At 42.9% G+C, this 57,671-nt stretch carries 48 protein-coding genes, 2 pseudogenes and 1 riboswitch (1 of these 51 running past the window's edge); of the genes and pseudogenes, 24 read left to right on the top strand and 26 right to left on the bottom strand.

Annotation, left to right across the window (positions count from 1 at the left end; translation table 11 throughout):
• The coding region (locus tag AB6D07_RS12045) for a MipA/OmpV family protein (RefSeq protein WP_372140721.1) at positions 1–186 on the top strand (186 nt) is incomplete at its 5' end.
• A 72-nt stretch (positions 187–258) separates the two neighbouring features.
• Here the strand turns inward: AB6D07_RS12045 and AB6D07_RS12050 are convergent.
• Positions 259–490 (bottom strand): annotated as a pseudogene (locus AB6D07_RS12050) (transposase); the annotation flags it as partial.
• 254 nt (positions 491–744) lie between these two features.
• On the opposite strand from AB6D07_RS12050, the gene AB6D07_RS12055 reads away from it, so the two are divergent.
• A complete protein-coding gene (locus AB6D07_RS12055) occupies positions 745–1,245 on the top strand; it encodes a CPBP family intramembrane glutamic endopeptidase (protein ID WP_017102807.1) in 501 nt (166 codons plus the stop codon).
• Positions 1,246–1,327: 82 nt separating this feature from the next.
• Positions 1,328–1,438, top strand: a pseudogene (locus AB6D07_RS12060) (MipA/OmpV family protein); the annotation flags it as partial.
• Between the two features lie 109 nt (positions 1,439–1,547).
• Here AB6D07_RS12060 and AB6D07_RS12065 read toward each other — a convergent pair.
• The 5 genes from AB6D07_RS12065 to AB6D07_RS12085 all read right to left on the bottom strand — a co-directional run bounded on the left by AB6D07_RS12065 (position 1,548) and on the right by AB6D07_RS12085 (position 8,502).
• Complete coding sequence (locus AB6D07_RS12065; protein ID WP_009846313.1) at positions 1,548–2,048, bottom strand: YfbU family protein; 501 nt, start codon at positions 2,046–2,048, stop codon at positions 1,548–1,550.
• A gap of 221 nt (positions 2,049–2,269) precedes the next feature.
• The gene (gene pflA, locus AB6D07_RS12070; protein WP_009846312.1) at positions 2,270–3,010 is read right to left on the bottom strand and encodes a pyruvate formate lyase 1-activating protein; all 741 of its coding nucleotides are present in this window, start codon (positions 3,008–3,010) and stop codon (positions 2,270–2,272) included.
• Between the two features lie 163 nt (positions 3,011–3,173).
• Entirely contained in the window at positions 3,174–4,175 is a 1,002-nt protein-coding gene (locus AB6D07_RS12075) for a lipid A deacylase LpxR family protein (RefSeq protein WP_017102806.1), read from the bottom strand.
• A 201-nt stretch (positions 4,176–4,376) separates the two neighbouring features.
• Positions 4,377–6,653 carry a formate C-acetyltransferase gene (gene pflB / locus AB6D07_RS12080; protein WP_017102065.1) on the bottom strand — a complete coding sequence of 759 codons (2,277 nt, stop codon included), beginning with the start codon at positions 6,651–6,653 and terminating at the stop codon, positions 4,377–4,379.
• Positions 6,654–6,960: 307 nt separating this feature from the next.
• Positions 6,961–8,502, bottom strand: coding sequence for a DUF3360 family protein (locus AB6D07_RS12085; protein WP_009846317.1), 1,542 nt, complete (start codon positions 8,500–8,502; stop codon positions 6,961–6,963).
• Between the two features lie 791 nt (positions 8,503–9,293).
• Between AB6D07_RS12085 and AB6D07_RS12090 the strand changes: the two genes are divergently transcribed.
• The 5 genes from AB6D07_RS12090 (at position 9,294) to AB6D07_RS12110 (ending at position 15,406) form a co-directional block, all read left to right on the top strand.
• Positions 9,294–10,064 carry an ABC transporter ATP-binding protein gene (locus tag AB6D07_RS12090; protein ID WP_017102066.1) on the top strand — a complete coding sequence of 257 codons (771 nt, stop codon included), beginning with the start codon at positions 9,294–9,296 and terminating at the stop codon, positions 10,062–10,064.
• Positions 10,065–10,200: 136 nt separating this feature from the next.
• Entirely contained in the window at positions 10,201–10,971 is a 771-nt protein-coding gene (locus AB6D07_RS12095) for an ABC transporter substrate-binding protein (protein ID WP_009846319.1), read from the top strand.
• A gap of 79 nt (positions 10,972–11,050) precedes the next feature.
• The gene (locus AB6D07_RS12100; RefSeq protein WP_012603591.1) at positions 11,051–11,791 is read left to right on the top strand and encodes an ABC transporter permease; all 741 of its coding nucleotides are present in this window, start codon (positions 11,051–11,053) and stop codon (positions 11,789–11,791) included.
• Positions 11,792–11,793: 2 nt separating this feature from the next.
• Entirely contained in the window at positions 11,794–12,471 is a 678-nt protein-coding gene (locus AB6D07_RS12105) for an ABC transporter permease (protein WP_009846321.1), read from the top strand.
• Between the two features lie 199 nt (positions 12,472–12,670).
• Positions 12,671–15,406 carry an ImpA family metalloprotease gene (locus tag AB6D07_RS12110; protein WP_017102805.1) on the top strand — a complete coding sequence of 912 codons (2,736 nt, stop codon included), beginning with the start codon at positions 12,671–12,673 and terminating at the stop codon, positions 15,404–15,406.
• A gap of 136 nt (positions 15,407–15,542) precedes the next feature.
• Here AB6D07_RS12110 and xthA read toward each other — a convergent pair whose 3' ends face one another.
• The 3 genes from xthA to emrD form a co-directional block, all read right to left on the bottom strand.
• Positions 15,543–16,349, bottom strand: coding sequence for an exodeoxyribonuclease III (gene xthA / locus AB6D07_RS12115; protein WP_017102068.1), 807 nt, complete (start codon positions 16,347–16,349; stop codon positions 15,543–15,545).
• A gap of 169 nt (positions 16,350–16,518) precedes the next feature.
• On the bottom strand, positions 16,519–18,609 hold the full coding sequence (locus tag AB6D07_RS12120; protein ID WP_372091327.1) for a S9 family peptidase: 2,091 nt from the start codon (positions 18,607–18,609) through the stop codon (positions 16,519–16,521).
• A gap of 331 nt (positions 18,610–18,940) precedes the next feature.
• Positions 18,941–20,146, bottom strand: coding sequence for a multidrug efflux MFS transporter EmrD (gene emrD / locus AB6D07_RS12125; RefSeq protein WP_029222894.1), 1,206 nt, complete (start codon positions 20,144–20,146; stop codon positions 18,941–18,943).
• Between the two features lie 512 nt (positions 20,147–20,658).
• On the opposite strand from emrD, the gene AB6D07_RS12130 reads away from it, so the two are divergent.
• Positions 20,659–22,776, top strand: coding sequence for a methyl-accepting chemotaxis protein (locus AB6D07_RS12130; RefSeq protein ID WP_017102803.1), 2,118 nt, complete (start codon positions 20,659–20,661; stop codon positions 22,774–22,776).
• A 144-nt stretch (positions 22,777–22,920) separates the two neighbouring features.
• Here the strand turns inward: AB6D07_RS12130 and AB6D07_RS12135 are convergent, their stop codons facing one another.
• The 5 genes from AB6D07_RS12135 to dinG form a co-directional block, all read right to left on the bottom strand.
• Complete coding sequence (locus AB6D07_RS12135) at positions 22,921–24,054, bottom strand: cupin domain-containing protein (RefSeq protein WP_017102802.1); 1,134 nt, start codon at positions 24,052–24,054, stop codon at positions 22,921–22,923.
• 43 nt (positions 24,055–24,097) lie between these two features.
• Positions 24,098–24,268 (bottom strand): pleiotropic regulatory protein RsmS, encoded by a 171-nt coding sequence (gene rsmS, locus AB6D07_RS12140; protein WP_009846328.1) that lies wholly within the window; start codon positions 24,266–24,268, stop codon positions 24,098–24,100.
• Entirely contained in the window at positions 24,258–24,806 is a 549-nt protein-coding gene (locus AB6D07_RS12145; RefSeq protein ID WP_009846329.1) for a primosomal replication protein, read from the bottom strand. Before AB6D07_RS12145 ends, rsmS begins: the two co-directional genes overlap by 11 nt.
• A 23-nt stretch (positions 24,807–24,829) precedes the next feature.
• The gene (locus AB6D07_RS12150) at positions 24,830–25,609 is read right to left on the bottom strand and encodes a TSUP family transporter (RefSeq protein ID WP_012603599.1); all 780 of its coding nucleotides are present in this window, start codon (positions 25,607–25,609) and stop codon (positions 24,830–24,832) included.
• A 128-nt stretch (positions 25,610–25,737) separates the two neighbouring features.
• Positions 25,738–27,813 carry an ATP-dependent DNA helicase DinG gene (gene dinG / locus AB6D07_RS12155; protein WP_029222893.1) on the bottom strand — a complete coding sequence of 692 codons (2,076 nt, stop codon included), beginning with the start codon at positions 27,811–27,813 and terminating at the stop codon, positions 25,738–25,740.
• A gap of 512 nt (positions 27,814–28,325) precedes the next feature.
• On the opposite strand from dinG, the gene AB6D07_RS12160 reads away from it, so the two are divergent.
• Positions 28,326–29,288: a porin gene (locus AB6D07_RS12160; RefSeq protein WP_017102799.1), complete on the top strand. Its 963-nt coding sequence runs from the start codon at positions 28,326–28,328 to the stop codon at positions 29,286–29,288.
• Between the two features lie 137 nt (positions 29,289–29,425).
• Positions 29,426–30,085 carry a DUF2057 family protein gene (locus AB6D07_RS12165; RefSeq protein ID WP_017102798.1) on the top strand — a complete coding sequence of 220 codons (660 nt, stop codon included), beginning with the start codon at positions 29,426–29,428 and terminating at the stop codon, positions 30,083–30,085.
• Between the two features lie 80 nt (positions 30,086–30,165).
• On the opposite strand, the gene AB6D07_RS12170 is transcribed toward AB6D07_RS12165, so the two are convergent.
• Positions 30,166–30,894: a pseudouridine synthase gene (locus AB6D07_RS12170; RefSeq protein ID WP_017102797.1), complete on the bottom strand. Its 729-nt coding sequence runs from the start codon at positions 30,892–30,894 to the stop codon at positions 30,166–30,168.
• Between the two features lie 339 nt (positions 30,895–31,233).
• On the opposite strand from AB6D07_RS12170, the gene AB6D07_RS12175 reads away from it, so the two are divergent.
• The gene (locus AB6D07_RS12175; protein ID WP_009846335.1) at positions 31,234–33,459 is read left to right on the top strand and encodes an NADP-dependent isocitrate dehydrogenase; all 2,226 of its coding nucleotides are present in this window, start codon (positions 31,234–31,236) and stop codon (positions 33,457–33,459) included.
• A gap of 355 nt (positions 33,460–33,814) precedes the next feature.
• Here AB6D07_RS12175 and cspD read toward each other — a convergent pair whose 3' ends face one another.
• The gene (cspD, locus tag AB6D07_RS12180) at positions 33,815–34,036 is read right to left on the bottom strand and encodes a cold shock domain-containing protein CspD (protein WP_009846336.1); all 222 of its coding nucleotides are present in this window, start codon (positions 34,034–34,036) and stop codon (positions 33,815–33,817) included.
• A gap of 589 nt (positions 34,037–34,625) precedes the next feature.
• Here cspD and clpS point away from each other — a divergent pair.
• On the top strand, positions 34,626–34,946 hold the full coding sequence (clpS, locus tag AB6D07_RS12185) for an ATP-dependent Clp protease adapter ClpS (protein ID WP_009846337.1): 321 nt from the start codon (positions 34,626–34,628) through the stop codon (positions 34,944–34,946).
• Positions 34,947–34,985: 39 nt separating this feature from the next.
• A complete protein-coding gene (gene clpA, locus AB6D07_RS12190; protein WP_012603605.1) occupies positions 34,986–37,259 on the top strand; it encodes an ATP-dependent Clp protease ATP-binding subunit ClpA in 2,274 nt (757 codons plus the stop codon).
• 252 nt (positions 37,260–37,511) lie between these two features.
• On the opposite strand, the gene infA is transcribed toward clpA, so the two are convergent.
• From infA to aat, 3 genes are all read right to left on the bottom strand, one after another.
• Positions 37,512–37,730, bottom strand: coding sequence for a translation initiation factor IF-1 (gene infA / locus AB6D07_RS12195; RefSeq protein WP_001040192.1), 219 nt, complete (start codon positions 37,728–37,730; stop codon positions 37,512–37,514).
• 81 nt (positions 37,731–37,811) lie between these two features.
• Positions 37,812–38,510, bottom strand: a complete 699-nt coding sequence (locus tag AB6D07_RS12200) for an arginyltransferase (protein ID WP_029223169.1) — start codon at positions 38,508–38,510, stop codon at positions 37,812–37,814.
• Positions 38,510–39,220 carry a leucyl/phenylalanyl-tRNA--protein transferase gene (gene aat / locus AB6D07_RS12205; protein ID WP_017099938.1) on the bottom strand — a complete coding sequence of 237 codons (711 nt, stop codon included), beginning with the start codon at positions 39,218–39,220 and terminating at the stop codon, positions 38,510–38,512. Before aat ends, AB6D07_RS12200 begins: the two co-directional genes overlap by 1 nt.
• Before the next feature lie 53 nt (positions 39,221–39,273).
• Here aat and AB6D07_RS12210 point away from each other — a divergent pair, with 53 nt between their 5' ends.
• Positions 39,274–39,729: a glycine zipper 2TM domain-containing protein gene (locus AB6D07_RS12210; protein WP_012603608.1), complete on the top strand. Its 456-nt coding sequence runs from the start codon at positions 39,274–39,276 to the stop codon at positions 39,727–39,729.
• A gap of 162 nt (positions 39,730–39,891) precedes the next feature.
• Complete coding sequence (aroA, locus tag AB6D07_RS12215) at positions 39,892–41,172, top strand: 3-phosphoshikimate 1-carboxyvinyltransferase (RefSeq protein WP_017097711.1); 1,281 nt, start codon at positions 39,892–39,894, stop codon at positions 41,170–41,172.
• Between the two features lie 62 nt (positions 41,173–41,234).
• Here aroA and AB6D07_RS12220 read toward each other — a convergent pair whose 3' ends face one another.
• Positions 41,235–41,480 carry a YciN family protein gene (locus AB6D07_RS12220; protein ID WP_004736440.1) on the bottom strand — a complete coding sequence of 82 codons (246 nt, stop codon included), beginning with the start codon at positions 41,478–41,480 and terminating at the stop codon, positions 41,235–41,237.
• 439 nt (positions 41,481–41,919) lie between these two features.
• Between AB6D07_RS12220 and topA the strand changes: the two genes are divergently transcribed.
• From topA to AB6D07_RS12240, 4 genes are all read left to right on the top strand, one after another.
• Entirely contained in the window at positions 41,920–44,550 is a 2,631-nt protein-coding gene (topA, locus tag AB6D07_RS12225; protein ID WP_017104280.1) for a type I DNA topoisomerase, read from the top strand.
• A gap of 553 nt (positions 44,551–45,103) precedes the next feature.
• Positions 45,104–46,333: a glucose-1-phosphate adenylyltransferase gene (gene glgC, locus AB6D07_RS12230; protein WP_081324616.1), complete on the top strand. Its 1,230-nt coding sequence runs from the start codon at positions 45,104–45,106 to the stop codon at positions 46,331–46,333.
• Positions 46,323–47,777 (top strand): glycogen synthase GlgA, encoded by a 1,455-nt coding sequence (gene glgA / locus AB6D07_RS12235; protein ID WP_017104278.1) that lies wholly within the window; start codon positions 46,323–46,325, stop codon positions 47,775–47,777. Before glgC ends, glgA begins: the two co-directional genes overlap by 11 nt.
• A gap of 283 nt (positions 47,778–48,060) precedes the next feature.
• Positions 48,061–48,858, top strand: a complete 798-nt coding sequence (locus AB6D07_RS12240) for an alpha/beta fold hydrolase (RefSeq protein WP_009846349.1) — start codon at positions 48,061–48,063, stop codon at positions 48,856–48,858.
• Between the two features lie 129 nt (positions 48,859–48,987).
• On the opposite strand, the gene AB6D07_RS12245 is transcribed toward AB6D07_RS12240, so the two are convergent.
• The 5 genes from AB6D07_RS12245 to torD all read right to left on the bottom strand — a co-directional run bounded on the left by AB6D07_RS12245 (position 48,988) and on the right by torD (position 53,163).
• A complete protein-coding gene (locus tag AB6D07_RS12245; RefSeq protein ID WP_009846350.1) occupies positions 48,988–49,305 on the bottom strand; it encodes a DUF2007 domain-containing protein in 318 nt (105 codons plus the stop codon).
• 78 nt (positions 49,306–49,383) lie between these two features.
• Positions 49,384–50,064 (bottom strand): TVP38/TMEM64 family protein, encoded by a 681-nt coding sequence (locus AB6D07_RS12250; RefSeq protein ID WP_009846351.1) that lies wholly within the window; start codon positions 50,062–50,064, stop codon positions 49,384–49,386.
• A gap of 154 nt (positions 50,065–50,218) precedes the next feature.
• On the bottom strand, positions 50,219–50,809 hold the full coding sequence (locus tag AB6D07_RS12255) for a TfoX/Sxy family DNA transformation protein (RefSeq protein ID WP_009846352.1): 591 nt from the start codon (positions 50,807–50,809) through the stop codon (positions 50,219–50,221).
• Positions 50,810–50,936: 127 nt separating this feature from the next.
• Positions 50,937–51,022: riboswitch (cyclic di-GMP riboswitch) on the bottom strand.
• A 170-nt stretch (positions 51,023–51,192) separates the two neighbouring features.
• Positions 51,193–52,197, bottom strand: coding sequence for an HTH-type transcriptional repressor PurR (gene purR / locus AB6D07_RS12260; RefSeq protein ID WP_017099945.1), 1,005 nt, complete (start codon positions 52,195–52,197; stop codon positions 51,193–51,195).
• Between the two features lie 318 nt (positions 52,198–52,515).
• Entirely contained in the window at positions 52,516–53,163 is a 648-nt protein-coding gene (torD, locus tag AB6D07_RS12265) for a molecular chaperone TorD (protein WP_012603615.1), read from the bottom strand.
• A gap of 287 nt (positions 53,164–53,450) precedes the next feature.
• Here torD and torR point away from each other — a divergent pair, with 287 nt between their 5' ends.
• The gene (gene torR, locus AB6D07_RS12270; RefSeq protein ID WP_009846355.1) at positions 53,451–54,164 is read left to right on the top strand and encodes a two-component system response regulator TorR; all 714 of its coding nucleotides are present in this window, start codon (positions 53,451–53,453) and stop codon (positions 54,162–54,164) included.
• Positions 54,165–54,255: 91 nt separating this feature from the next.
• Here torR and elyC read toward each other — a convergent pair whose 3' ends face one another.
• Positions 54,256–55,062 (bottom strand): envelope biogenesis factor ElyC, encoded by an 807-nt coding sequence (elyC, locus tag AB6D07_RS12275; protein WP_032500870.1) that lies wholly within the window; start codon positions 55,060–55,062, stop codon positions 54,256–54,258.
• Positions 55,063–55,177: 115 nt separating this feature from the next.
• Between elyC and cmoM the strand changes: the two genes are divergently transcribed.
• From cmoM to mukE, 3 genes are all read left to right on the top strand, one after another.
• Positions 55,178–55,963 carry a tRNA uridine 5-oxyacetic acid(34) methyltransferase CmoM gene (cmoM, locus tag AB6D07_RS12280; protein ID WP_009846357.1) on the top strand — a complete coding sequence of 262 codons (786 nt, stop codon included), beginning with the start codon at positions 55,178–55,180 and terminating at the stop codon, positions 55,961–55,963.
• Positions 55,964–56,087: 124 nt separating this feature from the next.
• Positions 56,088–57,425, top strand: a complete 1,338-nt coding sequence (mukF, locus tag AB6D07_RS12285; RefSeq protein WP_012603619.1) for a chromosome partition protein MukF — start codon at positions 56,088–56,090, stop codon at positions 57,423–57,425.
• Positions 57,406–57,671: the start of a chromosome partition protein MukE gene (gene mukE / locus AB6D07_RS12290; protein WP_017097715.1), read on the top strand. 541 nt of this gene lie beyond the right edge of the window; 266 of the gene's 807 nt are visible here — the first part of the coding sequence; its start codon is at positions 57,406–57,408; its stop codon lies off the right edge, out of view. The genes mukF and mukE overlap by 20 nt, the downstream gene beginning before the upstream one ends.

Below are 57,671 nucleotides of genomic sequence, written 5' to 3' on the forward strand. Positions count from 1 at the left end.
AGAAATACGCGAAACGGGGTTGTTCTATCTTTAAATTTAATTACGCAACAAAGCCATGTGACGCCAAATGTTCGAGTAACCGGCGGTGTGCGATATACCAACCTTGAAGGTGATATTGAGAACAGCCCAATACTTGAAAGCGGTATTAATATGGCAGCGAATGTTGGCGTAGCATACGTCTTCTAGGTGCTGTTGTTTTTCTCGTTATAGACGAAAAGAAAAAAGGGTTACTCATGATGAGTAACCCTTTTTATTGGTTCACAGCGGCTTTCCGGAGAAAGCCACTTTTATCTTCAAGAAGAAGTAGACTGTATCTCGATACCCCCAATTTCAGATAATAAGTGCTACATTCACTTGATTAGCTTTATCTTGTTGTTTACCCATATTCCAATGTGCAAGTATTTAACGGGGAACTTGCCGATGCGATAATGCCGTGAAGATAAGGACTCAGTTTTTGAACGAACTCTTTCAATGGCTTAATTCCACTCTCTTATACCTGTTCATATAACACCTCCCAGAGCCCCTTCTTTTCGATGAAACCTATTTGATCTAGATGTCAACAACATTCGAAATCTTATTTTACATATAAGTCGTGTGTATATGCCTTGCGTGTCACGTTTTGTACGGAAATAATATGATTAATTATTATCAATAAAAATTGATAGCTATTTTATTTATGCTGAGGGATATGGGTTAAATAGCTTTAATGAGTATTAAATATGGAGATTTAACTTGGTTTTCAGGATGAATTGTTTAATTTACGATGCGTTAGAATTAAATAGTAAACAGTTTTTTATTCGCGTTTACGGTTTAGCATGGTTATGGGCATTGATCTTTGTTTTTTTAGATTATTTCCTTCTAAATGGCTTTGGTAATATTCTTCTGGATACGAGTGATGATGAAATTTTTTCTGCATTGTTTTTTATATTAATTGATGCACCATTTACTGAAACTCTAATATTTCAATGTTTTATACAAACGATTCTTCGTCATGCACAAGGAAGCCCAACATTCTCAATTTTAGGTTCAGCTACTATATTTTCTTTGTGTCACCTAGGTAATTCTACGATAAACGCAATTATAGTGTTGGCAACTGGACTTGCTCTAGCTTTAACATATGAATATGTACGGATGAGATATGGCAATATTTATGCTTGCCTTTCTGTCTTTATTTCTCATATGTTATGGAATGTAATTTCAGCGGTGGTTATGCCATTACTGTTTATTATCTTTGACTTAAAATAAAACAAGTTCTACATGCCCGAATTCAACTGCGAAGTGCGACACTCTCCAATATCAAGCAGCCAATGCCATTTCTTTAAAGACCATCGCTGGTGGTGTTCGTTATACCAACCTTGAAGGTGATATTGAAAATAGCCCAATACTTGAAAGTGGCATTAACATGGCCGCAAACGTCGGTGTCGCTTATGTATTTTAGGAGCTTTGGCTTATTGCTTCATATATGAATATTAAAAAAGGGTTACTCATGATGAGTAACCCTTTTTTTGAAATTTTATAAGCCTAGTTAAAGCTAATCTTCTAATGCACTAAGCACTAAATATTTGAGATAGCTCTGTCGCACATAGGTGGTACTGACGAGGGCAGTTACGCCACGTTGTTAGCATGCGACGGTACTTTTCTAACATTGGCATTTGACTATTGAAGTGGTGATCTGCTTTGTCAAATTGAGGGTAAAGTCCTTCAGAGTCAACAAGGAAACGCACGTAATGTACGATTTGTGCTTCAGAAGCGATATCGAAACCTAGGAATTGTAGACGACGTTGATCGACTTCCGCACGCTCTTGATCTGCAAGCATTTTATTCGACTCTTGCATCGCATGGTACATCTCCATAATGTCGATAATTTCGCGACATTCTGCTTCAGTTAAACAACCAAATTCTTTGTTAAGCTCACGCATTTGGAGTTCGTAACCACGTTCTACAATCGTTTGTAGACGCTGGTATTTAGCTGAGTTCTCAGGATCCATTTGAGACATTAGGTAGTATTGATTTGATAGAATTAGACGCTGAGCATTGGTCATTTCCATGGGAGGAACCTCACTAAAAAACTAAATGTTATATTATTTTGTTGCAGTAAGAGTAACAGCATTCCTAAGAGTGGAAACATGATCTCAACACGGATTTAATATGATTTTTTGAATTGATAAACAAAAGTTGTAAAGAAAAGTGAAAGGATTGTTTTAACCAAAAAAGAAAACGCCCCAATCGAAATTGAGGCGTTTGAAATCACTATTAACGTAAGTCTAAATTAGTATTTTACGTTTGAATGGTATTGACTGAGGATAGCAACAATCTCGTCCATTTTTTCTTTGCTTGGCGGATTTGTACCTTCAAGAGGGTAGTCGTGACCCAATGCTTCCCACTTATGAGCACCTAGCTTGTGGTATGGAAGCAGTTCTACTTTTTCGATGTTATCCATGTCCTTAATGAATTCACCCAGAAGATGCGCATCTTCTGGCGTATCTGTGTAGCCAGGAACAATCACATAACGAATCCACGTCTTCTTACCTATTTTGTGTAGGTAGCGTGCAAAATCCAGAGTACGTCGGTTGGATACACCAATGAAATCGTGGTGAATTTCATCTCGCATATGTTTAAGATCCAGCATTACCAGATCAGAGGCTTCTAGTACTTCATCGACCACTTCAGTGTGTTTACGAATATAGCCATTAGTATCAAGACAAGTGTGGATGCCTTCAGCTTGAGCCGCGCGGAAAAAATCACGAACAAACTCAGGTTGTAGCATCGCTTCGCCACCTGAACAGGTGATACCACCGCCAGAGGCTTTCATGAAATGACGGTATGATTTTGCTTCGTTAATGATCTCTTCGACCGTTACTTCCTTTCCGTCATGAAGATCCCATGTATCGCGATTATGGCAGTACATACAACGCATTAAGCAGCCTTGAAGAAACACAATAAAGCGGATACCAGGGCCATCGACAGTACCACAAGATTCGAATGAGTGAATGCGACCAGTTGTAGACATGAGCTATTCTCGTATAGGAATTTATACCGTTTATTTTATTACAAAAACGGTACATAAAATAGGGTCAAATAGTAACTAGGTCTTTAAAAATAAAGGCAATCACCTGTGAAGATGATTGCCTTTATTTAACTTGAAAAGCAGGCGGTGAAAGCCTTTTCTATGGCTAGAAGAAAGCAAACATAGTGATGCCACCAGTACCGTACACTGACTTTGTTGCTTCTTGGTAATCGGGTGTTTTTGCGGTAAGTGCGAAAGAAGCACCAACGTATCGGTTATACCAAGCAACACCAAGTACGGCTGTCGCTTGAATGTTTTCTAAAGTCACATCGTAGATCGCAGGATCTTTGTCATTTTTCTTTGCATAATCATTAACACCGGAACGATCCTCTTCGACAGTCAGGTCATTAAATCGGTAACGCCCTTCAAGACCTGCGTAAGTAAACCAACCTGTATTTGAAGCACCTATCATGCCTGCTTTGAATGGGTTTTCTGTGCTGATGTTCGCTGCGCCAAAGTTGCCGCCCAAGTCAGTACCCCAACGGAACATAAATCCAGTAGAAATGTCGCTTCTAAAATTACCAACGTTGATCTCTGATACGTTAGATATCTCGAAGTCAGTATTCGCTAATGCTTGATTACGCATTAGGTTGAAATGACTTAAGTAACCAAGGCTACCTGCGTACTCATCATCAACTTGATACTTCCAACCCATAGGTTCGTCTGATTTAGTGATTGAGTGAACCAGTTTTTGAGCGTCTTCGGAAAGTGCTCGCTCGCCTGTAGTACCAAACGTGATGTTAAAACGCTGGGCTTGTTGTGGGTTCAAGCTGATGTAGTTGAATTCTGTATGTAGGTAACCTGCGTATGGACGATCATTGGCTGATGGTTTTTCTAATTCAATGTCAGAAGGCGTGTACATCTTGTGACCAATGGTGATTTCCCACTTATCTAAAGAGCTTGCGCCCCAATAGGAAAGGCTCAATGGTTTTACCCAAGCGTATGGCGTAATACTTGACGATGTGTAACCCAGAAATAAACCGTTGGTATAGTCTTGGTCGACACCAAAGATACCATCGTTGTCTAACGCAAAAGTTAACGTAGAGCGTTCAGATGCCAGTGATGAACAAGAGAGGAGAATCAGTGGTAAATAACGAAGGTATTTCATGTAGCGGTTACTCTAAAATGATGAACAGAAATAGTACCGTAGTTTGAGTCGGTTTGTAGAAAAAAAGTGAATGCGAGTGTGCTTTTTGTGGCCAATCTAATCTTTCTAAGGGGAGGGGGCATTGATGAGATTTAGGGTAGATATAAAAAAGCCCCGCACATTGGCGAGGCTAATAGTTTTTACTGTCTATTGAGCGTGAGCTTATAGAGACTCAGTAAATGTACGTGCGATTACGTCAGCTTGCTGCTCTGTAGTCAGAGAGTTAAAGCGTACAGCGTAACCAGAAACACGAATCGTTAGCTGAGGGTATTTCTCAGGGTGCTTAACTGCGTCTTCTAGAGTTTCACGGTTAAGAACGTTCACGTTAAGGTGTTGACCACCTTCAATGCCAGCTTCGTGGTGGAAGTAACCATCCATTAGGCCTGCAAGGTTAGCACGTTGGCTATCTTCTTCTTTACCTAGTGCGTTTGGCACGATAGAGAAAGTGTAAGAGATACCATCTTGAGCATCAGCAAACGGTAGTTTACCTACAGACGTTAGTGAAGCTACAGCGCCTTTCTCATCACGACCGTGCATTGGGTTTGCACCAGGAGCGAAAGGAGCGCCAGCACGACGACCGTCTGGAGTGTTACCTGTTTTCTTACCGTATACCACGTTAGACGTGATAGTAAGAACTGACTGTGTAGGGATTGAATCACGGTAAGTCTTAAGCTTACGGATCTTGTTCATGAACGTAGAAACTAGTTCACAAGCGATATCATCTACACGAGAGTCGTTGTTACCGTATTTAGGGTAATCGCCTTCGATTTCGAAGTCAGTTGCAATGCCATCTTCGTCGCGGATTGGTTTAACAGTCGCGAATTTGATTGCAGACAGTGAGTCAGCAGCAACAGACAGACCAGCGATACCACAAGCCATAGTACGACGAACGTCACGGTCATGAAGAGCCATTAGAGACGCTTCGTAGCTGTACTTGTCGTGCATGAAGTGAATGCTGTTTAGAGCTGTCACGTATTGCTTAGCTAACCAATCCATGAATGTGTCTAGGCGATCCATTACGTCATCGTAGTTAAGTACTTCGTCAGTGATCTTGTCTCCAACTGGGCCAACTTGCATTTTAAGCTTCTCATCAACGCCGCCGTTGATTGCGTAAAGCATAGTTTTTGCAAGGTTAGCACGAGCGCCGAAGAACTGCATTTGCTTACCAACGATCATTGGTGATACACAACAAGCGATTGCGTAATCATCAGAACCAAGGTCAGGACGCATTAGGTCATCATTTTCGTACTGGATAGAAGAAGTATCGATAGATACCTTCGCACAGAAACGCTTGAAGCCGTCAGGTAGTTGCTCAGACCAAAGAACAGTGATGTTTGGCTCTGGAGAAGGACCCATAGTGTATAGAGAGTTAAGGAAACGGAAGTTCGAACGCGTTACTAGCGTACGACCATCAACACCCATACCACCCATAGACTCTGTAGCCCAGATTGGGTCGCCAGAGAATAGCTCATCGTACTCAGGAGTACGTAGGAAACGAACCATACGCAGCTTCATTACGAAGTGGTCGATCATCTCTTGTGCTTGGTCTTCTGTGATTTTGCCAGCAGCGATATCACGCTCGATGTAGATGTCTAGGAAAGTCGAAGTACGACCTAGAGACATTGCAGCACCGTTTTGAGATTTAACCGCAGCTAGGTAGCCGAAGTAAGTCCACTGAATAGCTTCTTGAGCAGTTTGAGCTGGCTCAGAGATATCGAAACCGTATTTCTCAGCCATTTGCTTGATTTGACCTAGAGCACGATGTTGCTCAGAGATCTCTTCACGCAATTGCATTGTAGCAGCAAGATCTTCGCCGTTCTCGAAACGCTCTTGTAGAGAAGCGAATTGAGCAGCTTTGTCTTTCATTAGGAAGTTGATACCGTAAAGTGCAACACGACGGTAGTCACCAATGATACGACCACGGCCGTAAGCATCAGGAAGACCAGTCAGAACACCAGACTTACGACATTTTAGGATATCAGGAGTGTAGATATCGAAAACGCCAGCATTGTGTGTTTTGCGGTATTCTGAGTAGATTTTTGAAACCATTGGGTCAAGAGTTTCACCGTATGCTTTACAAGAACCTTCAACCATACGTACACCACCGTTAGGGATGATTGCACGTTTTAGTGGCTTCTCAGTTTGTAGACCAACGATAGTCTCAAGATCTTTCTCAATGTAACCTGCATCGTGAGCAGTAATGGTAGAGATAACAGAAGTATCGAAATCTACAGGTGCTTTAGTTGCGTTTTCCTGTTTGATACCTTCCATTACCGAAGACCAAAGCTTGTTAGTTGCTTCAGTACCCTCAGAAACTAGGAAAGACTCGTCGCCTTCATATGGCGTGTAGTTCTTTTGAATGAAATCACGAACGTTTACTTCGCTTTGCCACTCACCTGCAGCAAAATCTTCCCAAGCTTTAGCAAATTGCTCTGCCATGACATACCTACCTTTTTAGTAGAAAAAATACGTACATTAACACTGTTGAGCCAGCGCCCCTCGTAAGGGTAGTACACTCTTATTAATAACAATATATATGAGCATATGAGCGTCATATGGTTATATATATTGTCACTACCTTTTATATGTTGTCTTTACTCTATGTATTCAAGACTACGCTAAAAAATTTCTGTAAACCTTAAACTAAATCAATAAATGCCAAAAAAAGTTGAAAAAATTTGAGTGGCAGGGGTTGCCACCCAAACTTTTTTTTAATCCCGATACTACTTTTGTGTAGTAATGAGCATTATAGCCAAGCTTTTAGGCCATATTGACTTTCTAGCATACCAACTGCAAGCATTGCTACTAAACAGATAACTAAAACGCCAACTGGGATTACAATCTTGTCTACAAATGATAGACGCTTCGCACGCTCTTTATCACCAATTAGACCGTTGTTATCAAGAAGCATAGTCAGAGCCCATGCTAATACAGGGTTAACAACCGCTGAACCGAAGATACAGATACCAGCTGCTTGAGAATCCTTTGAATCCTTAACCATTTGCATACCCGCTTCAAGTAGAGGTAGAGATACACCTACAAGTAGCGCAACACGCATCACTGGTGGCCATACTGCAACGTCCATTGGGAAACCAAGAATCGCAACAATAATACATAGAGAACCAAGCAAGATTGCGCCGCCAGGAATTGGACGTTTCGCGATTGCTGCTGGGATCATGTAAGTACCCCAAGAAGAAGTGATGTTACCACCACCAACCGCTGTACCTACCATTTGACGCACAGAACACATAGTCATAGTGTCATCAACGTCCATCAGAACTTTTTCAGACTTTTTAGGGTAGTTTAGTTCTTGGAAGATACGGTGACCTAGGAAATCTGGTGACCACATCGCTACCGCTAGGATTGCAAATGGTAGAGAAGCGATGAAGTGTTCAACGTTTGGCAAGCCAAGCATCCAACCTTCAGAAGTCGAACCCCACCAGTAAACTGGGTTTAGGTTTGGGATACCCATTTCAGTTTCGAATACGATATCGAAACCAGCGCCCAATGCTAATGCAATAGCAAGGCCTGTGAATGCACAAACTGGGATAGCTAACCAACGCTTGTTCACTTTTGCTAAGAAAGCATAGATAGCAATAGTAATAGCAAGAACGATTAAACCAACGTAACCCATGCTACCCGCTTCAACAGTAGAAGATTGAAGACCAACCGCCCATGCTTGAATCGAGTTAATTTGGCTCATGGTACCCGTTAGGCCTAAGAAAATGAGCAAGCCACCAGCGGTACCTTCCGAAGTCAGGTTAACCAGCTTGGAGCCGCCTTTTAGGAAACTTAGGATTAGACCGAAGACACCGATAAGGATAGCCAATGCAAGAGGGTGAGCACCAGCGAGAGCGATGGTACCAATAAGAGGAATCATTGGGCCGTGGTTACCGGCAAGGTTTGCTTTCGGGTTGAAGAAACCAGAAGCAAGGATACAGAACAGCAGTGCAGGAATCAGCATTTCTACACGAGCAACTTCAATCGCGAAGTCTTTACCTAGGTTTACGTGATCCCAAGCTTGAGTTAGGCCATCAGCCCAAGACATCATTACTGCAGAGTACATCGCGATGATACCGATGGTACCAGCAAGTGCAGGAACAAGATCTTCAAGTTCAAAACGGAAATCACGGCCTGGAAGGTTTAGGCCAAAACGACGAGGCTTCATGATTTGAAGTTCGTGATCTAAGTAATCTGAGCGGCTCTCAAATTCAGAAGCAGGGCGGTGTAGCTCTTTATAGCTTTTCTCTTCTACTTCAGAGTTCGCATTATTCACAACGTCTGACATAGATTCCTCATATTTTTATGTTAGTAATTCTAAAATTGAATTATAAAATTTCGCGTAATTGCGTTATTTCTTAGTTATAACTTATTAATATTATGTTGCACGGATTTGATGTGCTTTATGCAGCTAAGTTAAAAGAAATGTTTGGCATTTTTAATGCCTTATTCTTTGCTGCTGAGTCTAACAAGCTTACCCTTTAGGGTGATTGATCTTGATCACTTTATGAGTTTATGTGAAAGAAAGCTACAAAACGAAGCGATTCATTAACGTACCGTTGATGAATTGTGTAATTAGTTTTCACAAATTGACGTTAGCTATCTTCTTCATGTCTTGCTCTATATAGCATCAGCCGGATACCTCTTACTTACTGAGTGGTTTCACTATTAGTAGCTGGTCTCTTAGTTGCCTATGAAGTTTTAACCACTCAACGACCTTCAAATAACGTTCTCGTATAGTGAGTTTGGTGTACTACTGTGGGTGTTAGATTTTGTCGGAAGCGCCGTTTTTAAGTTCACAAAACGTGTTTTTCTTGTGAGGTATCAAGCTACGAGAATCTCATTTTGATTAACTTTATTTAAACAATGTCAGAGTCGCAATTACAGCTTGTTGATACATTTCATTCAGTAAATTGAGACTAAAACGCTATTCATTGCATAATAAGTCAGAGTTAATCGCTATTTATTCTCAATTATTAGGTTAATAATTTGTTGCATGTTGTTTCGTGTGGTGCTAGTTTGTATCGCATGAAAAGGTCGGAGTACCTTGCATTTTCACAAACTTGGGAGAGAAAGCGCATGAAAGATGTACCAGCGCTGGACATAAAGGATTTACACAAAACGTTTGGTCAAAATGAAGTTTTAAAGGGAATTTCACTTTCTGCGCATAAAGGCGATGTAGTATCGATTATCGGATCTTCAGGGTCGGGTAAAAGTACTTTCCTTAGATGTATCAACCTTTTAGAGACACCTACTGCTGGCGAGATTTGGGTTAATGGTGAATTAATTCAAATGAAAAATAACCGCCAAGGTGTTTCTGTTCCTGCCAATGAAAAACAAGTACAGCGAATCCGTTCTCGCTTAGCAATGGTTTTTCAGGGTTTCAACCTGTGGTCTCATCTGACCGTTCTCGAAAATGTTATCGAAGCGCCTGTTCACGTCTTAGGTGTACCTAAAGCACAAGCGATTGAAAATGCTGAGCTGCTACTGAAGAAAGTAGGGCTATATGAACGCAAAGATTACTACCCGGGTCATTTATCTGGCGGACAGCAACAGCGTGCGGCGATTGCAAGAGCGTTAGCGGTTGATCCTGAAGTAATGCTATTTGATGAACCAACATCGGCACTTGATCCTGAGTTAGTAGGGGAAGTACTTGGTGTAATGCGCGATCTAGCAGAAGAAGGAAGAACCATGCTTGTGGTAACACATGAAATGGCTTTTGCTCGTGACGTATCAAATCATGTGATGTTCTTACATCAAGGCTTGGTGGAAGAACAGGGCAATCCAGCTAAACTGTTTACTGAGCCTGAATCTGAGCGATTACAACAATTTATCTCATCGATTTACTAATCAGAATTGAAATGCTGTTGCTAAGGTAAATGGCGACAGTGTCAACAATGAAACACAACAAGTAAGTTAATAAGTAACAACAAACACAATATTAAAATTAGCAAAACATAAAAACCTAAATCACAGGAGTAGGGATATGAAAAAGTGGTTATTAGTCGCGGCACTTGCTGCAACTGCTGCAACGGGCGTAGCTCAAGCAAAAGAATGGAAAACAGTACGTTTCGGTATTGAAGGTGCTTACCCTCCATTTAGCTGGACAGAAGCTGACGGTTCGCTGAAAGGCTTCGATGTCGATATGGCTAACGCGCTTTGTACTGAAATGCAGGTGAAGTGTAAGATCGTTGCACAAGATTGGGATGGTATTATTCCTTCTCTGCTTGCTCGTAAATATGATGCGATCATTGCGGCAATGTCTATCACGGAAGAGCGCAAGAAAAAGATCGATTTCACAGGTAAATACGCACTTATCCCAAACAAGTTCATCGCTAAAAAAGGTGCAGGCCTTAACTTTGATGATCTAAGTGGTCAAAAAATTGCCGTTCAACGTGCAACAACTCACGACAAGTACCTAACAGATAACTACGGCGACACAGTAGAAATCGTTCGTTACGGTTCATTTGACGAAGCTTACCTTGATCTAGCTAACGGTCGTGTTGCTGCTGTACTGGGTGATGCATCTGCTCTAGAAGAAGGTGTACTAAACAAAGCGGGTGGTGAAGACTACGAGTTTGTTGGTCCATCACTAACTGATCCTAAATGGTTCGGTGAAGGTTTTGGTATTGCTCTACGTAAGCAAGACAAAGATCTGACTAAGCAATTAGATGCTGCAATCCTTTCACTACGTGAAAAAGGCATCTACCAAGATATCGCTGCTAAATACTTCAACTACGACGTATACGGTAAGTAATCTCTAGCGTCACTTCTTAAGGGAGAGGCTCACCTCTCCCTGTCTTACCAACTTTTTCGCAGTTCTGTTGGAATTCATTATGTTTGATTTACAAGGATATGAAGCGTCGATCCTGAAAGGGGCGGTGCTTACAATCGAAGTTGCCTTACTGTCGCTAATTTTAGCTATGGTTCTTGGTATGCTAGGTGCCTTAGCTAAACTCGCGCCTTATCGCTGGGCTCGTGCTATTGCAACCCTCTACACAACCGTTATTCGAGGTATACCCGATCTCGTATTGATGATGCTGATTTTCTTTGGTGGACAAATCCTTTTAAACAACAGTTTGTATTCCATCAATGAGTGGCTCAATGAATGGTTCACGTCGAGTGACCCTAACCACGAGTGGACCGCTTACCTACCTGATTATATTGATGTCAGCCCATTTATTGCTGGCGTCTTAACCATTGGCTTCATCTTCGGCGCGTACATGGCAGAAACCTTCCGTGGTGCGATAATGGCTGTCGACAGCGGTGAGATGGAAGCGGCAAAGGCCTATGGAATGGGCCCTGTCTTAGCGTTCCGTCGTATTCTATTACCGCAAATGATTCGTCACGCACTGCCGGGGTTTGGTAATAACTGGTTGGTTTTACTAAAAACTACCGCGCTGGTTTCTATTATTGGCCTTGAAGACATGGTACGTGTTAGCGCTCTGGCGGCGGGTTCAACCAAAATGCCATTTACCTTCTATATGACGGTAGCAATCATCTTCTTATTCTTCACCAGTGTTTCGACGGGCTTACTTAAGTTGGTTGAACGTAAATTCAGTATCCACGCGAGGTAGTTATGGACTTTTCATTGATAATTGAAAGCCTGCCGATTTACCTTGGTGGTTTGTGGACAACGGCTTGGATGGTTTGTGTCGCTTTGATTGTTGGCTTATTCGTAGCCATACCATTAGCTATCGCTCGTAACAGTCCAAATATGATGATTAATGCACCAGCTTGGTCGTTCATTTATTTCTTCCGTGGTACGCCGTTATTGGTGCAGTTGTACCTGATTTACTACGGTATGGACCAATTCTTCCCAGTAAAAGATACACTATGGGAAAACGCGTGGTTCTGTGCTTTAGTTGCGTTTATTCTAAACACATCAGCATATACTGCAGAGATCATTCGTGGTGCTATTAATGGCTTACCGAAAGGTGAAGTTGAAGCAGCAAAGGCGTATGGTATGAGCACACCCAAGACATACCGCCGCATCATTTTACCAAGTGCTCTACGTCGTGCATTACCGGCTTACAGTAACGAAGTTATCTTTATGCTTCATGGTTCAGCGGTAGCAGGTATCGTAACCATTATGGATTTAACGGGTGCTGCACGTTTGGTCAACTCTCGCTACTACGCTCCATTCGAGTCTTTCCTAACGGCAGGTCTATTCTACATGGCGCTAACGTTTATTATCATTGCGATTTTCAAATTCGCAGAGAAGCGTTTCCTTGCTTACCTAAGGCCGTTAAGTTAACTCTACGATACAGATTTTCTTAGATAAACGGCGCTCTTGTAGCGCCGTTTTTAATTTCAATTCAATTGTTCGGGTTCTAATAAGTTTAAGTGGTATTTGTTAAGTTCACTCCATAAATTACGAACCCATTAGTCGAATCAATTGACTTAAGTAAACCCATAGATACACTTGCTCCAATTTTTTTGAGTGTCGTATAACAATGAAAAAAAACATCTTATCTTTGTGTCTAATTCTGCCGTCGTCTCTACTACTTTCTGCATGTGGTGGTTCTAGTGATTCCGCTCAACCTCCGAGTAAAACGGCGGTACAAAAAGCGCTTGAATCCGGAGATGCATCCCTTGTATCTAATGCCAATGAGTTTATTGACGCCAGCCAAACGCTCGTTGCCCAATACAAATCTGATTACAGTCAAATTAAACAGTCTCTGTCTAAAAATTCAGACGGCACGCCGCTGCGCAATCTTCATTGGGATCCAACACACGATGCCGCGATAATCTTACCAACTTACGGCTTCAACGATGTCATCCTGCAAACCAATAAAGCGATGCAGAGTGGATATACTGACCAAGAGCTTGCGATTGGTATTGCAGGTTATACATCGAGCGGTAGTCGTTACGCTGCGTTAGCAAGTAACCCATTTCGAACTAAGCAACGTTCAACGGATTCAGTCAACGCAGAAATGGAAGTGTGGTTGAAAAACTTGGTGGGTTGGGCATCAGGCACAAGTTCACCTAAGAATGTTGTCTTGGCTCAGATGGATCAGTCTTATTATTTTCCTGATGACAAAGCAACGCGAAACTGGCTAACGAGCAACATCAATCCTTCGATGGTTATCAATGATGATAACGCCTGTGACGGCAGCAAATTAAGCCAATGTATTGAAACGAACAACCCTGATTTATTGATTTTGTCTCAAAAGTTAAATGATGGTGACGAAATTAACGATGTAATGACGGGGTTACGTTTGGCGTTCAACAAAAAGATTCCCGTACTGTACTTGCATCTTGATGGCGGTATGACGGACTTAGGCAACGCACTATTTGCAGAAATGCATATGACGTATGTTGGTGATAACTATTGGCGTAGGCTAGGGCTGTCAAATTGGGATTCAACGCAACTGATTGATCGAATGCCAGATAATATCGTCAAACAACAAGCACTTTTACAGCGCCTGAAACTCGATAGTTTCACTGTTGACTTGAATTTATGTGATGACAAATCTTGCCCAGATGAGTCCAACATGGATGAAGAGTTCTATAAGGCAGCGAACAGTATTCGTTCACACCTAACGACGCTTGATAGCAAAAAAATTGATCTCTTTGCATCCAAGAACTACGAATATGAAAAGCTGTTACTGCTACTTGCTGATCGCTACCGACAAGACGTTAAGTACCCAATGGGTAAAGACGTAACAGATAGAATCGACTTTCTTCGATCGTATTACAGTGATTACGCGACATACAACACTCGACAACATAATGCAGCACAGCCGAGTTTAGGGAACTTCAGCACCAAGAACTTTAAGAATGTCCCTCTCATCAGCAAGAATATTACTTTAGAGTCAAAGAGAAATTTCCGTGCGGCGGGTGTATACGCCTTACCGGGTAAGACGATCAAAGTGACGCGATTAGATAATAACAAAGTGGCAACGTCGATTGCCCTTAACACACTACGTAGTGGTGCGACTCATGAGTTTTCGGGTAAAGACGGCTATGCAAGGCCGAAGTTTTTGACTTCGGTAACTTACCCCGTAAAACATGGAGAAACGATATACCTGACCTCTGCCTATGGCGGGACATTACAAGTTCATTTTGATACCAACGATATCGATGTAGAGCTCCGTTTTGAAAATGTTGCCCAACACCCTGTTTGGCGAAGTAAAGCGGACAACGATAGCTTTGTCGCGCAGCTTGAAGAAGGAAAGTTTGATTGGGCTGAGTTGGTGACTCCCGGATTTGAAGTTCACTCTAAACTAGACAAGATGAAAGAGTCTATCGGTGCCTCAGATTGGGCGCAGCCGCATGATATGGCACTCGCCACTGAGCGTTATGTACATAACTTTCCTCATGCGCTTGCAGGTTTTAGAGGTCCTGGGATTGATGAAATTACTGAAGTACATCAATACGGTGAGGCAAAGGGCTGGGAAATCGCGAACATTGATGTCGTGAAGCACATGAATGCCGATCAAGCGAACTGTGGTTACGGCTGTTCAGGAAACCCTTACGATGCTTATTGGTCTTTTCATCCTCTAGGGCATGGTGATTTGCACGAGCTTGGTCATGGACTGGAAAGAGGACGTTTTAGATTCGCTGGATGGGAAGGCCACTCAACAACCAACTATTATTCGTATTTTAGTAAATCAAAGTATTACAAAGACACGACAAAGGTATCGTCTTGCCAAAGCCTAGACTTTAAAGGGCAGTATCAACTTTTACAGCAGAGCCGAACTCAGCCAGATCCAAACGCTTTTATGGCGGCTCAAAATCAAACGGGTTGGAGTTGGGGGGCTCGTATGTTCATTCAAATGATGATGTTGACTGAGCAGCAAGGTGTATTGAATTCAGGTTGGCATTTACTAGGGCGCTTACACTTGATTGAACGCGAGTTTAATCGCTTGAAAGCCAGTGATACTCTTTGGAACAACGGTAAAGGCTCGATTGGTTTTTCTGATTACACCAAACAAGAAGCCGAAGGCATCACCAACAATGACTGGTTGCTTATCGCATTAAGCTACGTAGCAGAAAGGGATATGAAGCAATACTTAGATATGTGGGGATTCAGTTTCAGTGATAAAGCGAAGCAACAAGTCACAGCTCTTAGTCTAAGTAACATGCCTTTGACATATTTTGCATCGTCTAATCAAGGCTATTGCTTAGATGAATTTGCTAAGACGCCGTTAGATGTTGACGGCACGACCGCTTGGCCGCTTAATTAGGTATATGGCAGATAGAGTCACGAAGAAAAAAGAGAGGAGATATTAACTCCTCTCTTTCGTTATTCGCTTCTGGTTAGCCTAGTGAACACGATTTACCAGCTACTTGATATGGCTAAGTTCTGTTACCTAAAAGTAACTACTTAAACGTCGACCAAATTGGCGCGTGATCTGACGGTTTTTCGATGCCGCGTAGTTCGTAGTCGATGCCCGCTTCAGTACACTTGTCAGCAAGCTTCTGAGTCGCAAGTACCACATCAATGCGCAGGCCGCGGTTGTCCACGAAGCCTTTTGAGCGGTAATCAAACCATGAGTATTGATCGTTCACTTCAGGGTGTAGTAAACGGAAGCTGTCCACAAAGCCCCAATCCATCAATGTTTTCAACCATTCGCGTTCTTCTGGTTGGAAAGAACATTTACCGGTTTTCAACCAACGTTTCGCATTAGGTTCACCAATGCCGATATCAATATCGGTAGGGCTGATATTAATGTCGCCCATTACGATCACTTGTTCATCTTTGTTGTGGTAATCGTTCAGGTACGTCATTAAGTCTTTGTAGAACTGGCGCTTGTACGGGTATTTGGTTTCATGCTTAATGTTGTCGCCTTGAGGGAAGTAACCATTTAGCACAGTGACCTTCTCACCGTTTTCATCTTCAAACGTCGCCATGATCATACGCTTTTGATGGTCTTCATTGTCTGTAGGAAAGCCTTTTTGTACCGAAATTGGCTCTTGCTTACAAAGCATAGCCACACCGTAGTGAGCCTTTTGACCGTGGAAGTAGACCTTGTAACCCATAGCTTCAACATCGGCTAGTGGGAAGGCTTCATCGTGCACTTTGATCTCTTGTAGACCAATCACATCAGGTTGGTGCTTATCGATAATAGCCTGAAGCTGATGAAGGCGGGCTCTAAGGCCATTGATGTTGAAGCTAATTACTTTCATTTGTTTTTATACCTCTCGTAAACCCTTGTGATTGCTTGCTTTTCAAGGGCTTGCTGATTTGGTGGGTTTCATGATTAATAGTATTTAAGCATGCTTAATAATTTCTGTCGCCATTTTGTCGCCCCTAAATGGCGACAAAATGGTGTGAATACTCACTTTTGCGCAGAATCTACTGAGTCTTTAGCAAGTCTAAAAAGAACGCGTATTCAAGTGCGTCTTCTTTTAATCGCTTAAATCGACCGGAAGCCCCACCGTGACCGGCTTCCATATCGGTTTTGAACAGCAGCACGTTGTTGTCTGTTTTCATTTCACGCAGCTTCGCAACCCACTTCATGGGTTCAAAGTATTGTACTTGTGAGTCATGCAGGCCTGTTGTTACCAAGATGTTCGGGTAGCTTTGATCCTTCACATTGTCATATGGTGAGTAACCTAGCATGTAATCGTAATAGGTTTTATCGTTCGGGTTGCCCCATTCATCATACTCGTTGGTGGTGAGAGGAATCGATTCGTCAAGCATGGTTGTGACAACGTCTACAAACGGAACATGTGCTCCGATGCCACGGTACAGTTCTGGTGCTTGGTTGATGATTGCGCCCATCAATAGACCGCCAGCAGAACCACCAACGGCGAACACTTTATCTTGTGCGCCGTAGCCTTCTTCAACCAGCCCTTTGGTCACATCGATAAAGTCGTTGAACGTGTTTTGCTTGGTTAGCTTTTTGCCGTCCTCATACCAAGGGCGCCCAAGCATCTCGGAACCTCGAATATGTGCGATAGCATAAACGAATCCGCGATCAAGTAAGCTGAGACGAGCCGAGCCAAAGGTTGGTTCGATTGTGTGGCCGTAAGAGCCGTAGCCGTATTGGTAGATAGGGTTGGTACCGTCTTTCTTGAATAGATCTTTACGATAAACCAAAGAGACAGGAACTTGCTTACCATCGCGAGCCGTTACCATGATTCGCTCTGATTGGTAGTTATCCGCTTCGAAATCACCTAATACGGGTGTCTGCTTCATTAGCTCAGATTCACCTGTACTTAGATCGAAATCATAGTAAGTACCTGGCGTAGTTAAGCTGCTGTAATAGACACGAACTTTTGAGTTATCTAATTCATAGTTACTTGTTAGGTAAGCAGCAAAAGCAGTGTCGTTAAATTCGAGTGGGAACTCTTTGCTCGTGGAGAGTTGACGAACTTTCACGGTAGACAAGCCATTCGTACGTTGCTCATAAACCAGATGGTCATCAAACAACTCGAAGTCAACAAGCTGAGTGTTATCGTCAGCAGGAATGACATCGACCCATTTAGAGCGGTCATGCATCTTTTCGGCTGTGACTTTCATTAAACGGAAGTTGACCGCTTGGTAGTTGGTGTAGATGTAGTACCAATCACCTAGCTTAGCGATGCTGTACTCGATACCCGTTTCTCGTGGGTAGAAAGCTTCAGCTTTAGCGTTTGGGTTGTTGGCATCTATGACTGAAACACCGCTGGTTTCTGTACTCGAGTGCCAAATGTAGACCTGTTCACAATCTTTGCTTTTGCTCAAAGAGGTGTAGTAAGCGCTGTCGGTTTCTTCGTAGATTAACTCATCGCTTGTCTGAGGTGTGCCCAAAACGTGGCGGTAAACTTGATAACCAAGTAGTGTTTGTGGATCTTTTTTGATGTAGTAAAAGGCTTGGTTGTCGTTTTGCCATGCAATAGCGCTCGAAGCACCTTCAATTTCATCTTTTAGGTATTCACCTGTCGTGAGGTCTTTAATCTTGATGGTGTAAATACGGCGGCTCAGCGTGTCTTCGCCATAGGCCAACAAGTTTTCACTTGGGCTGATCGTTAAGCCACCAATGCTGAAAAATTCATGGTCTTTTGCTAGTTCATTAACATCTAAGATGACTTGCTTGTCTGTACCTAAAAAGTCATTTTCACGCAAGTGAACTGGGTATTCGTTGTCACCTGTGACTTCATTCGAGTAGTAGTAGCTGCCTTTGCGAACTGGAACCGAATGGTCGTCTTTTGCGATTCGGCCTTTGATCTCTTCAAATAACTGTTCTTGTGATGCTTCAGTGTGTTTCAGCACGGCTTCTGCGTACTGGTTCTCTTGCTCAAGATGCTGCAAGATCTCTGGGTCTTGGCGCTCATCATCACGCATCCAGTAATAATCATCGATTCGGGTATCACCATGAATCGTCATTGCATGAGGGGCTTTCTTAGCTACGGGAGCTTGGGTTTGATGTGCGATGAGTTGCGATGGAGAGTTGTGGTCCATGGTTGTTATTCCTTGATTGCTGCATCCGGCGACAAGTGCGGCCGATACGGCTAATGTGGTTAAAGCGAAACGCATCTGTATATCCTATTGTGTACCTTACTCGTTTTAATGCCAGCATCCTTTAGTGGTTAGTTTTCTTCCAGTGATGTTATTTATAATTGGATTCTGGATTGGTACTTTCAGCGTAAGTGTCTGTTATTGTTTTCAATAAATCAAAGTAATGTTTAATGGAATCGATGGTAGATGTGAGCTGGGGGAAAACGTGCAATGAAAAAGGGACACACTTTCCAGTCTGTCCCTCTTCGTTGTTTGAGCTGAGGTAGAGTTTACTTTAGATAGCCAATGGCATTTCGTTTGAATGGTCAGGTTTACGATTAACCCAACGTAAACCAAGCATGGCGATGAATGACATTGCAATCATCAAGCAACCTAGCGGCAGTTGGTCTTGAGCTGGGAAGAACGAGGCCAGTAGTGTTGCGATGCCAGCACCTAGGTTTTGCATACCACCCAAAATCGCACCTCCAGTACCTGCGTGGTACGGGAATGGCGAAAGCGCACCTGTTGTTGCCGCCGGGAATAAGATACCAGCGCCCAAAAAGTAAATCGTAGCACCACCAATCAAAGTTAATGCTGTTGTTTGACCAAATAGACCTGGTATCAACACCACGGTAGACCCTACCAAGATAGCAACTAGTCCAACATTCAGAGCGCGGCGCTCAGAGCGACGTCGTGCGATGAAACTGGATAGGCCAGCACCGACTAAGTAACCTGGAATGGGTAATACAAACAACAAGCTTACTGTGGTTGCAGGCAAGCCAAGTACACCGCCAAGCAATACACCTGCCGCAGCTTCAAATACCGCTACACCTGCAAATGTTGCGACCAATACCAATAAGAAACCTTGGAAACGTTTGTCAGATAGAACGAACTTGTAGCTGTTGGCAACCGATTCATGTTTGCGTCGTTCTTTTGGCAGAGTTTCCATCATGCTCGTCATCATGGTGATCACCACTGCGATACCAAACAGCGCCAGGAACAAGTAGCTAGAACGCCAACCGAAAGCTTCTGTTAAGTACCCACCTAATACAGGAGCCATCAATGGTGAGAAAATCACACACATGCTAATTAAGCTGTTTGCGCGGTGCAGTTCTGCGCCTTCAAAACAGTCGCGAGTCAATGTACGAGACATCGCACCACCACAACCGATGCCCAAACCTTGTATAAAGCTACCTGCTAAGAACCATTCATATTCGTGAGCAAACAATGCCACCAAAGTACCGATGATGTAGATGATCAAACCGACAACGATGATTGGTTTGCGACCTAGGCGATCAGAAAGTGGACCGTATGCAAATTGCGACAGACCATAAGGGATCAGGTAGCACGCCATCACAGCTTGAAGCGAAGATGCTGAAACCAAGAACTCACCCGCCATATGACCGATAGAAGGCACGTACATCGTTTGAGTCATTTGACCCACGGCAGTCAGGATAGCGATTAAAAAGGTAAGTTTCGCTAATGGAAACGAGGCGGACATTTGCGTATCTCTCCAAAAATTAGGACGTAAAAAGTCTTGGCGTTCCATTAAGGAGAGCCAAATAAGTAAAGTAACCTGGGAATCTAGGCGCGAGATATTAGAGATTGAGCATCTACTTAGCAACCAAAAAGTGTGAAGTTGATCAAGATAAAAATCTATAGCTTAGATTATAAAAACTAATCCGAATTTATTGAGGTTATAAAATAAAAGGAGTTATTGGCTTCCTTGAAATGTTGCAATTACTCTGAATCAATTTGCGTTATTCATGACCGGAAGCGTAGGCAAAAAGAAGCCTAAGTCTGACAAGCTGAAAGCTCTTGAAATCAAAGCAATAACAGACAAAATACACGATTTATTAACATTTCTATAAACTTTCGTTTTATATGCACGTAATTTGTGCTGTAATTATCCGCTAAGCTATTCGTCTAACTCATTCACATTGTGCATAGCAGTTTGTTACTAATGTGATGGTTACGGTTATGGAAGTCTTTTGGCTTAAATAAGGATATTAAATGCGCTCTCTATCAGTACAGTGGAAAATAACCCTCTTAGCAGGTTGTTGTTTAATCATTACGTCACTGTCTCTCATTGGTTTCTCGATCTACAACGCGACGAGCAATCAACAGGTCATAAAATCTCAAAGCTCAGAATCAGTGATTAACAAAACTCAACAGTTGTTGGCATCCGTTTCTCAGCTTAATGCTCAGGAAACTCAACGTTATGTCGATGAAGCTATTTATCGAGCAGAAATGTTGGCTTCTAGTGCTCAGTTTCTAAAGAACAACGCAGACGAAAACTTTACCCCAAGTGAAGAGCTTCGTACTGCGTTAGATGAAATGGTTCGTCGTTCCGTTTTGAACTTTGATTCTATTCAAGGGGCTTACCTAGTCTTCAAGCCCGATTTACTTGATGCTGAAGATGCGAATTATGTCGATGCGGATTATGTCGGCTCGAATGAAAGAGGGCGTTTTGCTCCTTATTGGAAGGTCGCAGATAATGGTGAGAATGTTCTTCCAAACGTGTTATCAGAATCAACATTGAGTGATAACAGCAATAGCGAACGCTTTTTCTGTCCTTTGTCATCTGGACAAACGTGTATTAGTACGCCAAGAGTTGTGAGTAGCGGTGGTCAAGAACTGCTTACGTCTTCGATTTCGGTGCCTATCATCGTTGATGATGTGGCGATTGGTTTTTTGGGCATCGACTTAAGGCTCGATGGTTTAACCAATGTTGTCACTCAATCGGATCAAAGCTTGTTTGAAGGTGCAGGCGCGGTTTACGTCGTTAGCTTAGACGGTTCCGTTATCGCTTCTGATGATCAAAGTATTGCGGTTGGTTCGAGTTTTCAAAGCAACAATACAAGTAGTGATCTAATGACGGACTTTATCTTTGGTGGCGAAGTCACGACTCAATGGAGTGAGAATGGTGAGTGGTTACTCGCATTTGCACCTGTTGTTGCCGCCAACCAAACTTGGGGTGTGCTGTTTGAGATTCCAAGAGAGAGTGTGGTTGCTGACGCGAATCAATTGGATGCCATTATTAGTACTAAGCTAAGTGAAGGTATTAAGACTGAAGTGATTGCGGGTATTAGCTTTATTCTTTTCGGTCTAGCGATCATTGCTTTTGCTTCACTGTCCATTGTTAAGCCTATTCGACAGGTGGTTGAGAGACTGAACGATATTGCTTCTGGTGAAGGTGATTTAACGCAACGCTTGGAAGTGAAATCTCAAGACGAAATTGGTCAGTTGTCACAAGGGTTTAACCTGTTCTTAGACAAGCTTCAACACACGATTAAAGAGGTGATTCAGACCACTGAGCAAGTGGGGAGCACGACAAGCCAAGCGAAGGCCTCGGCATCAAGTACTCGTGAAAGTAGTGAGTCTCAGTTTAAAGAAGTGGATCTTGTGGCGACCGCGGCAGAAGAGATGACTCAGACTTCGGGCTTAGTGGTACAAAATGCTGAAATAGCCGTTGATGCCGCTTGTGAAGCGAATCGTTCTGCTCAGCAAGGCCAACAGGTTATCGAACTTTCTGCCGGTGAGATGAGAAAGCTGGTGGATCGTATGTCGAGCGCCGTGCCTATTGTTGAAGAGTTGGCTAAAAATAACGGTAACATCACTGAGATCTTAAGTGTGATTGAAGGGATCTCTGAGCAAACCAACTTACTGGCATTGAATGCGGCGATTGAAGCGGCTCGTGCAGGTGAGCAAGGTCGAGGTTTTGCCGTCGTTGCTGATGAGGTAAGAAACCTCGCAAGTCGCACACAGTCATCGGTTGGTGAAATCAGAGCGGTGATCGACAAGGTCCACGCGGGCACTCAAGATGTCGTTGAAGCGATACAAGAAGGTAATATTCTCGCTAACGACACGGCATTACATGTTCAAAAAGCGGTCGAAGATCTGGGTTCGATCTTTACTTCTATAGAAGCGATCAGTGATATGAACAACCAGATCGTGAGAGCGGCAGAAGAGCAACAATCGGTTTCCGGTGAAGTGAACCAAAGTGTCGTTAATATCCGTGATTTGAGTGCGAAGATCTTGGATCAAGCCGCAGCTTCTGAACAAGTGGGTAGCGAAATTGATCAACTGTCCCAACAGCAGCAGAAATTGGTTAATCAGTTCAAGGTTTAGCCTAGTTGTTCACTGTATAGCTTTTAAGCTTAGTTAACAATTGAATAGAAAAAGGGACAAATGAAGATTTCATTTGTCCCTTTTATTTTTCTTGGGCTCTAAGGCTCTAGGGCTTGGCGATATCCGCGAAACCGATTAACGATGTTAGTCTTCGATAAACCAGTAACCTTTATTCACCAATTCCGTCACGACGGTTACACCTGAAGGAGAAAGATTAGTTGTTGAGTTAATTACCGAATCATCACACAGTACGTTTAGTAGCGAAGAATCAGCCTGTTCAACTTTAACGACTTCCCCATTGATGTAAGCTGTGTTGCTTTCATTCTCATGGTAGAGCGCTTTTAAGCCCGATACTCGACAAATCTCGCCTTCTGACTCTAAGTGCTGAGCGATCTCTTCTTCTGTCCATAATGGCTCAGGAGCGACGATATCAAGCTGGTGGCGTGATTGGCTTAGCAAACATCCCATGAATTCGCTGATGGTTTCAGGTTGCTCTAGTGCAGATTTCAACATGTCAGTGAGATTGCTTAAATCCGATGAACGAATTTTGCCGTAGCCTTCTTGCGTTTTGAACTCTGGATCATGCAGGTGAACATCACCCATATCATGAGCAAGTACAAAGTCGGCAAAGTTGCTAATCAGCTCTTGTTCTTTAGGGGAGCGGTAGCCAATAGAGTAGCTCATTGACGGCTCTAACGTGTTCCCTTCATGCGGGAAACCTGGTGGGATATAAAGGATATCGCCTGGCTCTAAAGTTTCATCAATGATCGGGTCAAAACCTTCGATTTGACGAAGTGCAGAAGCTTGAACGGTCTCTTTGTATTGGCCAATATCTTTTGCGCCGACTTTCCACTGGCGTTTACCTTGGCCTTGAATGATAAATACATCGTATTGATCAATATGGGGGCCTACGCCACCTTCTGGTGCTGAATAGCAGATCATTAGATCGTCGAATAACCAGTTTGGTAACGCTTGGAACGCTTCAGTCAGCTGATTGGCACCCTGATGCCAGTGGTTAGCCGCTTGAACGATCAATTGCCAATGTGTTTCAGTGAGTTCGCCAAACTTCTCTTCTGAGAATGGACCATGTTCTGCAGTCCATTGATTGTCGAGGTTAGAGACAAAGCGAGAATCCACTTCTTCTTCCATCGATAAACCAGCAAGTTCTTCCGGCGAAATTGGGTCGATGAAGTTTTGGAAGCCACCTTTCAAGATGGTTGGTTTTTTATGCCAGTAGTTTTCAAGAAATTCGGGCATAGAAAAGCTAAGTTGGTACATGTGAATCCTGTATGTTTTTATGCTAGATGCTAGATGCTAGATGCTAGATGCTAGATGCTAGTTTGGCTTGTAAATCTTGTTGGACAATCTTAATTGCTTCTAACGCAACCTTTGGATCGATTTCGTTGCTTTCGAGCAGATAGATCAGGTCGACAGCTAACTTAACTTCTTCTGGGGCGTTATCCAGTGGTGATGATGGGTTATCAGTGTTCATTTCGCTTGGGGTTCTCTAAGTTAATCAGTCTCTCAATATTTTTCATTGAGTCTTCGCAGCGTTCTAATCGTTCTTTTGCTAATTGCCAAGCCTCGTCCGCTTTTTTCTTACTGTGGCGAGGCGCAGAATCAAACGCTAACTTGCGTACTCGTACTAAATCGACCAGTCGCTTTTGCCAATCTTGGTGCTGAGCGAGTTCGTTGTATAGGTCGTTAAGGTTTTTTCCTGACTTACTTTTTCGATCTAACCTTAAATCATGGTTGGCTAGTTCTCTTTGGATTGCAGCTATCTGATTAGTGAGTTTTTCTGTCAGGTAGTTGGCCCGAGAAGCAGTAAGTTGGTTTGTCGCTTGTTCTCGAACAATAGTGTTGTACGTTGCCTGAGTTTCGAGTGCGTAGGGCAGTAAAATAGAAGAGCTGCACTTAAACAAGGTTCTATCGAACAAGGCTTGATGATAAGCCCCTCGAGATTTATCAACCTGCGAGCAATGGCCAATTAAGGTATCAATGACGCTTTTTAATTTAGAGAAGTGATTCATTTTACTTACCTTGGGCGACTGGGCTATAAGGTTACAAACCAAGCTTCGTAAGCCAGCTTAATCGCAAGTACGCTTACAACAGTAACAAAAACAGGTCGTATAAATGTAGCACCGAAACGAATAGCAGAATGTGCCCCAACAAATGCTCCAGCCATCAAACAAAGACCCATAGTTAAACCAAGAACCCAATCAATATGACCAAGAATTGCGAAGGTAACCAAAGACGTAAAGTTACTGGTAAAGTTCATGGCTTTAGATAGACCTGAAGCAAGTAAGATATTGAGACGATAAAGCGCCATCGAGCTCACAGTCCAAAAAGCGCCGGTTCCTGGGCCTGCAACACCATCATAAAAGCCGAGAATGAATCCTTGGTACTTTTGCTTTCTCTTGAGTACCGGGCACGGTTTAGGAGACACATTATGGCTCACATCTGGAGTCTTATGAAAAATGGTATAGACAGCTGCTGCAAGAATGACTAGCGGTAATACCTTCTCTAACCACTCTGTGCTTATGGCATCAACAGTCAGGGTGCCGATTGTTGCACCTATTAAAGTAGATATGAAAGCACTGACCCAACATTCAGGTTTGAACAGCTTCTTGCGATAGTAAGTAAAAGCGGCTGTTGATGAGGCGAATGTTGCGGCCAGCTTATTAGTACCGAGTGCAATGTGTGGTGGTAAACCAAGCGATAGCAAAGCTGGTACAGTTAACATTCCTCCGCCACCGGCGACAGCATCAATAAAGCCTGCAGCAAATGCAACCAAGGCAAGTATGACCAACATGGTTGGCTCAATCATTTCCATAAATAGCTAGTGTTCTCGTTATCGGCTGTTCGGGCAGCCACATGAAGAATCGAGGGATTAGTCATGCTGGGTTGTGAATGCAAGGGCCTAGCGATGGCAGACCCATAACTACCACGAGGGTAGAAAAATTAGTATTTTATTGTTCTTTTAAAAGGCGGTAGCGAATCGAGTAGGGACTTTCCGTATCGCTTCGTGACTATGCGTCTATCAAGGATCGTGACTTTACCAGAATCTCGTTCTTTACGCAGCAATCTACCCACAGATTGAATAAGCTTTTTACTCGCTTCTGGAACAGTAATCTGCATAAACGGATTACCGCCACGAGATTCAATATATTCTGAATGTGCCCGCTCTACAGGTGAGGTAGGAACACCAAAAGGAATCTTGGTAATAACAAGGTTTTCAAGCAGCTCGCCAGGTAGATCAAGACCTTCAGAAAAGCTACCCGTTCCAAAAAGAACGCTTGTTTTACCTTGGCCTATGAGCTTTTTATGTTTTTTTAGGATTTCAGTTCGTGAGGTATCCCCCTGAACCTGTAACGCCCACGACTTTTTAACGAAATCTGTTGCCAAAGCTTGTGCCACTTGGTTCATTTGCCAATAAGAAGAGAATAGAATGAGATTGGCTTTGTTGTCTTCTATTACCTTAGGCAAAATTTCAATAAGATATTCGGTAAACTGAGGTGCTTGTGGTTCGTACTTCATTGCAGGTACCACTAATTCAGCTTGGTTCTGATAATCAAACGGCGATGCCAAAGCAAGAAATTGTACGCCATCTTCTGCTTTTTGGCTGATACCTGATTGATGACAAAAAAAGCTGAAAGAGTTGAGTGCTCTCATGGTCGCAGATACTAACACTGCACCAACACAACGACTCCAAATCTGTTGGTCCAGTTGCCAACCGACTTCTAATGGTGAGACATTAACAACAAAGTCTCCCTCGCTTTCTTTGCTTAATTCAAGCCAGCGAGCCAAAGGCGCCCCTTTTTCTCTCTTAGGTTCAGCCATTAATCGCCAAACTTGAGCAAGGTTTTCTGTTCTTTGTATATAAAAGCCAATTTCTGCAAGCGCAGGCTCTGCAAGCTTTGCGGAAAGCTCTCCGTCTTTAACTCGTTCTGCAATCAAGTCTGCAATTTTTGCTACGGCTTGGCTCGCCTTTTGCGTTAATTGTTTGAGATCTTTCGATTCGCTTTCTAACCATTCAGGTAAGTCACCATGCTCGAAGCGATACAAGCCATCTTCGAAGTGGCTAGCGTCAAACTGTTTGCTCATTTTAGTCAGAGTCGGGATCAGTTGTTGTACTGAGTCTTGCAACTCATTTCTAAATCTATGAACACGTTTCTCGTCTGCTAGCCCCGAAAGCTTAGTGATCGATTGATTCAAACGCTCTAACCAAGAGGCAGCACCTTTTAAGCTTGCGGCAGCAGAGGAGTGATCTCTCGCTACGTGTGGCAAGTGGTGAGCTTCATCAAATATATAGATGCTATTTTCTGGTTCTGGCAGTATCACACCGCCGCCTAGGTCCGCATCAGCCATCACTAAACTGTGATTGGCGATAATCACGTCTGCTTTATCTAGCTCTGAACGCGCTTTTTGGAAAGGGCAGTCTCTGTGCGTAGGCATACTGTTGTTACAGCTGTGCTTATCACTGACAATCATCTGCCAAATCATGTTGTCGATAGGTTTTGGCCACGAATCACGGTCACCATCCCATTTACCTTGGGTGAGGCTGCGGTACATGGTTTGCAGTTGCTCGATGTCTTTCTTTTTTGGTTTGGACTCGAACATGGCCATTTGACCACCATCAACCCCACACGCAGCGGCCAACTTCTCTGTACAACAATAACGCTGCCTTCCTTTCGCTAAGATGAAAGAAAACTCTCTATCAGTAAGTCGTCTATATAGAGGGAGATCTTTATTGACGAGTTGTTCTTGTAGCGCAACGGTCGCTGTTGAAATGACGATTTTACGATTGTTGAGCACGGCGACAGGAATTGTTGCCATTAAATAAGCCAGTGACTTCCCGATCCCGGTACCTGCTTCAGCAACAATCATGCGATTACTTTTGTGGTATTGACCACAAAGTGTCTTCGCTATTTCTGCAACAAGGTAATTTTGAGCACGTCGAGGTACAAAGTTATCCAACTGATCTTGGAGGTTTTGATAACTGGTGCGTATAGAATTTTGAATTTTAGTAGTTAGCATACTGTGACCTACGTAACGGAGCGAGGATAGTAGCACATATCACTAGTCGGTACATTTACCGCAAAATAGCTTGCTTTTGAATCAAAGGTAGATCTCGTTCACAAAAAAAAACTGAACCTTCAGGAACTTAACGATTTTATTTATGTTACGAAATATATATATCAAAAAATTGCACAATCCAGTTATTAAGTTCTGTAAATTGCACTTTAAATTGATTGTCGCGGAGCATTACACTGTTCTGTTCTTTGTTTGGGCTATTATATTTCCCTTGAAAATTAAGGGTAAGTTGCTCGTAAAATGATAGAAAAAAATGTAAACCCCTGATTTTTATGTATTTTTGTTTTTTTAGGTTTGTTTTTAGTTTATTTGACACGCAGGATAATCTTTTGCAATCTAGACCACGAAATTTAGTGGCGGTGATTAACTACCAAAGAGTAGTAATGACCAGTCATAAAAAATAAAAGGGAACCGGGCAAGGATCTCCCATTCTTAGAAAAGGCAGTGGATTTATTATGAAAAAGACTCTATTAGCTCTAGCAGTTATGACAGCAGCTACGTCTGCACAAGCTATTGAACTTTACAATCAAGATGGTGTTTCAGTTAACTTGACTGGTGACGTAGAGATTCGTTACAAGCAGGCTATCGGTGATAACCAAGACCTTAAGCAAGAAATCGACGATGCAGATTTTGGCTTCGACACTCGTTACGATGTGAACAACGATCTACAAATCGGTGCTTACCTAGAGTTTTCTGGCGACAACAATGACCGTGCAAGTGGTAATTCTTCAGTAGGTAACGTTTACTTTGGTTTCTACCACAATGAATTCGGTACTCTTAAAGTTGGTAAACTAGATACTCAACTTGATGATGCTGGTATTGGTTCTGATTACCTATTCGGTGTTAGCTCGTTCTTCAAAGATGCAGACTTCGGTGGTGAAGAAGCTGTTCGTTACGATTACGACAACGGTTCTTTCTACGCTGGCCTAGGTCTAATCCAAGACAAGCACGAAGCACAAAATATTGGTAAAGATGGTCAATACTTTGACGCTAAAGTGGGTTACCGCGTAGCTGATTTCGATTTCACAGCATTCTACGGTGACGCAGAGCTTAAAGGTAAAAAACTAACCGTACACGCTGACGAAACTCTTCTAGCTCTAGAAGCTCGTTTTGGTGGTTTTGAGAACCTAAACCTAGAGCTTGGTTACTACAATGTAGAAAGCAAGCCTGTAACTGGTACTAAGAAAGACACTGACACAATTGCATTAGCCGCTGACTACACTATGGGTAAAACAACTTTCGCTGGTGGTGTTGCAAGCATTGACAAGAGCGTTGTAGCTGAAGAGGACTACGTTGAGTGGTTCCTAAACGCTGGTTACGGCATCGCACCTAACACTACAGTTTACGTAGAAATCGGTGACAACGATAAAAAGAACACTGACCTAGGTTACGGTGTTGGTATCAAAGCTTCTTTCTAATTGAAGACTTTTAGTAACATATTGAAGCCACCCATTTGGGTGGCTTTTTATTTTCTATAACAATGGTTTATTTCTTTTAAGCCAGTTAAGCTGCTGTTAGAATTAAGCTCGAATATCATGGGGTTTAAGAGATTATTATGATGAAATGGATGCTAACACTTTGTGCTTTGCTTTCTTTTACGGTGAGTGCAACAACATTAATTCCCGCTAAGGGGCTATCGGTTCTGTATGTTAATGGTCAAAAAGCCGATTCTGAAATTGGAAATCAACAGATTCCTAAAGGGGATGTTCAGCTAATTGTTAAGATGAATAAGAAACTTGGCAGAGGTAATTCAGCTAAGGTATTTACATCTAAACCATACGTTTTGTCTTTCATAGTAAATGGTGAAGAAATCAAAATTGATAGCCCACCAGCTCGAAGCCATCAGGAAGCTGTGAATGCATTTAAGTCAGAACAGCCTGATTGGAAATTGATTCAAGATGGTTCAGCATTAGAATACACACAAGAAAAATTGCCTTCAAAAGGTGGGTTGTTTCCGTACTTAGCGATGGACAAGTTATTGGCAGAATATAACCAGTCGAAAGGTATTTATTTTGAAGGCGGCAAGCTATTAGATAAGCCTGTAGAAGTGCAAGTGCTTCCTATAGCAGCTGCAGATACAGCATCAAGAGCTGTAAAAGTGCCTGCGGCTAAGGCTGTTGCTTCAAGTAACCTTGACCAACTCAAAGCTTGGTACCTAAAAGCTTCTAAGCAAGAACGCAAAGAATTTCGTAAATGGATGATTGACCAAGAGTAATCAATCTTCATCTACAAAAAAGCGAGACTAATAAGAGTCTCGCTTTTGCTATATTGGTACTTTTTCTGTATCAGTAAGAGCTAAATCTCTTTCCATTCACCTGGCTGAAGCTGACCCACGTTCATATTGCCCATTGAGTAGCGGATTAGACGCAGGGTAGGGAAGCCTATGTTTGCTGTCATTCGTCTTACCTGACGGTTACGTCCTTCGATGATGGTAATCGCTAACCATGTTGTTGGTATCGCCGCTCTGAAGCGCACAGGAGGAGTTCTTTCCCAAACCTGAGGTTCTTGCATCACTTCTACTTCTGCAGGCAATGTCATGCCATCTTTTAGTTCAACACCTTTTCTCAATTTATCTAAATCTTTCTCAGAAGGTGCGCCTTCGACCTGTACCCAGTAAGTCTTGGGCGATTTTGAGTTCGGCTGAGTCAACTTAGCTTGAAAGATGCCATCATTGGTCAAGACCAATAAACCTTCACTATCTCGATCTAAGCGACCAGCAGCATAAACATCTTTTACGGGAATAAAATCCGCTAGCGTTTTTCTACCTTCGCCATCAGTGAACTGGCTGAGAGTATCAAAAGGTTTGTTGAATAGAATCACTTTGCGATCTTCGGGTGCTACCTTAGGCTTTGCGTTGGTAGTTTTGCCTTTATATCGGTGTTTGCTGGAGTGCGGTTTTTTGTGTGAACTGCCAGTGTCATTTTTGCCACTGTGTTGATTCTGTCTATTACCGCTTTGTTTTAATGTGGTACCAGAACGAGCCGGTTTGTCTGAACGAGATGCGCTGCGTGAGCGAGTAGACATGTTAACTACCTTGCAAAAATGTAAACGAAGTGTGCCGAAAAGTTTTCATAGAAACGGAATTGAGCTATCATTTGCGCGCCTAAAAGACACAAAATAGAACAAGTTGATGGACTCTTAAGCCTGATTTGTTTAATTATACCTTCGTGTTTTATTATAACTGGCTCTTTTATTAAAACAATGCACTCACGGATTTGGCTCATGCTGTCGTCAAGATTGCATGAAAAATAAGATAGAGTACGACTATCGAGTAAGCAGTTTTCACTCTCAGAGTGGCTTACTGGTCAATTTATAACACTCTCACTGCTTTAAGTGAGCTTGTAAGAACTATAGGGAAATTTCATGCCTACTGAAAAACCAACGATCATCTATACCATTACTGACGAAGCTCCGGCGCTAGCAACTTACTCTCTGCTGCCTATCATTCAATCTTTTACGGCTTCTTCTGGTATTAACGTTGATACTCGCGACATTTCACTTGCAGGGCGCATTATTGCCAACTTCCCTGACTACCTGAACGAAGAGCAACGTATTGGTGATGCATTAGCAGAACTTGGTGAATTGGCTAAGACACCAGAAGCGAACATCATCAAGCTTCCAAACATCTCTGCATCTGTTCCTCAACTTCAAGCAACAATCAAAGAGCTTCAGTCAAAAGGTTACGCACTTCCTAATTACCCAGAAGAAGCAAACACTGATGAAGAGAAAGCCGTTAAAGCGACTTACGATAAAATCAAAGGCAGTGCTGTAAACCCTGTGTTACGTGAAGGTAACTCGGATCGCCGCGCTCCACTTTCTGTTAAAAACTACGCGAAGAAGAACCCACACTCAATGGGTGCTTGGTCTGCGGATTCTAAGTCGCACGTTTCAAGTATGGACGACAAAGACTTCTTCGGCAGCGAAAAGTCAGTAACAATTGAAGGTGCTACAGAAGTTAGCATTGAATTCGTTGGTAAAGATGGTGCGAAGAAAACTCTGAAGCCCGCTTTTGCATTGCAAGATAAAGAGATCATTGATGCGTCAGTGATGAACAAGGCCGCTTTGGTTGCGTTCTTCGAGAAAGAGATCGCATCAGCTAAAGAGCAAGGTGTACTGCTTTCTCTTCACATGAAAGCGACGATGATGAAAGTATCTGACCCTGTGATCTTTGGTCATGCAGTTAAGGTTTACTACAAAGACGTATTCGCTAAGCACGGTCAACTGTTTGAAGAGCTTGGTGTTGATGTAAACAACGGCATCGGCGATGTATACGCAAAAATTGCTGCGCTTCCTCAAGAGCAGAAAGAAGCGATTGAAGCTGACCTACAAGCGGTATACGAGACTCAACCACCACTAGCGATGGTTGATTCGGATCGCGGCATTACTAACCTACACGTTCCAAGCGACATCATTGTTGATGCATCTATGCCTGCAATGCTGCGTTCTTCAGGTCAAATGTGGGATCCAGAAGGTAAGCAAAAAGACACGAAAGCTATGATCCCTGATCGCAGCTACGCAAGCATCTACCAAGCAGTTATTGATTTCTGCAAAGAGAATGGTGCTTTCGATCCAACAACAATGGGTAGTGTACCAAACGTTGGCTTGATGGCTCAAAAAGCCGAAGAGTACGGTTCTCACGATAAGACTTTTATCCTTGAAGCTGCTGGTCAGGTTCAAGTTGTTGACGCTTCAGGCGTTGTGCTTCTAGAGCAAGACGTAGAGGAAGGTGATATCTTCCGTATGTGTCAGGTTAAAGATGCACCGATTCAAGACTGGGTTAAGCTAGCGGTAACTCGTGCTCGTGCTTCGGGTGTTCCTGCAGTATTCTGGCTAGACGCGTCTCGCGCGCATGATGCTCAGCTTATTAAGAAAGTTGACGCTTACCTTCCTGAATATGATACCGATGGTCTTGAAATTAAGATCCTTGCTCCTTTAGAAGCAACTCAGTACTCACTGGTTCGTATCAAAGAAGGCCTAGATACTATTTCGGTTACAGGTAACGTATTACGTGATTACCTAACGGATTTGTTCCCGATTCTAGAGCTTGGTACGTCAGCTAAAATGCTATCGATTGTTCCACTTATGAACGGTGGCGGCCTGTTTGAAACAGGTGCTGGCGGTTCTGCGCCTAAGCATGTTCAACAAGTAGAGAAAGAAAACCACCTGCGTTGGGACTCTCTTGGTGAGTTCTTGGCACTAGCGGCATCTCTAGAGCACCTAAGCGTAGTAACGGGGAATGCTAAGGCACAAGTTCTCGCTGACGCGCTTGATAAAGCGACGGGTGAATTCCTAGATAACAACAAGTCTCCTTCACGTCGAGTGGGTGAGCTTGATAACCGTGGTAGCCACTACTACCTTGCAGCATACTGGGCGAAAGCGCTGGCTGAGCAAACGGTTGACGCTGACCTTGCTGCTGAGTTCGCAGGTGTTGCAACTCAATTGGCTGAAAGTGAAGAAGCTATTGTTGCTGAGCTGAATAACGCTCAAGGTCCAGCTGGCGACTTAGGCGGTTATTACCTACTTGATGATGCATTGGTTTCATCACTAATGCGCCCAAGCTCAACGCTAAACGCATTTATTGACGCATAGTGATTGGACTCATCGTTAGTAAGTCATGAACATGATTTACTAACGAGTTGCTTGGTCTGGCAGTTAAGTCACAGATAAAGTCAAAACGAAAGACGCTTTAACGATAACGTTAAAGCGTCTTTTTTTATTCATAATGCTTCCTAGACCTAGACCTAGACCTAGACCTAGACCTAGACCTAGACCTAGCTAAAGGGATCTCTCGGACGATTTGTACTGGTGAATAGCTTTTAGCTCTCAGATCGAAAAACCGCCCATTTAAGCCTGTATTACAGGTATCAAATGAGCGGTTTCAATGTTCTGCTTACCTGACAGTCGTTTAATAAGACTGATAGAGGTCTACATGTTTGGCAATCGCCTATTTTACGGCGCTGCCTTCTACAGGAACAACGGAGCTAGCATGGGAGCCTTTAGGTCCACTTTCTACTTCATAATCGACCTGTTGACCTGCCTTTAAGGTTCGATAACCTTCCATTTGTATTGTGGAGTAGTGCGCGAAAATATCGCCATCTTCACCTTCTGGACAAATAAAGCCAAACCCTTTGGCATTGTTAAACCATTTTACTGTACCTGTAGCCATGCTATACATCCCTCATGCATTTTGTTACTAACGTTGTTATATCAAATCAATGTAAGTTCGATTGATATTATTCCTATCAACTAAACAATTTCAGCTGATAGCTTGAATCTCATACATTGCTTACGGAAATTAACGCTACCCTGCGTAATTATTCCTTATTATAAATTTTTAACGCTTATTACTAGGTTTAGAATCGTGTTACGAAGTTGTATCAGAAAAACCTTTTAGCTCCAATGTAGCTAATGATTGAGTACAGTCAATAGCAAATTGGTATAAAAATGATCAATTTTAATAACAAATCACATTCGAGATTGGCTGCATACTATTAACTAAATAGTAACTTAACGACGATCTTATCGTCACCATCAATAGTTGTGGTGTCTTTTTAATCAATCACATATGTTAATCCTGTTAATCGAGATCTTTTATTTGCAGCGATGGAAATGGTGGATTAGGCTCAGTATAGAGGAATATTTTTTGGTACTGTTTCTTGGTGCAGTTTCTTAGTACACCGTAATGCGTGAATGTGGTAAATTTGAGTTAACTAAACATTCACGACTTCCGAAAAATAACCCTTAGCAAAGCTAATATGAGCAGAAACTTTGAATGGGCATCTCCAGGCTCAGATTTACTGGAGAAAGAGAGAACGAAAGTAAAGCCACCGGCAATGTATAACGTTGTATTACATAACGATGACTACACGCCCATGGACTTTGTAATCGAGATCCTAGAGCGATTTTTCTCACTAGATATCGAAAAAGCAACGGAAGTGATGCTCAAGGTTCATTATGAAGGTAAAGCTATTTGCGGCACATACAGTGCTGAAATAGCGGAAACAAAGGTAGCGCAGGTAACGATGTACTCAAAGGAAAATGAGCATCCGCTACTATGTACAATGGAGCAAGTGTAAATTGCTCGAACAACACTGTTGTTCCCTTAGGAGGTACTTATGCTAAATAAAGAATTAGAGACGAGTTTAAATGGCGCATTTTCTCGTGCGCGAGACAAGCGACATGAATTCATGACTGTCGAACACCTCCTACTAGCATTATTAGAAAATGATGCGGCCAAGGAAGCGCTCCAAGCTTGTCAGGCTGATCTCGATGCTCTTCGCAATGAGCTCGATATTTTTATCGACCAAACGACCCCACTCATCCCTGAAAGCGACGAGACTCGTGAAACCCAGCCCACGCTGAGCTTTCAACGAGTACTTCAGCGCGCTGTTTTTCACGTTCAATCTTCAGGTCGCAGCGAAGTAACAGGTGCAAATGTACTTGTGGCTATTTTTAGTGAGCAAGAATCTCACGCGGCATATCTTCTTAAGAAAAACGACATCAGCCGCTTAGACATAGTGAATTTTATTTCACACGGTATTACCAAAGGCAGCAATGAAGGCGATAGCGGTTCATCTCCTGATTCATTTGGTGGTGCAGAGAATGCCGAAGAAGCTAACTCAGAAGATCGTCTAGAAAATTTTGCGACCAACCTTAACGAAGTAGCGAAGCAAGGTAACATTGACCCACTCATCGGTCGTGACAAAGAGCTAGAACGTACCGTTCAAGTTCTGTGTCGTCGTCGTAAGAACAACCCTCTATTAGTGGGAGAGGCGGGTGTGGGTAAAACTGCTATCGCTGAAGGTCTTGCATGGCGCATCGTTGAAGGCCAAGTCCCTGAAATCATTCAGAGCAGCGTGATTTACTCTTTGGATATTGGTTCATTGCTTGCGGGAACGAAATATCGTGGTGACTTTGAGAAGCGCTTTAAAGCGATTCTGAAGCAACTCGAGAAAGAAGAAGACGCTATCCTGTTCATCGATGAGATCCATACCATTATTGGTGCGGGTGCAGCATCGGGTGGTCAGGTGGATGCGGCAAACCTAATTAAACCGCTATTAAGCAGCGGTAAATTACGTTGTATTGGCTCAACCACTTACCAAGAGTACAGCAGTATTTTTGAGAAGGAGCGTGCTTTATCTCGTCGCTTCCAGAAAATCGATATTGTTGAACCATCGCTAGATGATACAACCAAAATTCTGATTGGCTTGAAGCCAAAATACGAAGCTCATCACGAAGTACGTTACACCAACAAAGCGTTACGTGCCGCTGTGGAGTTGTCTGCTAAGTATATTAATGAACGTCACCTTCCAGATAAGGCGATTGACGTTATTGATGAAGCGGGTGCTCGTAGTCGTTTGGCGCCTGCAAGTCGTCGTAAGAAAACGGTAAGCGTGGCTGATATTGAGTCAATGGTTGCGAAAATGGCGCGTATTCCTGAGAAGTCAGTATCGTCTTCAGACAAAGATACGCTGCAGAAACTGGATGACCGCATGAAAATGTTGGTATTCGGACAAGACCCAGCGATCGATGTATTGAGCGAAGCGATCAAGCTAACTCGTGCAGGGTTGGGAGCAGACAATAAACCTGTTGGTTCATTCTTGTTTGCTGGCCCTACTGGTGTCGGTAAAACAGAGGTGACTGTTCAACTGTCTAAATTGATGGGTATTGAGCTTCTGCGCTTTGATATGTCTGAGTACGGTGAGCGTCACTCGGTAAGCCGCTTGATCGGTGCGCCTCCTGGTTATGTTGGTTATGATCAAGGTGGTCTGCTAACCGATGCTGTTATCAAGAACCCACACTCTGTTGTGCTACTTGATGAGATCGAGAAGGCACACCCAGATATCTTTAACTTGTTATTACAGGTGATGGACAACGGTACGCTAACCGACAACAACGGTCGCAAAGCAGATTTCCGCAATGTGATCCTAGTGATGACGACCAACGCTGGTGTTGCAGAAACCGAGAAGAAATCGATCGGTTTGATCCAGCAAGATCATGCGCCAGACGCAATGAGTGAAATCAAGAAGGTATTTACTCCTGAGTTCCGTAACCGTCTTGATAATATCATCTGGTTCAACAGCCTTGATCCAAGTGTGATCAGTCAAGTTGTTGATAAATTCATTGTTGAGCTTCAGGTCCAACTGGACGCTCGTGGTGTATCTTTAGAGGTTTCTGAGGATGCTCGTCATTGGTTAGCTGAAAGAGGCTATGACAAGACCATGGGCGCTCGTCCGATGGGACGTGTGATTCAAGAGAAGCTTAAAAAGCCTCTTGCTAATGAGTTGCTGTTCGGAAGTTTGGTTGACGGCGGTACGGTTAAAGTATCTCTGAAAAAAGACGAACTGGATTTCATCTATGTTGGTGCGAAAGAAGAGGTTATGCATTAGGCATACTTCTTAAACACTAACGGCTTATAAAGAGCACTGGGTACAGTTAATTACGATATTAAACGCATGACTTCGGTTGTGCGTTTTTTTATGCTTGCTAGATGTTAGATGTTAGATGTTAGATGTTAGATGTTAGATGTTAGATGTTAGATGCTAGATGCGAGGTTGGTGTTGTTGGAGTGGTAAAAAGTTCAGGCGATAAAAAACGGAGCCTTGAGGGCTCCGCTTCTTATCGTATTCGGTAATTAAAAATTAACGAGCACGGAAGACGATGCGGCCTTTAGAAAGGTCGTATGGAGTCATCTCAACAGTTACTTTATCACCAGTAAGAATACGGATGTAGTTCTTACGCATTTTACCAGAGATGTGTGCTGTCACTACGTGACCGTTTTCAAGCTCAACACGGAACATTGTGTTTGGTAGAGTATCAAGGACAGTGCCTTGCATCTCGATTACGTCTTCTTTAGCCATCTAATCCTCTTTCGAAATTTGGCGGTTTTCAACGGCTTGATTGTGCCGTTAAAATCAAAATATGTAAAGTTGTCGCGTATTCTACCCTTGCCACCGCTGATTTACTAGCCTTTGATGACGTTGAAATCGTACTTTATAGTTCATCGCAGGGCATTCATCGATTTGATAACCCAAATATAACCATTGTTTTTGTTCTTTCTGGGCATGTTGGATCTGGAATAGAACGCCAAGAGTTCCCATGGAAATGTCGATATCAGGGTCGAAGAAGGTATAAAACGCGCTCGTACAGTGAGACATGATGTCTGTAACGGCAATGCCGACTAACTGCCCCTCATCATAGATGTGCATGAACTTTGTAGCAAGCCATTCATTTTTAGAGAAATGCAGAAACTCTTCTTTCTTCGGTGGATACATGGTTCCCGAACGGTGGCGAGCGGTTATATAGCGGCTATACAAGTCAAACCAGTTGTCATCCATTTCATCTTTCAGCTCCCAACGCAGCGCTTTGGCCTTGTTGAGTATTCGTCGTTGGCTCTTGGAAAACTTGACCTCGGGAATCGACAGTCGAATCGCTTGGCACGATGAGCAATTATCGCAATGTGGTTTATAAATGGTTGTTCCACTGCGGCGAAATCCATTTGCAAGTAGAACTTCATAGTTATCTGCGGTGTGCATGTGTTCATCAAGCGTGACTGCCACTCTTTCTTCGAGATGGGGTAAGTAACTGCAAGCGTGATTGTCTGTTAATCCAATTCTGATTTGTTGTAAATCTGGATTCATTAAGGCATTTCCTTTAGCCATTGTTTTTTAAAACATGCATCGTTAACGGACGTTTCTTTGAGTAATCGAAGAGAACTTAGGAATTCATCCCTATCAACCTCGATAGCGCCCAAGGATTCCAAGTGTGGGTTCATGACTTGGCAATCGATGAGTTGTCCGCCGAATTGTGTAAAGTGCTCACAAAAGTACCATAGCGCAATTTTAGAGGCATTAGTCTTCAGGCTGAACATCGATTCACCGCAAAAGACTTGGCCTCTTTGTAACCCATAAAGCCCGCCAATCAGCTCGTCATCTTGCCAAACCTCAACTGAGTGGCAGAACCCTAATGAAGCGAGTTCACGGTAGGCTGCTTGCATGTCATTGTTTAACCAAGTTTCCTCTTCCGGTCTCAGTGAAGAGCAATAACCAATTATTCTGTCCGTCGCTTGGTTGATGCTGACACGGTAATTATGCTTTCTTTGAAATTTTTTAAGACTTTTTGATGGTTCGAATGTCTTAGGATTAAATACCGCTCGCGGTGCAGGGCTCCACCAAAGTATAGGCTCTCCTGGGCCATACCATGGAAATATACCTTGGCTATAAGCGTTCAGAATTCGTATGGGTGACAAATCACCACCGAACGCGAGTAGACCGTTGGGTTCATCAAGCGCGTCGAAGGGCGAAGGAAACTCTATACTAGTAGTATCAAGTTCGGTTAGGTATATAGTCATAAGTACCGCATTACAGATTAATCACTGACCAAGAGGTCTTTAGGAGTTTTACCATGAAGAAGTTGCTTTGGATTTTACTTGTTTTGCCCATGTTGGCAAATGCAGCTTACAACAGAAACCAAGCCAGACCAGTGAATGAGGTCGTTTACGGTGAGGTTGATACGGTCAGGTACATTACCCAACAGGAGATCGTAGAGTCGAAAGCGAATGGTTGGGAAACCTTGTTGGGTGCGGCAATTGGTGGTTTGGTTGGTAATCAGTTTGGTGGCGGCACAGGTAAAGAAGTCGCAACGGCGGTTGGTGCTGTAGCGGGGGCGGGGATCGCTCGTAATCGCGGTAATACGCAATATCGGGTGGAATATAAACTCGTTGAATTATTGGTTAAAACCAAGGATGACAATCTGGTTAACATCATTCAAGACGTTGACAATTCGATGTTGTTCAATAGAGGTGATGATGTGCGGATTCTCTATTTTTCGGATGGCGTTAGAGTTGATCTAGCGTACTAGTATGCAAATGTGTTTGGTTGGCTAATTAATCACCTTTATCGAGGGGATTAGCTCTGGAGTTCGTTGGAAAAGTTCGTTAGTCTGCAACTACGAAGAATTATTCATCACCCGAAAATAAATACGCGCCAGTGACTTCGGGTGATACAAGGACTATAAGAACTAATGGAAAGCCTTACGTTACAACCAATTCAGAAAGTGAGCGGGGAAGTTAACCTACCTGGCTCAAAAAGTGTCTCTAATCGTGCGCTTCTTTTGGCTGCACTTTCAACGGGAACAACTCGCCTAACAAACTTACTAGACAGTGATGACATTCGTCATATGTTGAATGCATTAACACAGTTAGGTGTTGATTATCAGTTGTCTGCAGACAAAACGGTTTGTGAAGTGACAGGTGTTGGTGGTGCATTCTCAAGTGACAAAGCCCTAGAGCTTTTCTTAGGTAACGCGGGTACGGCGATGCGCCCGCTGGCTGCTGCACTTTGTTTGGGGCGTGGTGAATATGTTCTGACTGGCGAGCCTCGCATGAAAGAGCGACCAATCGGTCACTTAGTGACTGCTCTGCAAGAGGCCGGCGCCAACGTCGAATACTTAGAGAACGAAAATTACCCACCGCTGAAGATCACGGGTACTGGGCTAAAGAGTGGTACAGTTTCTATCGATGGTTCTATCTCTAGTCAATTCTTGACGGCATTTTTGATGGCTGCACCTTTAGCTGAAGGCGAAGTGACCATCAAAATCGAAGGTGAATTGGTTTCTAAGCCTTACATCGATATTACGCTGCATATCATGAAGCAATTTGGTGTGGATGTTATCAACAATGACTACCAAGAATTTGTGATTCCAACTGGGCAATCTTACATAGCACCCGGTGATTTCTTGGTTGAAGGTGATGCATCATCTGCGTCATATTTCCTTGCAGCCGCTGCTATCAAAGGTGGCGAGATTAAAGTGACAGGTATTGGCAAAAACAGTATCCAAGGTGATATCCAATTCGCTGATGCACTTGAGAAAATGGGTGCTGAAATCGAGTGGGGTGATGACTACGTTATCTCTCGTTGTGGTGAGCTAAAAGGCATTGATATGGACTATAACCATATTCCAGATGCGGCGATGACAATTGCGACAACGGCTTTGTTTGCTAAGGGAACAACCGCAATCCGCAATGTTTACAACTGGCGTGTGAAAGAGACGGATCGCTTAGCGGCAATGGCAACAGAACTACGTAAAGTAGGCGCTGAGGTGGAAGAGGGTGAAGACTACATCATTGTTAACCCTGTGGCTGAACTGACGCACGCGGCGATTGATACTTACGATGATCACCGCATGGCGATGTGTTTCTCGTTGGTTGCTTTGAGTGACACCCCGGTGACGATCAATGATCCAGGTTGTACATCAAAGACATTCCCTGACTACTTCGATAAGCTGAAAATGCTGAGTCTATAAAAATACTAAGTCTATAACGGTCCAGGAAGTAAAAAAGCTTGCCTAAATGGCAAGCTTTTTCGTTATTGCTGAAGCGTAAATTCTTTTGAAAGATGGTGCGCTAAGTATTTAAACATGTTAAATACTGCGGTTGTATTCTCTGTCGGCATTCCATTGCTGTCTAAGAAGTATTCACCTTTGAAGATGAGGACATCGTCTTTTTCTACTACGCTGTTTGCGCGCATGCCTTCAATGTAGTCATCATGTGATTGGATAATTTGGTTTGCGATAAGCAGTAAATCAAATTCTGCTATTACTTTCTTTGTCATGAGTTTATCTCTGATAACTGAATATAACGTTGAGTTTATGGTGTCGAACTAGAAATTCAATGATTTCACAACCGATTAAGAGAGTCTTTTCAAACATCCACAATTTATTTTGTGATTTACGGCAAAAATAATTGAATGGGGCTCGCGTTAGATTCGCGGACAAGCTTAGTATGAGCCCGTTTAGACGTAATGCCTGATGAATAGGCTCTTGCAAGTATTCTTAGTGAGTACTTTATAGCTTCTTTATATTGTGCCCCTTTTCTCTATGAGTCGTCGAATTGTCGAGCGATCAGATCCAATTTTGAAAAAAGCGGTTGATCTTCTAGTAATCTCGCACAATAGTAAAAAAAGAAGCAATGAATTTAGAATATCATGCGTAAAAGCCCACAAGCTAAATTGTTGGTGCTGAAGCATCGTGATTAAGGACGTTAGAGTCAATATGGGTAAATCGCTCGTTATAGTGGAGTCGCCAGCCAAGGCTAAAACTATCAATAAATATCTTGGCAAAGACTTTGTCGTTAAGTCGAGTGTAGGTCACGTACGTGATTTACCAACGGCGGGTCAAAGTACTGGTCAAAAGGCTGCTGCAGTTTCAACCAAGGGTATGAGCCCAGAAGATAAAGCTCGTATCAAGAAAGAAAAAGATCGCAAAGCTCTCATTAAAAAGATGGGTATCAACCCATATCAAGAGTGGGAAGCGAACTACCAAATTTTACCTGGTAAAGAAAAAGTCGTTGCTGAATTGCAAAAACTGGCTGAGAACGCAGACCATGTTTATCTCGCAACCGATTTGGATCGCGAAGGAGAAGCTATCGCATGGCACCTTCGTGAGATCATCGGTGGTGATGAAACGCGATACAAGCGAGTGGTTTTTAACGAAATTACCAAAAATGCTATCCAACAAGCTTTTGAAACTCCAGGTGAGCTAAACATTGATGGCGTAAACGCACAACAAGCACGACGTTTTATGGACCGTGTTGTTGGCTTTATGGTGTCGCCACTGCTTTGGAAGAAAGTAGCACGAGGCCTATCCGCTGGCCGTGTTCAATCAGTCGCTGTAAAACTACTGGTTGAGCGTGAGCGCGAGATCAACGCTTTTATCCCCGAAGAGTTCTGGGATGTGCATGCTGATACCAAAACAGCAGAGAAAACAGATTTCAGACTGCAAGTCGCTCAGAAAGACGGCGTTGCGTTTAAACCTGATAATGAAGCGCAAACACAAGCTGCAGTTAGCGTTTTAGAAAAAGCTCAATACGAAGTCTGTAAACGTGAAGACCGCCCAACTAAGAGTAAGCCGTCTGCCCCTTACATCACGTCTACGCTGCAACAAGCAGCGAGTACGCGTCTTGGTTACGGCGTGAAGAAAACCATGATGTTGGCTCAACGTTTGTATGAAGCGGGTTACATCACTTATATGCGTACTGACTCAACCAACTTGAGTTCAGAAGCTGTTGAAGCCGCTCGTGAATACATTGGTTCTGAGTACGGCGAGCAATATCTTCCACCTAAAGCACTTGTATACGGCAGCAAAGAGGGCGCTCAAGAGGCCCACGAAGCGATTCGTCCTTCAAGTGTAGATGTTAAGTCGGAAGACCTAAACGGCGTAGACGCAGACGCACACAAGCTATATTCACTGATTTGGAATCAATTCGTTGCTTGTCAAATGACACCTGCGCAATACGATTCAACGACAGTAAGCGTTAAAGCGGATGAGTACACGTTAAAAGCGAAAGGCCGTATTCTTAAGTTTGACGGTTGGACTCGCGTTCAACGTCCAATGGGCAAAAATGAAGATACTATTCTTCCTGCTGTACAGGTTGGTGAAAAGCTAGACCTTATCGCATTAGACCCTAAACAGCACTTCACTAAGCCGCCAGCCCGTTTTACTGAAGCGGCGCTAGTTAAAGAGCTTGAGAAGCGTGGTATTGGTCGTCCTTCAACGTACGCATCAATCATCTCTACGATTCAAGACCGTGGTTATGTAAAAGTTGAACAGCGTCGTTTCTATGCTGAGAAGATGGGTGAAATTGTTACTGACCGTCTAGATGGCAGTTTCAATGACCTAATGAACTATGACTTTACGGCTCGTATGGAGCAGAAGTTAGACCAAATTGCAGAAGGCGAAGCAAGCTGGAAAGGCGTGCTAGATAACTTCTTCGAAGACTTTACAGGCGATTTGGAAAAAGCCGATTTAGATGAAGACGCTGGTGGCATGAAGCCAAATCATATCGTTGAAACCGATATTGAGTGTCCAACTTGTAGTCGTAAAATGGGTATTCGTACAGCTTCGACTGGCGTATTCCTAGGTTGTTCTGGTTATGCACTTCCACCAAAAGAGCGCTGTAAGACAACCATTAACCTTGGCGATGAAGACGGTATTATCAACGTTCTTGAAGAAGACGTTGAAACCGCAGCACTTCGAGCGAAAAAGCGTTGTCCGATTTGTGAAACGGCAATGGATGCTTATCTGATCGATGATAAGCGTAAGATGCACGTGTGTGGTAACAACCCTAACTGTGAAGGTTATGTGGTTGAACACGGCGAATTCAAAGTGAAAGGCTATGATGGTCCGCTTGTTGAGTGTGACAAATGTAGTTCTGACATGGTTTTGAAGAATGGTCGTTTCGGTAAATACATGGACTGTACGAGTGAAGATTGTAAGAACACTCGGAAGATTCTGAAAAATGGTGAAGTAGCGCCACCGAAAGAAGACCCAGTGCATTTCCCTGAACTCCCATGTGAAAATTCAGATGCATACTTCGTACTTCGTGACGGGGCTTCTGGTTTGTTTATGGCCGCGAGTAATTTCCCTAAATCACGTGAAACACGTGCACCATTAGTGGAAGAGCTGGTTCGTTTTAAAGACCGTATTTCACCTAAATTCCAGTATCTGGCATCAGCACCGGTTGCTGATCCTGATGGCAAGCCGACAGTAGTTCGTTTTAGTCGTAAGACAAAAGAAAACTACGTTCGTACCGAAGTGGACGGTAAACCTTCAGGTTGGACCGCTTTGTACATTGACGGTAAGTGGGAAGTTACGGATAAACGTAAAAAGCCTAAAGAGAAGTAACTGAATGTGTGACCCGATCTGATATGGGTTGACATTTTATTGTTGAAAAAAGCAGCCATTAGGCTGCTTTTTTTTGATCTGAATATGACTAATTATGCTGTCTCTCGATCGTCGGCCTTACCTGTGTCTATTTGTTAAATTCAGGTCATGAAATAAATGAAATGGATAATAATCTTTAATTATGCAACCTTAACGTGATTGTAACTTAATTAAAATATTGTAAGTCACAGATCAGGTTTTAGTTGTATACCTGATGTATTCCGAGTGTTAACTTAATGTTTCATAAAAACAGTGTAATGTGAGCTGCTTTAAGTCTTAGGAAAGCAATCGGCTTACATAACACAGAATGGCGTATTAAAAATTGAAATCGACCGGAAAGTCGATAACGTATATAAAACCAAGTGCAAACAATAGTGCACACTTAACAACGTTTGGCTTAGGATATTTTCACTGCATGTGAATGGATATTCGTTAAGTACCGAAATAAGTGTTGGTGCTCATCCCCCAGAGGAAGATACCTCTTAGAGCACTAACATCGACAAGCTATAAATATATGGAGAATAAAATGGCTGGTGTATTAGGAATGATTCTTGCTGGTGGTGAAGGCTCTCGCTTAAGACCTTTAACTGAATCTCGCAGCAAACCCTCGGTTCCTTTCGGTGGTAGTTACCGCTTAATTGATTTTGCTCTGAATAACTTCGTTAATGCTGATCTAATGAAGATCTACGTATTAACACAGTTTAAGTCACAATCACTGTTCCATCACATGAAAAAAGGTTGGAATATCAGTGGTATAACAGACCGTTTTATCGACCCAATTCCTGCGCAAATGCGTACAGGTAAGCGTTGGTATGAAGGTACTGCAGATGCTATTTATCAAAACCTTCGCTTCATGCAGTTGGAAGAACCTGATCAAGTTTGTATTTTTGGATCAGATCATATTTACAAAATGGACATTAAGCAGATGCTTGATTTCCATAAAGAGAAGAAAGCGGCTTTAACCGTTTCTGCATTGCGTATGCCGCTTGCTGAAGCATCTGAATTCGGCGTTATCGAAGTGGATGCTGAAGGACGTATGATTGGTTTTGAAGAGAAACCGGTTAACCCGAAACCAATTCCAGGTGACCCGGAGTCTGCGCTTGTGTCTATGGGTAACTACGTATTTGAAGCTAACGAGTTGTTCGCAGAACTTGTTGAAGATGCAGATAAAGAAGACTCGACACATGATTTCGGAAAAGACATCATTCCAAACATGGTTCCGCGTGGTGATGTGTTTGTTTATGACTTCAGTACTAACCGTATTACTGGTGAGAAAGAAGAAGTTTATTGGCGCGATGTAGGTACGATTGACGCGTACTGGCAAGCTCATATGGATCTTCTTGAGAAAGATGCGCCATTCTCGCTATACAACCGCAAGTGGCCACTACATACGTACTATCCGCCACTACCGCCGGCTACGTTTACTGATTCGGCAAACGGCCGTGTTCAGATCATCGATAGCTTAGTGTGTAACGGCAGCTACGTACGTGGTTCTCGCATTGAGAAGTGTGTATTGGGTTTCCGTAGTAATATCGCATCAGCGTGTGATATTAGTGAGAGTATCTTACTGGGCGACGTGAAAGTGGGTGAAGGTTGTGTACTTCGTCGTGTCATCGTCGATAAAGATGCAGATATCGCACCTGGAACACAGATTGGCGTAAATCTGAAAGAAGATAAAAAGCATTACCATGTCTCTGACGATGGTGTAGTAGTTATTTCCAAAGGAGCTCGAGTTGGTTACTAAGACTCTCTCGGTACTTTTTGTAGCGTCTGAAGTTGAAGGCTTGATTAAAAGTGGTGGCTTGGCTGATGTAGCCAAGGCACTGCCAAAAGCGTTACAAACACTCGAACAAGATGTTCGAGTGACCATCCCTGCTTATAGAAACATTCCAAACATTGATTCAGCTGAAGTGATTTTGTCGACCGAGCTCGATTATTGGCCTCATACTGCTTATCAAGTCAAAAAGTTGAGTGTCGAAGGTGTTCAAATCTTCGCTATTGAATGTGACAAGTATTTTGACCGTCCTGAAATGTACGCAGAGAACAATCAAGCGTATGCTGATAACGGAGAGCGCTTTTCGTTCTTCAGTACGGCTTGTTTGGATATGCTTCCTAAGCTCGCGTTCCAACCTGATATCATTCATGCAAATGACTGGCACACAGGCTTTGTGCCTTTCTTGCTTAAATCACGTTATCAACAACACGAATTCTTTGAAAATACGCGCAGTGTTATCTCGATTCACAATGCAGTTTTCAAAGGGGTGTTCGCATACGATGAACTGCAATGTCTGCCAGAGATGCACAGTTACAATGTGCCTGAAGCATCTGTAAGTGACACGCATGTCACCATGCTAAAAGCAGGGGTGATGTGTGCCGATAAGGTCAATGCAGTAAGCCCAACGTATGCGGAAGAGCTGAAAACGGAGTTAGGTAGCCATGGCATGGCAGCAGAGTTCCAACATCGTTCGGCCGACTTATTTGGTATTCTCAACGGTTGTGATTATGGAGCTTGGAACCCGGAAACAGACGCTTTCCTTCCTCGTAAATTCAAAGCAACGAAACACAGCATGACTCGTGGGAAATCTGCTTGTAAGCAAAAACTGCAACAAGATGTTGGTTTACCCGTTACCGATCGTGCGGTTTATGGCATGGTTTGCCGTCTGACCAACCAAAAAGGCGTTCATTACTTACTGCCTATCATCGAGCAGTTCTTGAAAAACGAATTGCAGATCGTGATTGTCGGTACTGGTGATCCGGTTTTGGCGAGTCAATTGAAAGAGTTATCAGCACTTCATTCAGACAAGTTCTCATTCGTAGAAGCCTACAATAATGAACTAGCGCATTTGGTTGAAGCGGGCTCTGATTTTTTCTTGATGCCTTCTGAATTTGAGCCCTGTGGCTTGAACCAAATCTACAGCATGGCTTACGGTACTTTGCCTATTGTGCGCTCTGTTGGCGGTTTAAAAGACAGTGTGAATGATTACGATCAGGATCCAGAAGTCGCGACTGGGTTTGCTTTTGAAGAGCCAACACCGCAAGCATTGCTATCGGTATTGCATCGTTCATTACTACTTTATGCTCAAAATCCATCTGAAATTAAGCGCGTTCAACTTTATGCGATGCAACAAGACTTTAGTTGGGAAGATGCGGCAGAAGAATATCTTGCGATGTACCATTCTGCATTTTAACTTACTGACTTAGCTTTAAAATTCAGTTGTTGAATAACAACCGTTCATAATAAAAGAAGGCGCTCTGCTGATAGAGTGCCTTTTTGTTTTCTGGTCAGATCACATCACGTTTCCAAAGACAAAGCTTGCAAACTCATTTTAGTCAGGTAGAAAAGGTGGTCAGGTATTCACATGACTAGTGTTGGGTTTGACACTATTATCACTTAAAATTCTTAATTGCGTGATATCCTTAGTCATCGCCTTGTGATGAGGCTTAGCTCCATAAATAAATTAAGCGATAGGTATGTCTGAGAGTTTATTATTTCATAAAACATTTACTCACCCTACGAGTGATGAGTGGGTTGTGTTTGTGCATGGCGCAGGGGGCAGTTCCTCCATTTGGTTTAAGCAGATCAAAGCGTATAAACAGCATTTCAACTTGCTTCTCATTGACTTGAGAGGGCACGGTAAATCAGACAACATACTTAAAGATCTGATTTCGAACCGTTATACGTTCAAATCAGTAACGCTCGATATTCTTAAAGTGTTAGATCATCTAAAAATCCGATCCGCACACTTTGTTGGTATGTCTTTGGGTACAATTATCGTTCGTAACGTGGCCGAACTGGCGGCAAGCAGAGTACGTTCGATGGTGCTTGGTGGTGCTGTCACTAAACTTAACACTCGATCTCAAGTCTTAATCAAATTAGGAAACCTGAGTAAGCACATCATTCCTTATATGTGGCTATACAGCCTTTTTGCTTATGTTGTGATGCCGCAAAAAAGTCAGAAAGAATCACGTCACCTGTTTATCCGCGAAGCGAAAAAGCTGTGCCAAAAAGAGTTCAAGCGCTGGTTTATCCTCACGGCTGATGTGAACCCATTGATGAAATACTTTAAAGACAGGGAGTTGCCGATTCCGACTTTGTATTTGATGGGCGAGCGCGATTACATGTTCATCAAACCCGTTAAAGAAATGGTCGAAGCGCACGAGTCGAGCGAGTTGGTAGAAATTGCCAACTGTGGGCATGTATGTAATGTAGAAAATCCTGAAGAATTCAATCAACAATCTATCGCTTTTATCCAAAAGCAAATTCAGTGATTCTCTGGGTTGGTTATCAGACTAGATGATCCAATAGAATTAAAATAAAAACGGGAAGTTAATTTAGCTTACCGTTTTTATTTGGAGGAGGTATTTGACCGAATCGTGTCTGTAATAACTGAAACTTTGCTATTCAGGCGAAGCAGCGCCGCACTGCCAACAAGACCCGAATTGTGCTTCATTGATTTCATGACACTCACCACAACGCCACTCTTCATAGATGATCGAATCTTGCTGTTTTTGGTAGTCATTGACGATCGTGCGGGCTTTACTAGCGAGTTCTGGCTCATATAACCATACGTAAGGGTCTGTATCTTCGGTAAATGGGATTTCACCTTTTAAACCAAACAAACCCTCACCACGGACTTCACACGCAATATTCTCACTTTCTAACAATCCACAGATGATATGAGCTTCTGTCGGATTCGATGCACTGAAGATTTTCATTGAAATAGAACCTTATTTGGCTGCATGCGTTATTTAGCTATTTAGCTATTTAGCTATTTAGCTATCTAGCTATATACGTTACTCAGCGACAGGTGCTGAGCGAAATTTGTTCATTAACCATTTAGCAATAATTGGGAACACACCCAGTAAGGCAAATGACAACAGTACTGAGGGAGACACGATGCCCGAAAGTGAATCAATTTCTGCGAGTTGAGTTCCGGCATTCAAGAAAACGGCGGTACCCGGCAACATACCGATTTGGCTAGTAATATAGTAACGACTCACCGACATCGGTGTTAGACCCATCAATAGATTGATAAGGAAAAATGGGAAAACAGGAATTAGACGTAGCGAGAATAAGTAAAATGCACCGTCTTTCTCAACGCCCTTATTGATGGTGGCTAACTTGTCGCCAAACTTGGTTTGGATCCAGTCACGTAACAAGTAACGGCTACTTAAGAAGGCGAGGGTTGCGCCAATAGCGCTCGCGAAAGACACCAGCAGTAAACTGTTCCAAAACCCAAACAGCGCAGCGCCTAACAGCGTAACAACGGCAGCGCCAGGAATTGAGAAAGCTGTAATCATGACATACGCGACAAAGTAGATAGCGGCAGCGGCAATGAAATTGCTCTCGATGTAGTCATTCAAAACAGCTTGCTGGGCTTTTGCATTTTCAAGCGTTAAGTACTGGCCGAAATTGACGCCTAACAAGACGATGGTTATGACCAACACAATACCCAATATCATTTTTTTACTCATTGATACTTCCTCTAAATTTTCAATGCATACCATTAGTTTTTCAATGTATACCACTAGTATAGATAGACAGGCAAAGCATAGAATAACTTTCACCAGATATAAAAAAAGCCGCAAAAATGCGGCTTAGTTATCTATATAGTTTGCACTGACAATGTTAATTGACGTGATTGATAAGCTCTTCACGACGTTGCTGCGGTATAACAGACCAATGTGTACCATTGATCGCGCCTTCTAGCGCCCATAACAGTTCAATACTGACAGAAGACGCATGCGATTCTTTGATGGCGTTAAATGCGTTTACAGAGCCAGATTCATATAAACGTTCTACAGAATCGATCCCTGCCTTTTTCAACATCCGCTCGGTAGCGAGTCGAAGGTTAGGCAGATCTTTGAGTCTAGTTGGTTTAGCAGAAGATTGTTCAGCTTTCTCTTCTTTAGCAAAACCTAGAGACGTAGTCGCAAGCTGCAAGATTTTCTCTTGGTCTTGCCATAAGCCTTCAGGTAAAGCGAAATATTTAGTAACGACAGGAAAACCACGTTTTTTGTAGACGTATGGTTGAAATCCTTGTTGTTCGAATTGTTGTGTTGTGCATTTGTCAGCTCGTATATGCAACTGGTCATTCACAACCAGGGCAAACATAGTGTCATCAGCAAAAAGCCCGAATCCACCAAACATTGAGCGTGACTTAATTTTTCCTAGGGGCTCAAATAATTTCATTGAGTCCTTTAGTATCGGTTTATCCATGTTATTTATCTCGGTGTATTTGAACTACGCCACCAAATAAGCAGGTCCGAGAGATTAGCAAAATGTTGCAATTAAATTGTCAATAGGCTGTAAATTACTAAAGTATTAGCAGTTACTGCATTTTGCCATCGGTAACCCCGCTACCATACCAACGAGTGGTTTAGGCCGGAAGCTTTGCGTCCCACTTTTTCAAGTGGTTTGCCCTGTGCGTGACTGGGTTATTAGAATAAAGTTTTTGTTGAATTAGGCTCACACTTCTTATTTCAAAATGTGATGTTGCTTCAATTAATGATCTTTGAATTATGCATGCAAGTGCACTTTGTTTGTTGAGAAAAAAAACGCACCTAAAGGTGCGCTTGATTAAACTAAACTCATTACATCAATTAATTTAACGTTTTAACTGTACTTCGCTCAACAATTTCAGGGTGCATTTCGAAGACGCGTTTCTCGTGGTCTTTGTCTTTTATACGCTCTAGTAGTATTTCGAATGCATTTTTACCAACACGGCGCTTAGGTTGGTGAACCGTCGTTAACGGTGGAGAGAAGTATTCAGCCAATTCTATGTTGTCGTAACCGATCACTGAGATATCTTCAGGAATACGAATGCCTTTTTCTTGTAATCGACTCATCAGTCCTAATGCCATCGTGTCGTTAAAACAGAATACTGCGGTAGGGCGATCTTTCATCTCAATGATTTGGTCAGCAGCAATCACAGCTGTGTCACATTCAAAGTTGCCTTCGATGATCATATTTTCATCGGCAGTAATCTTCGCTTCATTGAGCGCGCGCTTGTAACCTGAGATGCGTTCAACACACGCTGCTTTGTCTAAGTGGCCACTTAAACATGCAATCTTGGAGTGACCGCGCTCAATGAGATATTTGGTTGCTAGGTAGCCACCTTCTTCAGAGTTATCGATGATCTTATCAGCCTGAGAGCTTTCAGGGCCCCAGTCCATGATAACTTTAGGGATGTCTGCGTGACGGTCTAACATCTCTCTTAGTTCTTCAGTCAGGTCAGAACACATAACTAAGATGCCATCTACACGTTTCTCAGCAAGCATTCGAATGTAGTCACGTTGCTTTTCGTAGATACCGCCCGTATTACATAGGATCAAAGTGTAACCTTGACGGTAGCAGTAGCTCTCAACACCATCGATAACTTCAGAGAAGAATAGGTTAGTTGATTGAGTCACTAGCATACCGATGGTGCGGGTTGTATTGCACTTCAAACTACGAGCAACGGCACTTGGCGCATAGTTCAGTTCGTCTACGGCTTTGTTTACTTTTTCTTGAGTCGCTTCAGCAACAAAGCGAGTTTTGTTGATTACGTGAGAAACGGTTGTTGTTGATACGCCGGCTAAGCGTGCGACATCTTTTATAGTGGCCATGTTTTTATCCTATTAGAAGCTACTTTCCCAAAGTACGGAATGAAGTAGCCGTTAAGCTACCTAACTAAGAGCTTAAATTTGTAGGGCTCTTTGGGTACTAAAGTGCTAAAAAACAAAAAACCGCTATTGAGCGGCTTGTCTTAACACCGAAATGCTCTGAACTTCAATAAGTGTAGCATTTCGTGAATGTTTCATATTTTATCGTTTGCGGTCACAATTTTAGACTGACTAGAAATTACTCGCAATAAAATTCACCCAGAAATCCGGGTGAATGGTCACAATTCTATTGAATTTATTTATCGAGTCGCCAAAAAAAGCTTATTCGCCAGCTAGGTATTGAGTGTCTAATTTGCAGAATGCCAATAGCAGGGATGAGACTGAAGCGTAGAAACCGAATGTGTCAATGTCATGACATTTAACGTTGAACTTTGGTACCCAAGTAAGCAGTTGCTGTTCGATAAATTGCTGTTGAACAGCGAAGGATTTCTCTAGTTCTTCTTCAAGTTCAGTTTCGTTCGAACGAATGATTAGATTACCTAGGAAATCGAGTTCGATAGCAATGTGGTCAGCTGGCTCTTTTAGGTCTTGGTTAACCACCAAGTTGTGTTTAGCCATGATTTCTTCCATATCTTTTGCTGGCTTATCGTTCAAAAGGCCAGTCTGGCCGATATACATAGAAGCGTAAGGAAGTGCGCCATGTTTATCAGTCTTTAAGAATAAGTCACAGAAGTCAGCAGACAATTCTAATTGAGCATCTTCACGTGTTTGTAGACGGTTTAGCGCATCCACTAAGCTATCAATCGCCGGCTTTAGTGTTTCATTTTCACCTAAACCAGTTAGGAAAGAACGAATTTCAACAGAGTGGTAGTGATCGAGTTCTTCTTGAGTGAGCTCTTTAGCGAACAAGCTTGATAGCCACCAGTATATTTCTGCTCGTTGTTCGTTGAATGCTTTCGTATCTTTCATTTCTTAGATCCTGATTTAGTCTTGTGGTGTGTGTATACCTAGCATCGTCGAGTGATTTGGGTATAGACACACCAAGGCTGAATAACAAGGTTATTTGCGAAACGCAAAGTTACTCGTTAGTAGTAATGCCTATATTGAATTGCGATGGGGGACAAATAGCAAGGTTTAAGATTGTCTTGTATCAAAAAAAAATCATGTTTCTGGCTTTTATCTTCTGTAGTACTAGAATTGTTACGAGTTATGAATAGAATGGTCACTGAAACTATTAAATAAGAAAAGTGGTGTAGATGAGCTATCACGTATTAGTCGTAGAAGATGATGTGGTAACCCGAAGTAAACTGGTTGGATATTTCCAGAATGAAGGTTACACAGTGAGCGAAGCTGAAAGCGGGGCTCAAATGAGAAAAATGTTAGAAGAAAATAACGTTGACCTCATTATGTTAGACATCAACTTGCCAGGCGAAGATGGATTGATGCTAACTCGCGAATTACGCAGTCAATCAGACATTGGAATAATTTTAGTTACTGGACGCACGGATAGCATTGACAAGATCGTTGGCCTTGAAATGGGCGCAGACGATTACGTTACTAAACCCTTCGAACTTCGCGAGTTGTTGGTTCGAGTTAAAAACCTCTTGTGGCGTATTTCGGCTGCTCGTAAAACTGCAGCGGTTGCGGTAGAACAAACAGAAGACGAATCTGTGGTTCGTTTTGGTGAATGGACGTTTGATATACCTCGCCGTGCGCTAAGCAAGAACAGCGAGCCGGTGAAATTGACCAAAGCTGAATATGAACTATTGGTTGCACTCTCTTCTTACCCTAACCAAGTATTAAGCCGTGAACGTATTTTGAATATGATCAGCCATCGAGTAGACGCGCCGAATGACCGCACTATCGACGTGTTAATCCGTCGTATGCGTGCAAAAATGGAGTTTGACCCTAAGAACCCACAAATTTTTGTGACGGTTCACGGTGAAGGTTACATGTTTGCTGGTGACTAATTTCCCGTGGAAAGCTGATTTCAGTAACGATACTTGAACGAAAAAAAACCGAGACATCAATGATGCCTCGGTTTTTTTGTTACTGAACTTTTTAATTGTTTACCGTCGGAGTAGTGCTCTCGACAGGGTCATTACTTGTGTCTAGCCAATCTCGCAAGCTTTGCCAAACTAATCCCATCGTCTCATGCCAATAGCGCTCAGTCTGCTCGAGATAGATAGCCTTAGGCATATACTTATTCCATGGTTCAACAATCCCTTCTTGTGCAAGGTAGTTGGTTGGTGCTGGTAATGGTTTCATGCCCGCGGCATTGAATTCATTAAGTGCGCGAGTCATATGGCTAGCTGATGTCACGAGCACCATTTTCTTATTCTTAACGAATGCAGCGGCTTGGCGAGCTTCTTCCCACGTATCTTTCGCAGTTTCAAGCAGAATGATATCGGGTTTTGCCACGCCGAGTGCTAGCGCTACTTTAGCCATCATTTTGGCGTTGCTCACCTCAGTGCCTGCGCCATAACCAGACAAAATGAGTTTAGCTCCAGGGTAAAGACGTAAGATACGAATCCCTTCACTTAAGCGCATCAGACCGGTGCGGCTAAGTTCTGATGTTGGTGGGATTTGGTCATCAACAACGTGACCACTTCCAAGAACCATAATGTAATCGACGGTATCATCGATAGGTAAAAAAGCGGTGTGTTGCCTTTCCATTGGCATTAAAAGTTGACTAGAAACAGGCTGGAAAGCGATTAGGAAAATACCACAGAGGGCTGAAAGGGTAATTAGGCAACCTGTCTTCCTTTTTGCAGTAAACATCACTAGGGCTAAACCCAGAAAAGCGAGAATTAACATTGCTGGCAGTGGCATCAGTAACGAAGACACTACTTTTTTCAGCTCAAACATATCCGAATAGTCCGAAAAAACATCACTTAGTAGTAAAAAGAGACATCGCCTCTTTATTCCTGAAATTCCTGTGACAGAATAGCAGGCACGATAGGACATAATAACTCAAGTAGCCGTGACTGAAGACCGTAATTTCGACGATATTGCCCACAAATTTGCAAAAAACATATACGGCTCTGACAAAGGAGAGATCCGTCAGTGCATCGTATGGGAAGATTTAGAACAAGCTTTGAGCAAGTTTGATCAATCCGCTTCGCCGCTGCATGTCCTTGATGCAGGCGGTGGACTTGCACAGATGTCACAAAAAATTGCGACACTAGGCCACAACGTTTCTCTGTGCGACCTCTCCTCTGAAATGTTGAAGCTCGCAGAAGAAAGTATCAGCGAAGCGGGTTTGCTCGAGCAATATCGATTTATTCATTCTCCGGTACAAAAAGTGGCAGAGCATCTCGAAGAGAAAGTCGATTTTGTGATGTTTCATGCCGTAATGGAATGGCTAGCAGACCCCAAACAGGCACTTGATTTATTGTTGGAACAAGTAAAACCCGGTGGTATTGCCTCGATAATGTTTTACAACCACCATGGTTTAGTCCTGAAAAATGTGATTTGTGGCAACATTCCTCATGTATTGAATGGGATGCCACATCGAAAAAGGTTTAAGCTGCAACCACAAAAAGGCTTGAAGCCTGAAGAGGTTTATCAATGGATAGAAGACGCTGGTCTAGATATCTGTGGTAAATCAGGCATTCGCTCTTTCAGTGACTACATAGGTAATATGGAGTACATGGGTGATTACCAATTTGAAGATGTGTTGGAACTAGAGAAACAGCTATGTCGCCAAGAGCCATATCTGTCGCTAGGCCGTTATATTCACGTTTGGGCTCAAAAACCTGCGCAATAACAGCGGTGAATGTGGTAAAAGAAGCCACAACATGCGCTATGCCATCGTAAGAAGCCGCGTCATAAAGAAATAGGCGTCATATCTAATACGTTCGATATGACGAACAACAGTAACAGGAACCACAATGAGTGAAATGACTCAAACTGCCGAAGAGCAGCCAATTGATGAGTTGGTGGGCTGGGTCAAGCAGCATGATTTTTCATTAAACTTGCCACCAGAGCGCTTAGCATTTTTGATTGCTATCGCCGTATTAAGCAATGAAAGGTTCGATGAAGAGTTGGGCGAGGGTGAACTGCACGATGCATTCACTATTGTCACTCGACTGTTTGAAGATACTGGCGAAGCGTCTGCGTTTCGTGCCAACAACGCTATCAATGAGTTGGTTAAACAGAAGTTGATCAGCCGCTTTACCAGCGAAATCACAGATGGTGCAAGCATTTATCGCTTATCGCCATTGGCGATTGGTATCTCAGATTATTACTTACGTCACCGCCAGTTTTCTAAATTAAAACTGTCTATCCAGCTTTCTATGGTTGCCGATGAGATGGCAAAAGCCATTGAAGCCGCCCAGAAAGGTGGAACTCCGGGACATTGGAGAAGGAATGTGTACGGCGTGCTCAAGTATTCTGTTGGCGAAATTTTTGATCAGATCGATCTCAACCAGCGGGTTATGGATGAACAGCAACAAACCGTCAAGCAGCAAATTGCGGATCTGTTAAATAAAGATTGGCGAGAAGCAATCAACAACTGTGAGTCTTTGCTATCAGAAACCTCAGCCACGCTAAAAGAGTTGCAAGACACCTTGCAAGCGGCGGGTGATGAACTGCAAACCCAGATTCTTGATATTCAAGAAATTGTTTATGGTGACGATGAGCTCGAGTTCGTTGGCGAAACCCTATTTGGTTTGCAAATGAAGCTAGACCGAATCACCAGTTGGGGCCAACAAGCGATTGATTTGTGGATCGGCTACGATCGCCACGTGCATAAATTTATCCGTACCGCGATCGATATGGATAAAAACCGTGCCTTTAGCCAACGCTTGCGTCAGTCAGTCACTGACTACTTTGATGCGCCTTGGTTATTGACCTACGCAGACGCAGAAAAACTCACGGATCTTCGCGATGAAGCACTTGTGCTCCGTGATGACGAAGTGATGGGGCAAGCCCCAATCGACGTAGAATACGAAGAATTTGAGCAAGTGAACGATCTACTTTCAGAACGAATCGGAGATATGTTGAAAGCTCACAAACAGCAAGGTGCGCCAATTGATCTTGGCCTTGTGCTGCGTGATTACCTCGCAGCGCACCCTCGCACACACCATTTTGATTTAGCCAGAATTGTTGTCGACCAAGCCGTTCGCTTAGGTTACTCAGAGTCTGACTATCAGGCTATTCAGCCAGATTGGCAGGCAATCAACGATTTCGGTGCAAAGGTACAAGCAAATGTCATTAACAAGTACTGATGATTACATGCCAGAGAAACTGGTAAAAGCGATAGCGAACCCATTGTTTCCTGCGCTAGATAGCATGTTGCGTTCAGGCAAGCATGTTTCAACAGAAGACCTCGATAACCATGCGTTGCTTTCTGATTTTGAAGTTGAGCTTCAGCATTTTTATCAACGCTACAATACGGAACTGGTAAAAGCGCCTGAAGGTTTCTTCTATCTGCGCCCGCGTTCTACGTCTTTAATTGGTCGTAGTGTGTTGTC

The organism is Vibrio sp. 10N.239.312.C11 (assembly GCF_041466065.1).
GTDB classification, from domain to species: Bacteria; Pseudomonadota; Gammaproteobacteria; order Enterobacterales; family Vibrionaceae; genus Vibrio; species Vibrio tasmaniensis_A.

Bases quoted from the DNA above. Each gene is read 5' to 3' on its own strand.
- AB6D07_RS12055 (WP_017102807.1), top strand. From the start codon at position 745: ATGAATTGTTTAATTTACGATGCGTTAGAATTAAATAGTAAACAGTTT.
- AB6D07_RS12065 (WP_009846313.1), bottom strand. From the start codon at position 2,048: ATGGAAATGACCAATGCTCAGCGTCTAATTCTATCAAATCAATACTAC.
- pflA (WP_009846312.1), bottom strand. From the start codon at position 3,010: ATGTCTACAACTGGTCGCATTCACTCATTCGAATCTTGTGGTACTGTC.
- AB6D07_RS12075 (WP_017102806.1), bottom strand. From the start codon at position 4,175: ATGAAATACCTTCGTTATTTACCACTGATTCTCCTCTCTTGTTCATCA.
- pflB (WP_017102065.1), bottom strand. From the start codon at position 6,653: ATGGCAGAGCAATTTGCTAAAGCTTGGGAAGATTTTGCTGCAGGTGAG.
- AB6D07_RS12085 (WP_009846317.1), bottom strand. From the start codon at position 8,502: ATGTCAGACGTTGTGAATAATGCGAACTCTGAAGTAGAAGAGAAAAGC.
- AB6D07_RS12090 (WP_017102066.1), top strand. From the start codon at position 9,294: ATGAAAGATGTACCAGCGCTGGACATAAAGGATTTACACAAAACGTTT.
- AB6D07_RS12095 (WP_009846319.1), top strand. From the start codon at position 10,201: ATGAAAAAGTGGTTATTAGTCGCGGCACTTGCTGCAACTGCTGCAACG.
- AB6D07_RS12100 (WP_012603591.1), top strand. From the start codon at position 11,051: ATGTTTGATTTACAAGGATATGAAGCGTCGATCCTGAAAGGGGCGGTG.
- AB6D07_RS12105 (WP_009846321.1), top strand. From the start codon at position 11,794: ATGGACTTTTCATTGATAATTGAAAGCCTGCCGATTTACCTTGGTGGT.
- AB6D07_RS12110 (WP_017102805.1), top strand. From the start codon at position 12,671: ATGAAAAAAAACATCTTATCTTTGTGTCTAATTCTGCCGTCGTCTCTA.
- xthA (WP_017102068.1), bottom strand. From the start codon at position 16,349: ATGAAAGTAATTAGCTTCAACATCAATGGCCTTAGAGCCCGCCTTCAT.
- AB6D07_RS12120 (WP_372091327.1), bottom strand. From the start codon at position 18,609: ATGGACCACAACTCTCCATCGCAACTCATCGCACATCAAACCCAAGCT.
- emrD (WP_029222894.1), bottom strand. From the start codon at position 20,146: ATGTCCGCCTCGTTTCCATTAGCGAAACTTACCTTTTTAATCGCTATC.
- AB6D07_RS12130 (WP_017102803.1), top strand. From the start codon at position 20,659: ATGCGCTCTCTATCAGTACAGTGGAAAATAACCCTCTTAGCAGGTTGT.
- AB6D07_RS12135 (WP_017102802.1), bottom strand. From the start codon at position 24,054: ATGTACCAACTTAGCTTTTCTATGCCCGAATTTCTTGAAAACTACTGG.
- rsmS (WP_009846328.1), bottom strand. From the start codon at position 24,268: ATGAACACTGATAACCCATCATCACCACTGGATAACGCCCCAGAAGAA.
- AB6D07_RS12145 (WP_009846329.1), bottom strand. From the start codon at position 24,806: ATGAATCACTTCTCTAAATTAAAAAGCGTCATTGATACCTTAATTGGC.
- AB6D07_RS12150 (WP_012603599.1), bottom strand. From the start codon at position 25,609: ATGGAAATGATTGAGCCAACCATGTTGGTCATACTTGCCTTGGTTGCA.
- dinG (WP_029222893.1), bottom strand. From the start codon at position 27,813: ATGCTAACTACTAAAATTCAAAATTCTATACGCACCAGTTATCAAAAC.
- AB6D07_RS12160 (WP_017102799.1), top strand. From the start codon at position 28,326: ATGAAAAAGACTCTATTAGCTCTAGCAGTTATGACAGCAGCTACGTCT.
- AB6D07_RS12165 (WP_017102798.1), top strand. From the start codon at position 29,426: ATGATGAAATGGATGCTAACACTTTGTGCTTTGCTTTCTTTTACGGTG.
- AB6D07_RS12170 (WP_017102797.1), bottom strand. From the start codon at position 30,894: ATGTCTACTCGCTCACGCAGCGCATCTCGTTCAGACAAACCGGCTCGT.
- AB6D07_RS12175 (WP_009846335.1), top strand. From the start codon at position 31,234: ATGCCTACTGAAAAACCAACGATCATCTATACCATTACTGACGAAGCT.
- cspD (WP_009846336.1), bottom strand. From the start codon at position 34,036: ATGGCTACAGGTACAGTAAAATGGTTTAACAATGCCAAAGGGTTTGGC.
- clpS (WP_009846337.1), top strand. From the start codon at position 34,626: ATGAGCAGAAACTTTGAATGGGCATCTCCAGGCTCAGATTTACTGGAG.
- clpA (WP_012603605.1), top strand. From the start codon at position 34,986: ATGCTAAATAAAGAATTAGAGACGAGTTTAAATGGCGCATTTTCTCGT.
- infA (WP_001040192.1), bottom strand. From the start codon at position 37,730: ATGGCTAAAGAAGACGTAATCGAGATGCAAGGCACTGTCCTTGATACT.
- AB6D07_RS12200 (WP_029223169.1), bottom strand. From the start codon at position 38,510: ATGAATCCAGATTTACAACAAATCAGAATTGGATTAACAGACAATCAC.
- aat (WP_017099938.1), bottom strand. From the start codon at position 39,220: ATGACTATATACCTAACCGAACTTGATACTACTAGTATAGAGTTTCCT.
- AB6D07_RS12210 (WP_012603608.1), top strand. From the start codon at position 39,274: ATGAAGAAGTTGCTTTGGATTTTACTTGTTTTGCCCATGTTGGCAAAT.
- aroA (WP_017097711.1), top strand. From the start codon at position 39,892: ATGGAAAGCCTTACGTTACAACCAATTCAGAAAGTGAGCGGGGAAGTT.
- AB6D07_RS12220 (WP_004736440.1), bottom strand. From the start codon at position 41,480: ATGACAAAGAAAGTAATAGCAGAATTTGATTTACTGCTTATCGCAAAC.
- topA (WP_017104280.1), top strand. From the start codon at position 41,920: ATGGGTAAATCGCTCGTTATAGTGGAGTCGCCAGCCAAGGCTAAAACT.
- glgC (WP_081324616.1), top strand. From the start codon at position 45,104: ATGGAGAATAAAATGGCTGGTGTATTAGGAATGATTCTTGCTGGTGGT.
- AB6D07_RS12240 (WP_009846349.1), top strand. From the start codon at position 48,061: ATGTCTGAGAGTTTATTATTTCATAAAACATTTACTCACCCTACGAGT.
- AB6D07_RS12245 (WP_009846350.1), bottom strand. From the start codon at position 49,305: ATGAAAATCTTCAGTGCATCGAATCCGACAGAAGCTCATATCATCTGT.
- AB6D07_RS12250 (WP_009846351.1), bottom strand. From the start codon at position 50,064: ATGAGTAAAAAAATGATATTGGGTATTGTGTTGGTCATAACCATCGTC.
- AB6D07_RS12255 (WP_009846352.1), bottom strand. From the start codon at position 50,809: ATGGATAAACCGATACTAAAGGACTCAATGAAATTATTTGAGCCCCTA.
- purR (WP_017099945.1), bottom strand. From the start codon at position 52,197: ATGGCCACTATAAAAGATGTCGCACGCTTAGCCGGCGTATCAACAACA.
- torD (WP_012603615.1), bottom strand. From the start codon at position 53,163: ATGAAAGATACGAAAGCATTCAACGAACAACGAGCAGAAATATACTGG.
- torR (WP_009846355.1), top strand. From the start codon at position 53,451: ATGAGCTATCACGTATTAGTCGTAGAAGATGATGTGGTAACCCGAAGT.
- elyC (WP_032500870.1), bottom strand. From the start codon at position 55,062: ATGTTTGAGCTGAAAAAAGTAGTGTCTTCGTTACTGATGCCACTGCCA.
- mukF (WP_012603619.1), top strand. From the start codon at position 56,088: ATGAGTGAAATGACTCAAACTGCCGAAGAGCAGCCAATTGATGAGTTG.